The 54544-nt window shown below is 70.5% G+C and carries 56 protein-coding genes and 1 pseudogene (2 of these 57 only partly in view); 20 read left to right on the top strand and 37 right to left on the bottom strand.

What is annotated here, in order from left to right; all coding sequences use genetic code 11:
* Positions 1-441 carry the 3' portion of a C40 family peptidase gene (locus ACIQWG_RS26485; protein ID WP_404100173.1) on the top strand. Its footprint begins 393 nt before the window's first position, so 441 of the gene's 834 nt are visible here — the last part of the coding sequence; its start codon lies off the left edge, out of view; its stop codon occupies positions 439-441.
* Between the two features lie 136 nt (positions 442-577).
* Here the strand turns inward: ACIQWG_RS26485 and ACIQWG_RS26490 are convergent, their stop codons facing one another.
* Positions 578-2404 (bottom strand): FAD-dependent oxidoreductase, encoded by a 1827-nt coding sequence (locus ACIQWG_RS26490; protein WP_404100175.1) that lies wholly within the window; start codon positions 2402-2404, stop codon positions 578-580.
* A gap of 108 nt (positions 2405-2512) precedes the next feature.
* On the opposite strand from ACIQWG_RS26490, the gene def reads away from it, so the two are divergent.
* Positions 2513-3166, top strand: a complete 654-nt coding sequence (def, locus tag ACIQWG_RS26495; protein ID WP_404100177.1) for a peptide deformylase — start codon at positions 2513-2515, stop codon at positions 3164-3166.
* Here the strand turns inward: def and ACIQWG_RS26500 are convergent.
* Positions 3141-4475, bottom strand: coding sequence for a geranylgeranyl reductase family protein (locus tag ACIQWG_RS26500; RefSeq protein WP_404100179.1), 1335 nt, complete (start codon positions 4473-4475; stop codon positions 3141-3143). The two genes, def and ACIQWG_RS26500, sit on opposite strands and share 26 nt — an antisense overlap.
* A gap of 20 nt (positions 4476-4495) precedes the next feature.
* Here ACIQWG_RS26500 and ACIQWG_RS26505 point away from each other — a divergent pair, with 20 nt between their 5' ends.
* The gene (locus ACIQWG_RS26505) at positions 4496-5029 is read left to right on the top strand and encodes a GNAT family N-acetyltransferase (protein WP_404100181.1); all 534 of its coding nucleotides are present in this window, start codon (positions 4496-4498) and stop codon (positions 5027-5029) included.
* 250 nt (positions 5030-5279) lie between these two features.
* Entirely contained in the window at positions 5280-5591 is a 312-nt protein-coding gene (locus ACIQWG_RS26510; protein WP_404100183.1) for a PASTA domain-containing protein, read from the top strand.
* Here the strand turns inward: ACIQWG_RS26510 and ACIQWG_RS26515 are convergent.
* Genes ACIQWG_RS26515 through ACIQWG_RS26530 form a run of 4 tightly spaced genes read right to left on the bottom strand, consistent with a single transcriptional unit; the run spans position 5578 to position 10562 of the window.
* On the bottom strand, positions 5578-6273 hold the full coding sequence (locus ACIQWG_RS26515; protein WP_404100185.1) for a demethylmenaquinone methyltransferase: 696 nt from the start codon (positions 6271-6273) through the stop codon (positions 5578-5580). The genes ACIQWG_RS26510 and ACIQWG_RS26515 overlap by 14 nt on opposite strands.
* 23 nt (positions 6274-6296) lie before the next feature.
* Positions 6297-7775, bottom strand: coding sequence for an acyltransferase (locus tag ACIQWG_RS26520; protein WP_404100186.1), 1479 nt, complete (start codon positions 7773-7775; stop codon positions 6297-6299).
* Entirely contained in the window at positions 7775-10147 is a 2373-nt protein-coding gene (locus ACIQWG_RS26525) for a bifunctional polysaccharide deacetylase/glycosyltransferase family 2 protein (RefSeq protein ID WP_404100187.1), read from the bottom strand. Before ACIQWG_RS26525 ends, ACIQWG_RS26520 begins: the two co-directional genes overlap by 1 nt.
* 19 nt (positions 10148-10166) lie before the next feature.
* Positions 10167-10562 (bottom strand): hypothetical protein, encoded by a 396-nt coding sequence (locus ACIQWG_RS26530; protein ID WP_404100189.1) that lies wholly within the window; start codon positions 10560-10562, stop codon positions 10167-10169.
* Between the two features lie 235 nt (positions 10563-10797).
* Here ACIQWG_RS26530 and ACIQWG_RS26535 point away from each other — a divergent pair, with 235 nt between their 5' ends.
* Positions 10798-11835, top strand: coding sequence for a chitinase (locus tag ACIQWG_RS26535; RefSeq protein ID WP_404100191.1), 1038 nt, complete (start codon positions 10798-10800; stop codon positions 11833-11835).
* A gap of 58 nt (positions 11836-11893) precedes the next feature.
* Here the strand turns inward: ACIQWG_RS26535 and ACIQWG_RS26540 are convergent, their stop codons facing one another.
* From ACIQWG_RS26540 to ACIQWG_RS26560, 5 genes are all read right to left on the bottom strand, one after another.
* Entirely contained in the window at positions 11894-12499 is a 606-nt protein-coding gene (locus ACIQWG_RS26540; RefSeq protein WP_404100192.1) for a hypothetical protein, read from the bottom strand.
* Between the two features lie 7 nt (positions 12500-12506).
* On the bottom strand, positions 12507-13706 hold the full coding sequence (gene mqnC, locus ACIQWG_RS26545) for a cyclic dehypoxanthinyl futalosine synthase (protein WP_404100194.1): 1200 nt from the start codon (positions 13704-13706) through the stop codon (positions 12507-12509).
* 92 nt (positions 13707-13798) lie between these two features.
* Complete coding sequence (locus ACIQWG_RS26550; protein WP_404100196.1) at positions 13799-14524, bottom strand: prepilin peptidase; 726 nt, start codon at positions 14522-14524, stop codon at positions 13799-13801.
* A gap of 15 nt (positions 14525-14539) precedes the next feature.
* On the bottom strand, positions 14540-16171 hold the full coding sequence (locus ACIQWG_RS26555) for a serine/threonine-protein kinase (RefSeq protein WP_404100198.1): 1632 nt from the start codon (positions 16169-16171) through the stop codon (positions 14540-14542).
* Positions 16172-16283: 112 nt separating this feature from the next.
* Positions 16284-17132, bottom strand: a complete 849-nt coding sequence (locus ACIQWG_RS26560; protein WP_404100199.1) for a menaquinone biosynthetic enzyme MqnA/MqnD family protein — start codon at positions 17130-17132, stop codon at positions 16284-16286.
* 320 nt (positions 17133-17452) lie between these two features.
* Here ACIQWG_RS26560 and ACIQWG_RS26565 point away from each other — a divergent pair, with 320 nt between their 5' ends.
* Positions 17453-17656, top strand: a complete 204-nt coding sequence (locus tag ACIQWG_RS26565; protein WP_003992177.1) for a cold-shock protein — start codon at positions 17453-17455, stop codon at positions 17654-17656.
* Positions 17657-17763: 107 nt separating this feature from the next.
* On the opposite strand, the gene ACIQWG_RS26570 is transcribed toward ACIQWG_RS26565, so the two are convergent.
* Positions 17764-18312 carry a helix-turn-helix domain-containing protein gene (locus tag ACIQWG_RS26570; RefSeq protein WP_404100200.1) on the bottom strand — a complete coding sequence of 183 codons (549 nt, stop codon included), beginning with the start codon at positions 18310-18312 and terminating at the stop codon, positions 17764-17766.
* 82 nt (positions 18313-18394) lie between these two features.
* On the opposite strand from ACIQWG_RS26570, the gene ACIQWG_RS26575 reads away from it, so the two are divergent.
* From ACIQWG_RS26575 to ACIQWG_RS26590, 4 genes are read left to right on the top strand one after another with little or no spacing between them, the layout of a single operon-like run.
* The gene (locus ACIQWG_RS26575) at positions 18395-19081 is read left to right on the top strand and encodes an AzlC family ABC transporter permease (protein ID WP_404100201.1); all 687 of its coding nucleotides are present in this window, start codon (positions 18395-18397) and stop codon (positions 19079-19081) included.
* Between the two features lie 14 nt (positions 19082-19095).
* Entirely contained in the window at positions 19096-19392 is a 297-nt protein-coding gene (locus ACIQWG_RS26580; protein WP_404100378.1) for an AzlD domain-containing protein, read from the top strand.
* 25 nt (positions 19393-19417) lie between these two features.
* Positions 19418-19660, top strand: coding sequence for a hypothetical protein (locus tag ACIQWG_RS26585; protein ID WP_404100202.1), 243 nt, complete (start codon positions 19418-19420; stop codon positions 19658-19660).
* A gap of 27 nt (positions 19661-19687) precedes the next feature.
* A complete protein-coding gene (locus ACIQWG_RS26590) occupies positions 19688-20335 on the top strand; it encodes a class I SAM-dependent DNA methyltransferase (protein WP_404100203.1) in 648 nt (215 codons plus the stop codon).
* On the opposite strand, the gene kstD is transcribed toward ACIQWG_RS26590, so the two are convergent.
* The gene (kstD, locus tag ACIQWG_RS26595) at positions 20332-22110 is read right to left on the bottom strand and encodes a 3-oxosteroid 1-dehydrogenase (protein ID WP_404100205.1); all 1779 of its coding nucleotides are present in this window, start codon (positions 22108-22110) and stop codon (positions 20332-20334) included. The genes ACIQWG_RS26590 and kstD overlap by 4 nt on opposite strands.
* Positions 22091-22780, bottom strand: a complete 690-nt coding sequence (locus ACIQWG_RS26600; protein WP_404100380.1) for a DUF6817 domain-containing protein — start codon at positions 22778-22780, stop codon at positions 22091-22093. The genes kstD and ACIQWG_RS26600 overlap by 20 nt, the downstream gene beginning before the upstream one ends.
* A 127-nt stretch (positions 22781-22907) precedes the next feature.
* On the opposite strand from ACIQWG_RS26600, the gene ACIQWG_RS26605 reads away from it, so the two are divergent.
* Positions 22908-23807 (top strand): LysR family transcriptional regulator, encoded by a 900-nt coding sequence (locus tag ACIQWG_RS26605; RefSeq protein WP_404100206.1) that lies wholly within the window; start codon positions 22908-22910, stop codon positions 23805-23807.
* A 9-nt stretch (positions 23808-23816) separates the two neighbouring features.
* Here ACIQWG_RS26605 and ACIQWG_RS26610 read toward each other — a convergent pair whose 3' ends face one another.
* The 3 genes from ACIQWG_RS26610 to ACIQWG_RS26620 all read right to left on the bottom strand — a co-directional run bounded on the left by ACIQWG_RS26610 (position 23817) and on the right by ACIQWG_RS26620 (position 28547).
* Complete coding sequence (locus ACIQWG_RS26610) at positions 23817-24956, bottom strand: sugar ABC transporter substrate-binding protein (RefSeq protein ID WP_404100207.1); 1140 nt, start codon at positions 24954-24956, stop codon at positions 23817-23819.
* A 140-nt stretch (positions 24957-25096) separates the two neighbouring features.
* A complete protein-coding gene (locus ACIQWG_RS26615; protein ID WP_404100208.1) occupies positions 25097-27025 on the bottom strand; it encodes an AMP-dependent synthetase/ligase in 1929 nt (642 codons plus the stop codon).
* 235 nt (positions 27026-27260) lie between these two features.
* A complete protein-coding gene (locus tag ACIQWG_RS26620) occupies positions 27261-28547 on the bottom strand; it encodes an acetyl-CoA C-acetyltransferase (protein WP_404100210.1) in 1287 nt (428 codons plus the stop codon).
* A gap of 85 nt (positions 28548-28632) precedes the next feature.
* Here ACIQWG_RS26620 and ACIQWG_RS26625 point away from each other — a divergent pair, with 85 nt between their 5' ends.
* Positions 28633-29937 (top strand): 3-oxoacyl-ACP reductase, encoded by a 1305-nt coding sequence (locus ACIQWG_RS26625; RefSeq protein WP_404100212.1) that lies wholly within the window; start codon positions 28633-28635, stop codon positions 29935-29937.
* Positions 29937-30779, top strand: coding sequence for a MaoC family dehydratase (locus ACIQWG_RS26630; protein WP_404100213.1), 843 nt, complete (start codon positions 29937-29939; stop codon positions 30777-30779). The genes ACIQWG_RS26625 and ACIQWG_RS26630 overlap by 1 nt, the downstream gene beginning before the upstream one ends.
* On the opposite strand, the gene ACIQWG_RS26635 is transcribed toward ACIQWG_RS26630, so the two are convergent.
* The 7 genes and pseudogenes from ACIQWG_RS26635 to ACIQWG_RS26665 all read right to left on the bottom strand — a co-directional run bounded on the left by ACIQWG_RS26635 (position 30761) and on the right by ACIQWG_RS26665 (position 35573).
* The gene (locus ACIQWG_RS26635) at positions 30761-31423 is read right to left on the bottom strand and encodes a TetR/AcrR family transcriptional regulator (protein WP_404100215.1); all 663 of its coding nucleotides are present in this window, start codon (positions 31421-31423) and stop codon (positions 30761-30763) included. The two genes, ACIQWG_RS26630 and ACIQWG_RS26635, sit on opposite strands and share 19 nt — an antisense overlap.
* A gap of 52 nt (positions 31424-31475) precedes the next feature.
* Positions 31476-31775, bottom strand: coding sequence for a DUF4229 domain-containing protein (locus ACIQWG_RS26640; protein WP_404100216.1), 300 nt, complete (start codon positions 31773-31775; stop codon positions 31476-31478).
* A gap of 87 nt (positions 31776-31862) precedes the next feature.
* On the bottom strand, positions 31863-32387 hold the full coding sequence (locus ACIQWG_RS26645) for a GNAT family N-acetyltransferase (protein ID WP_404100218.1): 525 nt from the start codon (positions 32385-32387) through the stop codon (positions 31863-31865).
* Between the two features lie 16 nt (positions 32388-32403).
* A pseudogene (locus ACIQWG_RS26650) lies at positions 32404-33059 on the bottom strand (UdgX family uracil-DNA binding protein).
* 51 nt (positions 33060-33110) lie between these two features.
* Positions 33111-34274, bottom strand: a complete 1164-nt coding sequence (gene mqnE / locus ACIQWG_RS26655; protein WP_404100219.1) for an aminofutalosine synthase MqnE — start codon at positions 34272-34274, stop codon at positions 33111-33113.
* A 59-nt stretch (positions 34275-34333) separates the two neighbouring features.
* Positions 34334-34789 carry an Lrp/AsnC family transcriptional regulator gene (locus ACIQWG_RS26660; protein ID WP_404100221.1) on the bottom strand — a complete coding sequence of 152 codons (456 nt, stop codon included), beginning with the start codon at positions 34787-34789 and terminating at the stop codon, positions 34334-34336.
* A gap of 100 nt (positions 34790-34889) precedes the next feature.
* Positions 34890-35573, bottom strand: a complete 684-nt coding sequence (locus ACIQWG_RS26665; protein WP_404100222.1) for a UbiX family flavin prenyltransferase — start codon at positions 35571-35573, stop codon at positions 34890-34892.
* An 88-nt stretch (positions 35574-35661) separates the two neighbouring features.
* Here ACIQWG_RS26665 and ACIQWG_RS26670 point away from each other — a divergent pair, with 88 nt between their 5' ends.
* Positions 35662-36294, top strand: a complete 633-nt coding sequence (locus tag ACIQWG_RS26670) for a rhomboid family intramembrane serine protease (RefSeq protein ID WP_404100224.1) — start codon at positions 35662-35664, stop codon at positions 36292-36294.
* On the opposite strand, the gene ACIQWG_RS26675 is transcribed toward ACIQWG_RS26670, so the two are convergent.
* From ACIQWG_RS26675 to ACIQWG_RS26685, 3 genes are read right to left on the bottom strand one after another with little or no spacing between them, the layout of a single operon-like run.
* Positions 36272-36829: a Uma2 family endonuclease gene (locus ACIQWG_RS26675; protein ID WP_404100225.1), complete on the bottom strand. Its 558-nt coding sequence runs from the start codon at positions 36827-36829 to the stop codon at positions 36272-36274. The two genes, ACIQWG_RS26670 and ACIQWG_RS26675, sit on opposite strands and share 23 nt — an antisense overlap.
* A 13-nt stretch (positions 36830-36842) precedes the next feature.
* The gene (gene mqnP / locus ACIQWG_RS26680) at positions 36843-37745 is read right to left on the bottom strand and encodes a menaquinone biosynthesis prenyltransferase MqnP (RefSeq protein ID WP_404100226.1); all 903 of its coding nucleotides are present in this window, start codon (positions 37743-37745) and stop codon (positions 36843-36845) included.
* Positions 37742-39193 (bottom strand): menaquinone biosynthesis decarboxylase, encoded by a 1452-nt coding sequence (locus tag ACIQWG_RS26685; RefSeq protein ID WP_404100227.1) that lies wholly within the window; start codon positions 39191-39193, stop codon positions 37742-37744. The genes mqnP and ACIQWG_RS26685 overlap by 4 nt, the downstream gene beginning before the upstream one ends.
* Positions 39194-39281: 88 nt before the next feature.
* On the opposite strand from ACIQWG_RS26685, the gene ACIQWG_RS26690 reads away from it, so the two are divergent.
* The 4 genes from ACIQWG_RS26690 to ACIQWG_RS26705 all read left to right on the top strand — a co-directional run bounded on the left by ACIQWG_RS26690 (position 39282) and on the right by ACIQWG_RS26705 (position 42658).
* Positions 39282-39614, top strand: a complete 333-nt coding sequence (locus tag ACIQWG_RS26690; protein WP_404100228.1) for a PLD nuclease N-terminal domain-containing protein — start codon at positions 39282-39284, stop codon at positions 39612-39614.
* A gap of 149 nt (positions 39615-39763) precedes the next feature.
* The gene (locus ACIQWG_RS26695; RefSeq protein ID WP_404100229.1) at positions 39764-40213 is read left to right on the top strand and encodes a nucleoside deaminase; all 450 of its coding nucleotides are present in this window, start codon (positions 39764-39766) and stop codon (positions 40211-40213) included.
* On the top strand, positions 40206-41174 hold the full coding sequence (locus tag ACIQWG_RS26700; protein WP_404100230.1) for an isopenicillin N synthase family dioxygenase: 969 nt from the start codon (positions 40206-40208) through the stop codon (positions 41172-41174). The genes ACIQWG_RS26695 and ACIQWG_RS26700 overlap by 8 nt, the downstream gene beginning before the upstream one ends.
* Before the next feature lie 92 nt (positions 41175-41266).
* Complete coding sequence (locus ACIQWG_RS26705; RefSeq protein ID WP_404100232.1) at positions 41267-42658, top strand: condensation domain-containing protein; 1392 nt, start codon at positions 41267-41269, stop codon at positions 42656-42658.
* 9 nt (positions 42659-42667) lie between these two features.
* On the opposite strand, the gene ACIQWG_RS26710 is transcribed toward ACIQWG_RS26705, so the two are convergent.
* From ACIQWG_RS26710 to hemL, 8 genes are all read right to left on the bottom strand, one after another.
* The gene (locus ACIQWG_RS26710) at positions 42668-43066 is read right to left on the bottom strand and encodes a hypothetical protein (RefSeq protein WP_404100234.1); all 399 of its coding nucleotides are present in this window, start codon (positions 43064-43066) and stop codon (positions 42668-42670) included.
* A 91-nt stretch (positions 43067-43157) separates the two neighbouring features.
* Positions 43158-44261 carry a c-type cytochrome biogenesis protein CcsB gene (gene ccsB, locus ACIQWG_RS26715; protein ID WP_404100236.1) on the bottom strand — a complete coding sequence of 368 codons (1104 nt, stop codon included), beginning with the start codon at positions 44259-44261 and terminating at the stop codon, positions 43158-43160.
* Complete coding sequence (locus ACIQWG_RS26720) at positions 44258-45970, bottom strand: cytochrome c biogenesis protein ResB (protein WP_404100238.1); 1713 nt, start codon at positions 45968-45970, stop codon at positions 44258-44260. Before ACIQWG_RS26720 ends, ccsB begins: the two co-directional genes overlap by 4 nt.
* Positions 45971-45973: 3 nt before the next feature.
* Positions 45974-46747 carry a cytochrome c biogenesis CcdA family protein gene (locus tag ACIQWG_RS26725; protein WP_404100240.1) on the bottom strand — a complete coding sequence of 258 codons (774 nt, stop codon included), beginning with the start codon at positions 46745-46747 and terminating at the stop codon, positions 45974-45976.
* 1 nt (position 46748) lies between these two features.
* Complete coding sequence (locus tag ACIQWG_RS26730; RefSeq protein ID WP_404100242.1) at positions 46749-47354, bottom strand: TlpA family protein disulfide reductase; 606 nt, start codon at positions 47352-47354, stop codon at positions 46749-46751.
* Between the two features lie 66 nt (positions 47355-47420).
* The gene (locus tag ACIQWG_RS26735; protein ID WP_404100244.1) at positions 47421-48710 is read right to left on the bottom strand and encodes a hypothetical protein; all 1290 of its coding nucleotides are present in this window, start codon (positions 48708-48710) and stop codon (positions 47421-47423) included.
* 115 nt (positions 48711-48825) lie between these two features.
* On the bottom strand, positions 48826-49539 hold the full coding sequence (locus ACIQWG_RS26740; protein ID WP_404100246.1) for a histidine phosphatase family protein: 714 nt from the start codon (positions 49537-49539) through the stop codon (positions 48826-48828).
* Positions 49536-50870, bottom strand: coding sequence for a glutamate-1-semialdehyde 2,1-aminomutase (gene hemL, locus ACIQWG_RS26745; protein WP_404100248.1), 1335 nt, complete (start codon positions 50868-50870; stop codon positions 49536-49538). The genes ACIQWG_RS26740 and hemL overlap by 4 nt, the downstream gene beginning before the upstream one ends.
* 594 nt (positions 50871-51464) lie before the next feature.
* Here hemL and ACIQWG_RS26750 point away from each other — a divergent pair.
* On the top strand, positions 51465-51902 hold the full coding sequence (locus ACIQWG_RS26750; protein ID WP_003974483.1) for a hypothetical protein: 438 nt from the start codon (positions 51465-51467) through the stop codon (positions 51900-51902).
* Positions 51903-52092: 190 nt separating this feature from the next.
* On the opposite strand, the gene ACIQWG_RS26755 is transcribed toward ACIQWG_RS26750, so the two are convergent.
* Together ACIQWG_RS26755 and ACIQWG_RS26760 are read right to left on the bottom strand one after the other, a co-directional pair.
* The gene (locus tag ACIQWG_RS26755; RefSeq protein ID WP_404100250.1) at positions 52093-52815 is read right to left on the bottom strand and encodes an alpha/beta hydrolase; all 723 of its coding nucleotides are present in this window, start codon (positions 52813-52815) and stop codon (positions 52093-52095) included.
* Positions 52816-53034: 219 nt separating this feature from the next.
* On the bottom strand, positions 53035-53688 hold the full coding sequence (locus tag ACIQWG_RS26760; protein ID WP_404100252.1) for a hypothetical protein: 654 nt from the start codon (positions 53686-53688) through the stop codon (positions 53035-53037).
* 269 nt (positions 53689-53957) lie between these two features.
* On the opposite strand from ACIQWG_RS26760, the gene ACIQWG_RS26765 reads away from it, so the two are divergent.
* A protein-coding gene (locus tag ACIQWG_RS26765; RefSeq protein WP_404100254.1) for a sensor histidine kinase crosses the window boundary here: on the top strand, positions 53958-54544 show its 5' portion. Its footprint extends 595 nt past the window's final position; only the first 587 of its 1182 coding nucleotides appear in the window; its start codon is at positions 53958-53960; the stop codon falls past the right edge of the window.

Here is a 54544-nt window from a genome sequence, read left to right on the forward strand (position 1 = left end):
GCCGCGGAAGCCGCCTCCCGCAGCACGGAGCGGGCCACCCTGTCCGCCTCCGCGTCCACGAGCACCGATGTGGCGGCTCCCGCCAGCGGCAGCGTCGGCACGGTCATCGCCTTCCTCCAGGCCCAGGTGGGCGACGCGTATGTCATGGGCGCCACCGGCCCCAACGCGTGGGACTGCTCCAGCCTGGTCCAGGCGGCGTTCAAGCAGGTCGGCGTCGATCTGCCGCGTGTCTCGCAGGACCAGTCGATGGCCGGCACCGACATTCCGCTCTCGCAGATCCAGGTCGGCGACATCCTCTACTGGGGTGGCAAGGGCTCGGCGTACCACGTGGGCGTCTACATCGGTAACGGCCAGTACCTGGACGCGGCCAACCCCTCCAAGGGCGTCGTCATCCAGGACCTGTCCGGGTACCCGGCGTCGGGCGCGGTTCGCGTCCTGTAGTCGCGGGGACATCTCCGTAAGGGCCGCAGCCGCTCGGGGGCAGCGGCCCTTACGTCTCGGCCGGGCGCGCCTCGGCCCGGCCCGGTGCGCCTCGGCCCGGCACGGTTCAGTCCGGCACGGCCCATTCCGGCACGGCTCAGCCGAGGTCGAAGGTGTTGGGCAGGCCCAGCCGGTGGCGCACCTCGTCGACCCGCTTCAGCGGCTCCAGCTCCGGCGGCCGGTACAGCTCCCAGATCCGGCAGCGCTCGGCGTCCGAATTGTCCGCATCCAGAAGCGCGTTGACCGCAAGCCGCGCCGATTCGTTCGCGCCCTCCATCGTCGCCAGGTCGACGTCCGTGCGGACGTAGTCGCCCGCGAGGAAGAAGTTGGGGACCGTCGTGCGGGCCGTGGGGCGATTGTGGAGCGTTCCCGTGGGGTGGACGAGGAGCTGCTCGCGGTTCCGCGGCTCGGGGCCGCCGAGGCCCGTCACCGCCGGGTCCATGAACCAGCCCAGGCGGTCCTCGTCGCGGAGCACGGTCTTGCCGGAGTCGTTCAGGCCGTCCTTCAGTTGGGCCCAGAGTTCGGCGACGACCTCCTCCTTGGTGCACTCCCTGGCCGTCTTGCCGTACAGGATGCCCGGCTTGTCCCACTCGGAGATGATCGCGGAGAGACAGTCGTGGGCGCGTCCGTCGCCGTAGTCGCGCGAGAAGTCCCGGCCGTCCCAGAACTGCGCCTGGCCGACGCCGGTCACCGACCAGGGTGAGTCGAGGCAGTTGATGTGGCCGTGCACGACCGGGGTGGGCGTGCGCAGATAGAACATCACGCCGGTCATCCAGTCGGTCTTCAGGGCGTCGCAGCGCGCGAGCTGCGGGTCGGCCGCGCGCAGCCCCGGGCCCCAGGTCGGGCGGGCGTGCTCGACCGGCAGCGCGCAGACGTAGTGGTCGGCGGTGACGGTGCGTTCCGCGCCGCCGTCGCGGGCGGAGACCCGGGCGCCGGTCACTCGGCCGCCGTCGTAGCGGACCTCGTGGACCTGGGTGCCGAGGACGAAGTCGACGCCGAGGGAGCGCAGGTGGGCCTCCCAGGGGTCGATCCATGCCTCGCTCGTGGGGGCATTGAGGACCCGGTCGATGTCGGCGTCGCCGTCCATGCCGCGGCCGAGCAGGCCCCACAGGAGCAGCGCCTCGATGATCACGCGGCCGACGGTCCGGGTCGACGCCACCTCCGCGCGCGTGGCGACGAGATTGCGGGTCTGGCCGATGCCGAGGAGGGTCTGGTACTCCGCGCTCATCTCCCCCGCGCGGATGAAGTCCCACCAGGCGACGTTCTCCCACTGTGCCTCGCGACGGGCGTCGCAGCTGGTCAGGTGGACGAGGAGGCGGTCGGCGAAGTAGGCGACCTCGTGGGCGGGCAGGCGGGTGCCGAGGTCCAGTACCGACAGGAGCTGGTCGCGGATCCAGCCGAGGGTGAGGTCGCCGGGGCGGGGCGCAGTGGTGACGCGGCGCAGTGGGAAGTGCAGATCGGGACGGTCGCCCGAGCGGGCGAAGAGGGCCTCGGTGCCGCTGACGAGGTTGTCGTGGACGCCGTGCGCGTTGCCGGGGACGGGGATGCGGCGCATGGTGTCCGGGAGGTTCCGGTAGAAGCCGGGGAAGAAGCGGAAGCCGTGCTCGGCGGGGAGGTCGGCACGTCCGCCGGCCGCCGTGCCCGGGACGGGCATCGAGCGGGCCTTGCCGCCGAGGGTGTCGTAGTACTCGTAGACGGTGACGGCGTAGCCGCGTTCGGCGAGTTCCTGGGCGGCGCTCAGGCCGGAGACCCCGCCGCCGAGGACGGCCACCCGTTTGCCCGCCGCCGCACGCGCGCTGCCCGCGGGCCATAAGGCGAGCGCTCCGGCCACCGACCCGGCGCCGGCCAGGAAGCGTCTGCGGGTGTGGCCGGATCGTGTGTGACCTGTCTGCTCCTGGGGCGCCCGCGTCTGTTCTGTTGTCATGAGTCCCGGAGGGTAGGGAGGGCCGGCGCAGGCAGGAAGCCCGGTCCGGGCCCGGCCACAGCATCCTCACAACCCGCTGCGAAAGACCGACAGAAGGAGAGAACCGCCATGCCCAGCGTGTTTGTCCAAGGCAGGCCCGTCGAGTCGTATCCGCCGCTCGCGCCCGAGGCCCGGCGCGGGTCGGTGCGCAGGATCACCGAGACGGGTGAGGCGGTGTTGCACAAGCCGTGCCGCGATGTGACCGAGTTCGGACCCGATCTCGCCGCGCTCATCGACGACATGTTCCTGACGATGTACATCGCCGACGGTGCCGGACTCGCGGCGAACCAAGTCGGCGTGGACCTGCGGCTGTTCGTGTACGACTGCCCGGACGACGACGGGGTCCGGCACGTCGGGCACATCGTCAATCCGGTGCTGGAGCCGCTGGAGGCCTCGCAGCGCAGGCTCCTCGACGACTCCGAGGGCTGCCTGTCGGTGCCGGGAGCGGTGATGGACGTACCCCGTCCGGACCGGGCCGTGGTGCGCGGGTTCGACAAGGACGGTGAGCCGGTCGTGATCGAGGGCACCGGGTACTTCGCCCGTTGTCTGGCGCACGAGGCCGATCACTGCGCCGGACGCGTCTATCTGGACCGGCTCTCGGATCGGGAGCGCCAGGAGGCGGTGCGGCAGATGGCGGACCGGCGCGACGAGGTGCTCGCCCGCCGGGCCGCCAACATCGAGGCGGCGAAGCGCCTGCTCACGCCTTCGGGGCCACCTTGCTGAGGCCGTTGATGATGCGGTCCATCGCGTCGCCGCCGGTGGGGTCGGTGAGGTTCGCGAGCAGCTTCAGCGTGAACTTCATCAGGAGCGGGTGGGTCAGACCGCGCTGGGTGGCGATCTTCATGACCTTCGGGTTGCCGATCAGCTTCACGAAGGTGCGGCCCAGCGTGTAGTAGCCGCCGTAGGTGTCCTTCAGGACGCGCGGGTAGCGCTGGAGGGCCATCTCGCGGCTCGCGGGCGTCGGGCGGGCGTGGGCCTGGACGATGACGTCGGCGGCGATCTGGCCGGACTCCATGGCGTAGGCGATGCCCTCGCCGTTGAAGGGGTTCACCAGGCCGCCGGCGTCGCCGACCAGCAGCAGGCCCTTGGTGTAGTGGGGCTGCCGGTTGAAGGCCATGGGCAGGGCGGCGCCGCGGATGGGCCCGGTCATGTTCTCCGGCGTGTAGCCCCAGTCGGCCGGCATCGAGGCGCACCAGGCCTTCAGGACCTCGCGCCAGTCCAGCTCCTTGAAGGAGTCGGAGGTGTTGAGCACGCCCAGGCCGACGTTCGAGGTGCCGTCGCCCATGCCGAAGATCCAGCCGTAGCCCGGCAGCAACCGGTCCTCGGGACCGCGGCGGTCCCACAGTTCCAGCCAGGACTCCAGGTAGTCGTCTTCGTGGCGGGGGCTTTCGAAGTACGTCCGTACGGCCACGCCCATCGGGCGGTCCTCGCGCCGGTGCAGGCCCATCGCCAGGGAGAGGCGGGTGGAGTTGCCGTCGGCGGCCACGACCAGCGGCGCGTGGAAGGTGACCTCGCGCTTCTCCTCGCCGAGCTTGGCGTGGACGCCGGTGATCCGGCCGGTGCGGTCGTCGATGATCGGGGCGCCGACGTTGCAGCGCTCGTAGAGCCGGGCGCCGGCCTTCTGGGCCTGACGGGCGAGTTGCTCGTCGAAGTCGTCGCGCTTGCGGACGAGGCCGTAGTCGGGGAAGGAGGCGAGATCCGGCCAGTCCAGCTGGAGCCGCACCCCTCCGCCGATGATCCGCAGGCCCTTGTTGCGCAGCCAGCCGGCTTCCTCGGAGATGTCGATGCCCATCGCCACGAGCTGTTTGGTGGCCCGCGGGGTGAGTCCGTCGCCGCAGACCTTCTCGCGCGGGAACTCGGTCTTCTCCAGGAGCAGTACGTCGAGTCCGGCCTTGGCGAGGTGGTACGCGGTGGTGGAGCCGGCTGGCCCCGCGCCGACGACGATCACATCGGCGGTGTTTTCGGAGAGGGGCTCGGTCACGGCGGGATCTCCCCAAGGTTCGAAATCTGCGTGCCGACCGGCACTGGACATGGGCAGTCTATTCAGCAGAATTGATCACCCGGCTGAAGGGCTGCCCTGTGAACCGAGCTCTCCCCGAAGTACGGCTGCGTGTGCCCACCGACGAGGACGCGGTCGCCTGGCACCGGGTCTTCGCCCACCCGGACGTCATGGAGTTCCAGGGCGGCAGGTCCGCGGAGCTCTCCGTCTACGAGGAGCTCACCGCCCGCCAGCGCCGGCACGACGCCGAGCGGGGGTTCTGCCTGTGGACCATGCTCGACGAGCACGAGCGGGTCATCGGCTTCACCGGAGCCCAGCCGTGGGAGCAGGAGTGGGGTCCCAGGGGCGAGATCGAGATCGGCTGGCGGCTCGGGCGGGAGTTCTGGGGCCAGGGGTATGTCACCGCGGCCGCGCGGATGACGCTGGAGCGGGTGCGGGCGGCCGGGGTGCCGGAGGTGGTGGCGATGGTCGACGCCCGCAACGCACGGTCGATCGCGGTGACGCGGCGGCTGGGGATGGAGCTGGCCGAGGTGTTCACCACGGCGGACGCCCAGCACAAGGGGCACTGCTACCGGCTGGGGCTCTGAAGGACCGAGTCGGCCTCTCACGGTCGATCCGTGGGCGCCGATTCAGGAGGCCCCGATTCACGAGGCCTCGATTCTGGAGGCCCCGATTCAGGAGGCCTCGATTCTGGAGGCCCTGATTCCGGATTCTTCACCTTGTGTAATCAACTGTTGCAGAAAGGCACTTGAAGCTTCCGGACGCCACCCCCGTGCGGTTACTCTGCCAGTACCGCTGGGGGTGACATCTGTGCGCATAACACCCAAAACGCCCGAGGTGCGGGTACCGAAACTCGTCGGACTGATGGCCATGGACGCGCGCGAGGCGGCCAAGTCCCACGGCCTGATCCTCACCGCACCGGACCGGACGGACTTCCACCTCACCGTCGTCGACTACGTCGTACGTCAGTATCCCCAGCCGGGTGCCGAAGTGCCGCGGGACTCGATGGTCTACATCTGGTTCGACTTCGGCGAAGGCGAGGGCGGCGGAGGCGTACGCGAGCCTCGGGTACCGCGGCCGCCCGGGGGCGGGATGCAACGCGAACTCGACGAGCCCGGCGACCCCTACCCCGTGGTCAGCTCTGCTTGAACCCGCGGTGCAGGGCCACGACCCCACCCGTCAGATTCCGCCACGCCACCTTCGACCAGCCCGCCTTGCGCAGCCGCTCGGCGAGGGCCGGCTGGTCGGGCCAGGCGCGGATGGACTCGGCGAGATAGACGTAGGCGTCGGGGTTGGAGGACACCGAGCGCGCGACCGGGGGCAGGGCGCGCATCAGGTACTCGGTGTAGACGGTGCGGAAGGGCGCCCAGGTCGGGTGCGAGAACTCGCAGATCACGACCCGTCCGCCGGGCCGCGTCACCCGGTACATCTCGCGCAGGGCGGAGTCGAAGTCCTGGACGTTGCGCAGCCCGAAGGAGATCGTCACGGCGTCGAAGGTGTCGTCCTTGAACGGCAGCCGCGTCGCGTCGCCCGCCGTGAACGGCAGCCAGGTGTGCTTGCGCTTGCCGACCTGGAGCATCCCGAGCGAGAAGTCGCACGGGACGACATAGGCACCGGTCTGCGCGAAGGGCAGCGAGGAGGTGGCCGTCCCGGCGGCCAGGTCGAGGACCTTCTGCGCCGGGCGGGCGTCGACTGCCTTCGCGACCTCCTTGCGCCATCTGCGGTCCTGGCCGAGCGACAGCACGTCGTTGGTCAGGTCGTACCGTTCCGCCACGTTGTCGAACATCGAGGCGACTTCGTGCGGCTGCTTGTCCAGGGATGCGCGGGTCACGGGCCCATTGTGGCAGTACGGCCTCACGGGCTCGCGGCACGCCCTCCCGGGAGCAGCACCGGCCTCTTCTTCCCGGCGACGTCCTCCACCCATCCGCACAGCAGCACGAACAGGGCGATCAGGATCCAGCCGATGCCGAACATGAACCACTGGCTCTCCAGCGGCAGGTACGTCTCGAACGCGGGCACGTTCCAGAACTGGTCGATCAGCGGGACGGCGAGGATCAGCGCGATCTCGTGCCAGAGATAGATCGTCACGGCACGGGAGTTGAAGATCGTGACGAGCCGGTCGAGCCGGCGGAAACGGGTGAGCCAGGCGAAGTCGACCGCGAACCGGGCCTTGGCGTACATCAGCAGCGTCACATAGCCGGCCGACCAGAGGGCCTGGGCGAGCGGGATGTCGTCCAGGTCGTAGGAGCCGGTCTCGGCCTGGTGCGTGAAGGCGTACCAGCCGCCGTAGCCGATCGCGGCGAGCGAGAGGACCACGACCGCGAACGGCTTGAGCCGCTGGAGCACACCGTCGCGGTGCGCGAAGCCGAGGATCCAGCAGAAGAGGAAGGTGGCCAGGTCGGTGAGGGCGCTGCCGAGGCGGTTGTCCGGCGGTTCCCAGGCGAAGTGGACGACCAGGATCGGGCCGAGTGACAGCAGCAGGACCGGGACCGGGGCCACCCGGAACACCTTGAGCAGCAGTGGGGACAGCAGGACGAACCAGAGATACGTCCGCAGGTACCAGAGGATTTCCCAGGCCTGCTCGCCCCACGCGTTGCCGGGCGGATCGCCGAGCGGCACGATCCAGTAGACGATCTGCCAGCCCGGCATCCAGTCGTGGATCAGCATCGCCACAACCACGAAGAAGCCCCAGAACCAGAAGGGCGGCAGCAGGCGGCGCATCCGGCTGCGCACCACCTTCAGCGCGGGGCGTTCCAGGGACTTCGCCATCAGCGTGCCGGCCAGGGCGAACATGACCCCCATCGAGGGGAAGACCATGCCGGCCCAGGCCCAGCCGAAGGTGTGGTAGGTGACGACACGGATCAGGGCGACCGCGCGCAGGGTGTCGAAGTACCGGTCGCGGCCCGGGGGCCGAGGCGGAGGCTTCTCCTCCTCCGCCCCGGCGACTGCGGGAGGTCCCGGCACCTCCGGCTCCGGTTCTGGCTCCGGCACCACCACCGGCAACGGGGCGGTCGCCTGCGCCGCTCCCTGACCGTACTCGGCGTACTCCTGCGCGTACGGCTGCTGCGCAGGAGGCTGCTGCGCATACGGCTCCTGCGCAGGAGGCTGCTGCGCATCCGGCTGTGGCGGAGACGACGGCTGCGGATGCCCCGAGTACCCGTGCCCCTGGCCGTATCCCTGGCCATATCCCTCCGGATATCCCTGCTGCGGATGCGGCTGCTGATAGGGCTGCTGATAGGGCTGCTGCTGATCCGGCTGCGGATACCCCGGTTGCTCATAAGGCCGCTGCTCGTACGGCTCCCGCTGATACCCCTGCTGCTGTTCCCAGCTCATCAGCTCACCCCGGCCGGCGTGCCCACCTCACCGGTGCGCTTCAGCTTCTGCCAGCGCAGACGGCCGCCGGTCATCGCCGTGATGCACGAGTGGATGAGGACCAGGTACATCATCTGGCGGTAGGCGAGCTGCTGGAGCGGCATCATCAGCAGATAGCGGTACTTCTCGCGGTCCAGGCGGAAGGCGTAGGCCGCACAGAACAACTGCACCGCCAGGACCGCCAGCCACGCCAGCAGGGCCGCCTTGAAATCGACGAAGATCATCGAGTACACGGTGAAGACGTCGATGAGCGGCGCGAAGACCGGCGTGACGATCTGGAAGATCACCACCAGCGGCATGCCCACCCGGCCGAAGCGGCCCGAAGGCCCCTTGTCCGTGAGGGACTTGCGGTGCTTCCACAGCGCCTGCATGGTGCCGTAGGACCAGCGGTAACGTTGCGACCACAGCTGCTTGAGCGAACCCGGCGCCTCCGTCCACGCGCGCGCGTGCTCCTGGTAGACGACCCGCCAGCCGGCGCGGTGCATGGCGATGGTGATGTCGGTGTCCTCGGCGAGGGTGTCCTCGCTCATGCCGCCGACCTCCAGGACCGCCTCGCGGCGGAAGGCGCCGATCGCGCCCGGGATGGTGGGCATGCAGCGCAGCAGGTCGTACATCCGGCGGTCGAGGTTGAAGCCCATCACGTACTCGATGTGCTGCCAGGCGCCGATCACGGTGTTGCGGTTGCCGACCTTGGCGTTGCCGGCGACCGCGCCGACCTCGCGGTCGGCGAAGGGCTGCACCAGCTGCCGTACGGTGTCCGGCTCGAAGACCGTGTCGCCGTCCATCATCACGACGATGTCGTAACTGGCGCTGCGCACACCGTTGTTCAGTGCGGCGGGCTTGCCCGCGTTCTCCTGGCGGATGACACGGACGTTGGTCATGCCGAGTTCGCGGGCCGCGTTCCGGGCGATCTCGGACGTGCCGTCCGTGGAGCCGTCGTCCACCACGATGATCTCGATGGGGTGGGTGCTCTTCGACAGCGATTCGAGGGTGTTGGCGATGCACTCCTTCTCGTTGTACGCCGGGACGATCACGCTCACCGGTTGATGGACCGGTGGTCCCCAGCTGAACCGGCGTTTGTTGCGCTGCCGGTAGTGGCGCCGGGCGAGGAGCAGCATCATGCCGAAGCGGCCCATGACGGCGACGCCGACGACAAGGAGGCCGACCGACAGCACCGGCACCGTCCATTCGGCGACGGCGACGGCACCGATCAGGGCCTTGCCCTCGTACAGGGTCGCGCCGGTGGCCTCGCGGTGGGCGGCCTGGAGGTCGGAGGTCCCCGTGCCCGCGCCCGCACCCACCGCGCCGGTCTGCCCGTTCGGGCCACCCTGACCCTGCGGCGCCTGGCCGCCCGGCTGCTCACCGCCGTCCTGCACGCCACCGGCCTGCACGCCACCCGTCTGCACGCCACCGGTCTGGGCGGCACCGGCCTGCTGCCCGCCGTTCGCCGCCTCGTCCTTCTGGATCGCGCCGCTGATCGTGGTGAAGGTGTAGCCCTTCGCCTTCATCTTCTCGATGTACGTCGGCAGCGCCTTGATCGTCTGCGACCGCTCGCCGCCCGCGTCGTGGAACAGCACGGACGCGCCCTCGCCGTCCTCCGGCGTGGCCCACTTGATGATCTTCGAGACGCCCGGCCGCTTCCAGTCGTCGCTGTCGGTGTCGATGAAGACGCTGGTGTAGCCCTCTTCGCCGAGCTTCTTGTAGACGGGCCAGCTGTAGTTGTCGATGGCGTCCGTCTCCGAGGAGTACGGCGCCCGGAACAGCGTGGTCGTGATGCCGGCCGCGCCCGCCAGCGCCAGCTGGGTCTGCTGCATCTCGCGGTTGACCCGGGCGTCGCTCTGGTAGGAGAGGTCGACGTGGGTGAAGGTGTGGATGCCCACCTCGTTGCCCTGCTCGACCATGTCCCCGACGATCGACGGATAGCGCGAGACCATCGAGCCGACCACGAAGAAGGTGGCGGGGATGTCGTACTTCTTCAGGATCGCCAGGACCTGCGGCGTCCAGGTGGGGTTCGGACCGTCGTCGAAGGTGAGCGCGATGGTCTTCTCCGGCACGGACACCGTGGTGGCCTGACCGCCCCGGAAGGTGAGGATGGGCCCGCCGTCGAGGACCTTGTCGGGAACCTTGCTGGCGCTGGCGCCGGTGCGCACCCGCTGGTCGCCGCCGACCTCGGCACGGAGATAGCCGTCCAGCAGCATGACGCTGGTCAGCGCGAGCAGGAGCAGTCCGGCGAGGATCACCCGGGGCTTTTGCAGGGCCGCTGCCCTGCCCGCCACCCGCTCGATGCGGGAGGGGGCGCGGCGGCGGCGACGTGAGGGCGTCGTCGTGGTCATGAGTGGCGCTGCGCTCCGGTCAGTTGGCGGACGAGTCGGCGGACGCGGACGGGACGGGGGTGCCCGAGGGCGGCGCCGTGGGGGTGCCGCTGGGCGGGGCGACCGGGTTGCCCACGCCGCCCTGGGGCTCGTTGCCGGGGCCCCCGCCGCCGGGGCCGCCCTGACCGTTCGCGAAGGGCAGCAGCTGGGACGGGTTCAGCGAGATGCCGACGCCCATGAAGGCCATGCCCAGCACCACCGCGTAGCCGAGGCAGGCGACGCCGAGGAGCAGGCCGAGGCGCCGCAGCAGCTTCGAGCGGCGTCCGGAGTTGTCAACGAACACGGGCCCCTCTGCGGACCCGTTGCCGCGTTTGCGGCGGCGACCGCGCGCACGGCGTACGGCGGCGCGGTTTTCGATGGCAGGCTCGGAATGCATTCCCCGGATGTTAGGGAGCCTTTATGTGCACCCGGCTCCCTTTTTATGTGAGGCGCCCATGAGAAACGCCTTAACCTGTACGTTTCCTGAGAGTTTCTGCGAACAAGGGCGCACTTCACAGCGATGTGAGAGGAGTTGGAGATCCGGGCCCGGCGGACTGTGAGACATTTGCGCCCCGGGCACGTATGCCATTTCTCAGCCTGAGACAGAAATCACGAAAGCGGGTACGGACGCAATGCGGAGTTTCCTGACGGCGACGGCCGGGCTCACCTGCATGTTTGCACTGGCCATCACGGGGTGCTCCGCGGGCTCCGACGACACGGCCGACGCGGCGCCGCCGGCGCCCTCCTCGACTCCGTCGCAGGCCGAGGCGTCGCCCTCCGAGAGCGCCTCGTCGAGCACGTCGTACGCCCCCTACGTCAGCTCGACCGGGGCCTCCGCCAACGACTCCGCCGGCTCCCCGTCGACGTACAACCTGGCCTTCGTCATCTCGGACGGCAGCGACTGCACGCCCAAGTGGAACGGCACGACCGCCCTCGCCGACTCGGCGGTGAAGTCCCGTATCGCCAAGCTCACTCAGGACGGCGCCTCCGTCCGGGTCTCCTTCGGCGGGGCCTCCGGCAAGGAGCTGGCGGCGAGTTGTGACAGCGCGTCCGAACTGGCCGAGGCGTACGGGAAGGCACTCGACGCGGCGGGTTCCTCGAAGGCCGACTTCGACATCGAGGGCGACGAGCTGACCGACTCCGACTCGGTGGACCTGCGTGCGGAGGCGATCGCCCTGCTACAGAAGGAACGAGCCGATCTGGAGGTCTCGTTCACGCTGCCGGTGATGCCGTCGGGGCTGGACGCGGACAGCGTGGCGCTGCTGGAGTCGGCCAACGAGCACGACGTCCAGGTCTCCACCGTGAACATCATGACGATGAATTACGGCGAGTCGTACACCGGTGACATGGGTGATTACGCGGTCACATCGGCGAAGGCCGTGCACACGCAGCTGAAGGAGATTTTCGGTACGTCGGACGCGACCGCGTGGAAGGCGATGGCGCTCACCTCGATGCTCGGTGTGAACGACGTCGACAAGGAGACGTTCTCGCTCGACGACGCGGCGGAAGTGCGGGAGTTCGCCGAGGAGAAGGGAATCGGGTGGGTGTCGATGTGGGCGACGTTCAGGGATCAGCAGTGTGGTGAGGATTCGTCCTCGGATGACGCGCTGACCAATTGCAGCGGGGTGGATCAGGAGGACGGGGCGTTCGGGGAGGCGTTCGCGGGGTGAGCGCGCCCCAAGAAGGTCGCTCAACTCACCGTAAGAGTCGCTCAACTCACCGCTCAGCTCACCGCCGTCGGTACACCAGCCGACCGTCCACCACCGTCGCGACACACGTCCCCGCGCCCCGCTCCGCCAGTTCCGCCTCGTCCTGTACGTCGAACACCGCGAACCGAGCGGCCGAGCCCTGCTCCCTGGCCGCCGCGAACTCCACCGGCACCCCGGCGTCGTACGGATCCAGCGCCGGCGTCCCGCCGGGCCGCCCGAGCCGGCCGACGACCCCCAGCCCCGATCGCTGCACCGCGTCCCGTACCGCCCGGTTGGCGAGCGGCTCGCAGGCCGCCGCGACCGTGCCGTGCGCCAGCATGCGCTGCACACCCCGCCGCGCGCTCGCACCCCAGCGGCCGTCGTCCATCGCGAGCGCCGCCAGGTCGGCCCCGGTCAGCGGCACGGTGCCCAACTCCTGCGCCTCACGCGGATCCGGGTGGTACGCCTCCTCCAGCAGCTCGTTGCCGTGGAGGTTGATCAGTCCGGGCGTGAGGATGCCCGGCCACTGCCGCACCCGTGCGCCCGGACGGGCGGCGAGGAGTTCCTCGAGCGGTCGCGCGTCCGCGATCCACGCGCCCTCGACGGCGAGCGCCCGGCCCCTGGAGTCCGCGTGGATCGTCAGCACGCGCGCGTCAGTTGGAGGCGAGGATCTTCAGCTCGGGGTGGGCCGTGCCACCCTCGATCGCCGTGGAGGAGATGTGGGACATCACGCGCGCGTCGGCCGGGTCGTTCGCCGGGTCGTCGTGGACGACGAGGTGCTCGTACGTCGTGGACCGCTGGGCCGGGACCCGCCCCGCCGTACGGATCATGTCGATCATTTCCTGGAGGTTGGAGCGGTGCTTGGCTCCCGCAGCCGAGACGACGTTCTCCTCCAGCATGACCGAGCCGAGGTCGTCCGCGCCGTAGTGCAGGGTCAGCTGACCGGCGTCCTGGCCTGTGGTCAGCCAGGAGCCCTGGATGTGGGCGATGTTGTCCATGAAGAGCCGGGAGATCGCGATCATCCGCAGGTACTCGAAGATCGTGGCCTGGGTGCGGCCCTTCAGATGGTTGTTCATCGGCTGGTACAGGTAGGGGATGAAGGCGCGGAAGCCGCCCGTGCGGTCCTGCACGTCACGGATCATCCGCAGGTGCTCGATGCGCTCGGCGTTGGTCTCGCCGGTGCCCATCAGCATGGTGGAGGTGGACTCCACGCCCAGCCGGTGAGCCGTCTCCATGATCTCCAGCCAGCGCTCGCCGGACTCCTTGAGGGGCGCGATCGCCTTGCGGGGGCGCTCGGGGAGCATTTCCGCGCCGGCCCCCGCGAAGGAGTCGAGACCGGCGGCGTGGATGCGCTGGATCGCCTCCTCCACGCCCACCTTCGAGATCCGCGCCATGTGCTCGACCTCGCTCGCCCCCAGGCTGTGGATGACGAGCTGCGGGAACTCCTTCTTGATGGCGGCGAAGTGCTTCTCGTAGTACTCGACGCCGTAGTCCGGGTGGTGGCCGCCCTGGAACATGATCTGGGTGCCGCCCAGTTCGACGGTCTCCGCGCAGCGGCGCAGGATGTCGTCCAGGTCGCGGGTCCAGCCCTTGTCCTTGGCGGTGGGCGGCGCGTAGAAGGCGCAGAACTTGCACGCCGTCACACAGACGTTCGTGTAGTTGATGTTGCGCTCGATGATGTACGTCGCGATGTGCTCGGTGCCCGCGTACCGGCGGCGGCGTACGGCGTCGGCGGCGGCGCCCAGCGCATGCAGCGGGGCGTCGCGGTACAGGTCCAGCGCTTCCTCGGGGGTGATGCGCCCGCCCTCGGCGGCACGGTCGAGCACAGACTGGAGGTCGGCCTTCTCGGTCACCGGAGCGTCCCTTTCGTCAAGGGTTGTGGACGGGTCCGTCCGGACGTGGGCGGACCGAACCAGCCTACGCCAGGCCCTTTGCGCGGCGGACGTCAGGCCGCGTACGCCCCGATCAGGAGCCCCACGAACGCCCCGCCGAGCAGGAACGGCCCGAACGGCAGGGCCGACTTGCGCCCCGCCCGCCGCAGCAGGACCAGCCCCCAGCCGTACAGCGCCCCGAGCAGGAACCCGGCGAAGGTGCCGAGCATCACCGTGGACCAGCCGTACCAGCCCAGTGCCGCCCCCGCCCCGAGCGCGAGCTTCACATCGCCGAAGCCCATGCCGCCCGGGTTGATCAGGTGCAGCACGAGGTAGAAGGCGCCGAGCGCGAGCGAGGCCCACAGTGCCGTCGGCCAGTCGCCGGCGTGTTCCGGCACCAGCGCGACGACTCCGAGCAGCCCGAGCGCGGCGCCCGCGAGCGGCAGGGTCAGCACGTCGGGCAGCCGCCGCACCCGCAGGTCGACGAGGGCGAGCAGCACGCCGACCGGGGTGAGCAGCAGCCAGACGGCGAGTTCGGGACGGGTGTCGGTGGCGGCGGCGAGGGCGGCGCACAGGAGGGCGGTGACGAGGGCGACGAGCGGGGCGCCGGGGCCGTACCGCTCGGCACACCGCGCGCAACGGGCCCGTCCGAGCCAGCCCCGGAGGCGGTGGCCGTCCGGACATCGGGTCCGCCACTCCTCCTCCGGGTCCACGGAGAACCGGTAGGCGGCCCGCGGCAGCAGCGCACCCGCCGCCGCGCCGCACAGCCCGGCCACAAGGACCACGGCGAACGTGCTCACGCCCACGTGCGCCCCCTACCGGACCTTCGACAACCGGGCCTCGGGGTTCCCCTCGTCACTGCTCTCGGAGCGGTACACGAGGTCGTCCCCGGCCGGCGTGATCCGCACGGTGTGCGGCGTCGGGTTGCAGCCGCCGTGGTTGGTCTTGCGGCCCACCGACGTCACGACGAGCTCCTTGGCCGTCGCCTTCTTCAGGGTCAGTACGTCGTTGCAGACGCCGCCGAGCAGGTCGGTCTGGCGGAGGGTGCCCACCTCGTCGCCCACCTCGGCCTTGTGCAGGGTGAGTCGGAAGGTGCCGGCCGGCAGGGTGCCGTTCAGGGCACTGGCCTTTCCTTCCCAGGTGCCGAGGTACCGGGCGGGGACGGACCCGGCCGCAGTGGTGGCGCCCTGGCCAGGTGTCTGGGACGGCGCCGCGTCGGAACCCGCGTTGCTGTCCCGCTCCCCGCCCGGCAGCAGGTCGAACAGGAACACCGACCCCACGGTCACCGCCGCCAGCGCCCCCGCGACGGCCAGCGCCACCGTGCAGCTCATCCGCCGTCCGCGGCCGCCCTCGCCCGGCGTCGAGGTGGCCGCGACGGAGACGGAGAGCTTGCCCGGGCCGTGGTCGGACGTGGGGGCCGTGTCGTGCGGGACGGCGTCACGCGGTTCGGGTACGGGGGCGGGAGTTCCGTGCGGCGGCGGCGGCCCGAACTCCCCGACCGTCGCGGGCCGGCTGAAGGCCACCGGACCCGAGCGGACGTCGACGTGGTCCCCGGCCTCCAGGTTCAGCAGCCGCACCGCCCCACGACTGACCTGCTCGACCAGCGCCCCCGGCAGCCAGCCGCCCGCGACCAGCCGGGCCGCCCCGTCCGGAGCAAGCCGCCGGGCCACCTCGCCCGGGGTGGGCCGCACGCCGGGGTCCTTCGCCAGACAAGCAGCCACCAGGTCCCGCAACTCGTCGTCCAGCGCGTCGAGTTCGGGCTCCTCGTGAACGACCTTGTAGAGCAGCGCCGCCGACGAGTCCCCGGAGAAGGGCGGCTCCCCGGTCGCCGCGTACGCCAGCACCGCGCCCAGCGAGAAGACGTCCGCCGCGCCCGTGGCCCCCTTGCCGATGATCTGCTCGGGCGACATGTATCCGGGGGAGCCGATCGAGACGCCGGTCGACGTCAGGGAGGCGGTGCCGTCCATGGCCCGTGCGATGCCGAAGTCGATGAGCAGGGGGCCGTCCAGGGTCAGCAGCACGTTCGACGGCTTCACGTCCCGGTGCACCAGGCCCAGTTCGTGGACCGCCGCCAGCGCCTCGGCGAGCCCCGCGCCCAGCGCCCGTACCGAATGCGCGGGCAGCGCACCGGCGTCCGCCACCGCGGACGCCAGCGAGGGTCCCGCCGCGTACGCCGTGGCCACCCACGGCACCGCCGCCTCCGGATCGGCGTCGAGCACGGGCGCCGTCCACGCGCCGCCCACCCGGCGCGCCGCCGCCACCTCGCGGCGGAAGCGGGCGCGGAACTCCTCGTCGAGGGCGAAGTGCGGATGCACGATCTTGACGGCGACCGTACGGCCGCCGGCGCTGCGCCCCAGGTACACCCGCCCCATGCCGCCGGAGCCAAGCCGGCCGAGCAGCCGGTACGGCCCGACGACCGTGGGCTCGTCGACTCCGAGCGGCTGCATCGGCGTCCACCCCTCCCCCGTACGGCCCCATGGGCACTCGTATGCAGCAGTGGAACTGCCCCAGCAGACTAGTCCGGAAGCACCCCACCCATTCCGGCCGCGGCGAATCCGCTCACCGCTGGAGCAGTTCCACCTTCACATCCGCCGGAAATCCTGTCGTCGGCCCCACCCGCCGCGCGAACTCCGCCACCGCGGCCAGCTGCGGACCGCCGAAACGGAAGTCGAGGGTCGTGAAATACCGCGCCAGCACCTCTTCGTCGAACGCCTCCCAGCGGGCCGCCTGCTCGGCGACCTTGCCGACCTCCTCCAGGGAGAGGTTGCGGGAGTCGAGGAAGGCCTCGTGGACCTGGCGGGTGATGGCCGGCTCGCGCTCCAGATAGTCCCGGCGCGCCGCCCAGACCGCGAAGACGAAGGGCAGCCCGGTCCACTCCTTCCAGAGCGAGCCGAGGTCGTGCACCTCGAGGCCGAAGCGCGGGCCGTCCAGCAGGTTCGCGCGCAGGGCCGCGTCGCCGATCAGTACGGCCGCCTCCGCCTCCTGCATCATCAGGCTGAGGTCGGGCGGGCAGGTGTAGTAGTCCGGCTGGACGCCGTAGCGCTCGGCGAGCAGCAGCTGGGCGAGGCGCACGGAGGTGCGCGAGGTGGAGCCGAGGGCGACCCGGGCGCCGTCGAGGCGGTCCAGCGGGACCTGCGAGACGATCACGCAGGACATCACCGGGCCGTCGCAGCCGACCGCGATGTCGGGGAAGGCGACCAGGTCGTCGGCGTTGCGCAGGAACTCGACGAGGGTGATCGGGCCGATGTCGAGGTCGCCCCGCACCAGCCGCTCGCTGAGCTTCTCCGGTGTGTCCTTGGTGAGCTCGAAGTCGAGCAGGGTGCCCGTCCTCGCAAGGCCCCAGTACAGGGGCAGGCAGTTCAGGAACTGGATGTGGCCTACGCGCGGCCGGGTGCGAGAATTGTCCACATCGCGAGGCTAGACCCCATGAGGTAGCGTGCAGCCTTCAGGGGGGCGACTCTCCGGTGACACCCAGGTCACCGCCTCACCGTCAATCCCGACACGGCGATTCAAACGTCCGGGTGACGTGATCTTGACCTCTATTGCTTTCGGCTGCCCGCGTGCTAGGCTCGCCGCAAGTTGCAGTTTGGTTTCCCTTGCAGTACAGAGCCTGCGGAGCATGTAACCGCGGGCTCTCGTCGTTTTCAGACGTATGCAGTTGTGCGGCACTTGTTTTCACACTTGCAGGGTTCTGGAGCAGGGCAACCCTTTGGGCCCAAGGAGGGCTTATGGCTACCGGAACCGTGAAGTGGTTCAACGCCGAAAAGGGCTTTGGCTTCATCGCCCAGGAAGGCGGCGGCCCCGACGTCTTCGTTCACTACTCCGCGATCAACGCGAGCGGCTTCCGTTCGCTGGAGGAGAACCAGCAGGTCTCCTTCGACGTGACCCAGGGTCCGAAGGGCCCGCAGGCGGAGAACGTCACCCCCGTCTGATCATTCGGTCTCGGAGCCTGGTGCTTTGATCCGGAACAGATAGCAGTACCCAAGGAGCCCCGCGCCGCAAGGCAACGGGGCTCCTGCCTTTTGCCCTTGCGGGCGTCCTAGACGTGCTGCATCACCAGGACGAAGGTCGTCCCGGTGGCCAGCGCCTCGTACGAGTGCGGCACATCCCCTCGATACGACATGTAGTCGCCGGGACCCAGCTCGACCTCCTCGCCCCGGGGCCCCGCCTTCACCCGGCCCGCACCGACGATCAGGTGCTCCACGGTCCCCGGAATGTGCGGCTCCGACTCGCGGGCCGCGCCCGGCTCCGCGCGCAGGTGGTAGATGTCCCGGCGGGCGCCGGGCGGGCTGGCGGAGAGCAGCGTGGCCACGTAGTCCGCCCGCTCGGAGGCCACCGTGGGGCCCTCGCCCGCCCGGATCACCTGAACGGCCGGGGCCGGCGGCTCGACCAGCGCGCTGAACGGCACTCCGAGCGCGACGCCCAGCGCCCACAGCGTCTCCACACTGGGGTTCCCGCCCCCCGTCTCCAGCTGGGAGAGCGTGGACTTCGCGATCCCCGCCCGTTTCGCCAGCTCGGACAGGGACAGTCCGGCCCGGGTGCGCTCGCGGCGCAGGGAGGCGGCGATCCAGGTGAGGGGCTCGCTCATGCGCTTCACTTCCCGTCGTTCGCTCTACAGGTACGTTCGTTCGCCTTGACGAACAGACGCCCGGGTGTTCATTCTGGAAAACATGCGTTCGCTTCTCCGAACACCGATGATGGCACCTCTGGTCCGCGACAGCGCACTCGTCTGGCTGGCCGGCGGCGTCGTCGGCGTCTCCTTCGGCGCGATCGCCGTGGCCGGCGGGCTGCCGGTCTGGGTGCCGGTGGTGATGTCGCTGATCGTGTACGCGGGCTCGGCGCAGTTCAGCGCGGTCGGTGTACTGCTGGCCGGGGGCGGGCCGTTCGCCGCCGCGGCGACCGGGCTGCTCCTGAACACCAGAACGGCGGCCTTCAGCCTCGCCGTGGCGGACGTCTTCGGCGGCCGGGGCCGGTTCGCCCGTTTCCTCGGCGCCCACCTCGTCACCGACGAGACCGTGGCCTTCACGCTCGCCCAGCGCGACCCCCTGCGACGCCGGGCCGCGTTCTGGGTGAACGGGCTCGGCCTGTTCGCCGCCTGGAACGTCGGCGTCCTCGCCGGCGCCCTGGCCGGGACCGCGCTCGGCGACACGGCGACCTACGGACTCGACGCCGCCTTCCCGGCCGTCCTGGTGGCACTGGTGCTGCCGGCCCTGCGCACGGACGCCCGGGTACGGCGGTGCGCCTTGCTCGGCGCCGCGCTCGCCCTCGCGGTGACACCGGCCGTCCCGGCCGGGGTGCCGGTGCTGCTGGCGTTGGCCGGGCTGGTCCTGTACGGCCGTAAGGAGGTGACGGCGTGAATGCCACGGTCGCCATGGTCATGGCGCTGGCGGTGGGGACGTATGCCTTCCGGCTGGTCGGCCCGGCGCTGCACGGGCGGGTCGAGCTGCCCGCGCGGATGCGGGAGCTGCTGGCGGCCGCCGCGGTGGTGCTGCTCGTCGCACTGCTGGCGACGGGCGGACTGACGGAAGGCGGCGGCTTCGCGGGCTGGGCGCGGACGGCCGGGGTGCTGGTCGCGGGCGTACTGGCGTGGCGGCGGGCGCCGTTCCCCGTGGTGGTGCTGGGGGCTGCCGGGGCCGCCGCGCTGCTGCGGGCGGTGGGGCTCGGGTGAGCGGTCCTCGTGGGAACATCGCCGGGTGACGAACGGTGAAGAGAGCGACCGGGCCGACGGCGGCGGGACGTCCGCAGGCCAGGAGTCGGCGGTGGGCCTCTCCGTCGGGCTCTGCCTCGGCACGGCCATCGGCCTCGTGTTCGGGATGACCCTGTTCGACAACCTGGGGCTCGGACTCGGGCTGGGGATGTGTCTGGGCCTCGCCGTCGGGGCTGCCATCGGCGCCCGCCGGGTGCGCACCGGCGAGCGGAAGGACCCGGGCGAGTAGCGACCGGCTTCGCTAGGGTTCGCGGCCATGACCGAAGCCGACTTCCTCACCACCACGCGCACCTTCTACGACGCCATCGCCGAGGACTACGCGACCCTCTTCCAGGACGAACTCGCGCAGCGGCCCCTGGAGCGGGCGATCCTGGCGGTGTTCGCCGAACTCGTCGACGGGGACGGCCCGGTGGCCGACCTGGGCTGCGGTCCGGGCCGCACGACCGGCCGGCTCGCCGCGCTGGGGCTGCCCGTGTTCGGGGTCGATCTGTCGGAATCGATGCTCGCGATCGCCCGGCGCGAGAACCCGGGGCTGCGTTTCGAGCGGGGCTCGATGCTGGAGCTGGACGTCGCCGACGGCACGCTGGACGGAGCGCTGTCCTTCTACTCGTCCATCCACACTCCGGTGGACCGGCTCCCGGACCTGTTCGCCGAGTTCCACCGTGTGCTGGCCCCGGGCGCGCCCCTGCTCGTCGCCTTCCAGGCCGGCGACGAACACCGGCACCACGACCGGCCGTTCGGCCACCCGGTCGCGCTCACCTTCCAGCGCCGCCGCCCCGAGGACGTCGTCGAGCTGCTGTCGGCCGCCGGTTTCACACTCGTCTCCCGTACGGTCCGTGAACCGGACCCGGCACTCGACGAGACGTCCGCGCACGCCTTCCTGATCGTCAGGAAGCCGCGCTAGAGCGCCCCCGCCAGATCCTTCGCCGCGATGTACCCGAACGTCATCGCCGGACCGATCGTCGAACCCGCGCCCGCGTAGCTGTGCCCCATGACGGCCGAGCTCGCGTTCCCGGCGGCGTACAGCCCCCGGATCACCGAGCCGTCCTCCCGCAGCACCCGGGCGCGGGCGTCCGTGACCAGTCCGCCCTTGGTGCCGAGGTCGCCCGGGACGATCCGGAAGGCGTGGTAAGGGGGCAGCCAGAGCGGGGCCAGACAGGAGTTCGGCAGCACGTACGGGTCCGTGTAGTAGTGGTCGTAGGCGCTGTCCCCCCGGTGGAAGTCGGTGTCCTTCCCCTTCAGGGCCTGTGCGTTGAAGCGGTCCACCGTGCTGCGCAGGGCCGCGCCGGGCACGCCGATCGAGGCGGCGAGCCCGTCCAGGGTCCAGGCCTTGTGCGCGGCGCCCGAGTTGTACCAGTCGGCGGGGAACGGCAGTGCCGGCAGGACGTCCTTGAAGAGGTAGCGGTTGCGGTAGTGCTGGTCGACGATCAGCCAGGACGGGATGGCGGGGCTGGTGTCGTGCACGTCGTACATCGTGTGCACGACGTCGCTGTAGGGCGCGGCCTCGTTCACGAAGCGAGCGCCGGCCGAGTTGATCAACAGGCCGCCGGGCAGGGTGCGTTCGGCCAGGCAGAAGTACGGCTGGCCGGGGAGCGGGATCGCCGGGCCCCACCAGGCGTCGTCCATCAGGCCGAGCGCGGCTCCGAGGCGCTGCCCCGCCCGGATGCCGTCGCCGGTGTTCTCCTTCGCGCCGACCGTCCAGTCCGTGCCGATGGGCTGACGCTGATACTGCGCGCGCATCGCCGCGTTGTGCTCGAAGCCGCCCGAGCCGACGATCACGCCCCGGCGGGCGCGGACCAGGCCGGGGCCGCCGTCCCGGGTGACGACCGCTCCGCCGACGGCACCGCCCTCGACGTACAGGTCGGTCAGCGGTGTGCAGAGCCACACGGGCACCCCCGCCGACCGCAGCCCCAGCCGCAGCCCGGCCGCCAGCGACTGCCCCATGGTCAGCGGCTTCTCCCCGCGCAGGGCCGCCGCCGTACCGCGCGCGAGGCACTGCGCGGCGACGGCGGCGCCCTTGGCGTTCACCGCGGCCAGGGCCAGCCACTTGTAGTCGGCGCTGAAGACGACCATGCCGGCGGGCACGTCCATGTACGGCGGGTTCAGCCGCGCCAGTTCGGCGCCCAGGAGGTTGCCGTCGAGCTGGTCGGGCTCGATGGAACGGCCGTTGGGGAGGCCGCCGGGCAGCTCGGGGTAGTAGTCGCTGTACCCCTCCATCCAGCGGAACCGCAGAGGGCTGTGCGCCATGACGGAGGAGAGCATCGCGGGGCCGTGCGCGAGGAAGGCCCGCTGCCGCTCCGCCGGGACGTCGGGGCCTACGACGGCGGCGAGATAGGTGGCGGCCTTGGCGGGTGTGTCCGGGACCCCGGCCGCGAGGATCACGGAGTTGTTCGGGATCCAGATCCCTGCACCGGACCGCGCGGCGGACCCTCCGAAAGTGGCCGCCTTCTCCAGCACCACACAGCTCAGGCCCTGCCCGGCGGCGGTCAGGGCGGCCGTCATACCGGCGGCTCCGGAGCCGATGACCACCACGTCGTAGGTGCCGAGGAGGGGCAGGTCGGCGGCTCGGGCCGGCGCCTGGGCCGTTCCCACGGCGCCGAGAGCCGCGGCCGTACCCACGGCGCCCGCGGCGAGGACGCGTCTTCGCGAGGGCCGCGCGTCAGTGGTCCTGGTCGTCATGGTCGCCGCTCCCGCCTGCACCGCCCAACTGTCCTGACGATGTGTCAGAAAGGTGAATGTGGCTCGATCGCCCTGTGAAGTCAAGGCCCAGACAGTCGTTCCAGGCCGACCCGCTCAACAACGGCCGGAAGCGGCGGAACAGGGTGAGCAGATCGGCGCCGTACCGCTCGCGGAAGGCGGGATCGTGGTCGGCGAGGTCGAGTTCGTTCGCGGCGGTGAGCTCGGCGAGGTCGCGGCGCAGGGCCATGTCGGGTGTGTGCGAGCGACCGGTGAAGCGATCACGGAAGAACGCGTCTTGGTCCACGAGGGTCGGATGGACGACCGCGCGGTCACAGGCGGCGTAGAAGTACACGATCGACTCCGCCTCCGCGCCGATCACGTCCGTCAGCCGGGCGCGGTCGTCGAGGGACAGCAGGGCGGTCGGGAAGCCGTCGGTGCCGTAGCACGCGTGGCAGAGGCCGGCGAGCTGGACGGCCGGGCGGGCGTTCCAGGTGGCGAGGCGGGTCCGAACGCGGCGCAGATGAGCAAGGAGGGTGCCGCCGGGATGCGGGACGTCCGCGGCGCCGAGCCGCTCCAGCAGGGATTCGGCACGAGCTGTGGGTGTCGGCACAGGCCGTCCTTTCGGGCGCGTCCGGTTGTCCGGGTCGGCACCCGCCCCCTCCCCCGCCATGGTCCGGACTCCGGCGGGGGCGAGGAGCGGGTTGCCGCCCTGGGCCCGTTCAGGATCGTCGTGCATCGGGCAAAGCCCAGTCAATCCTTGGGATTTGTCGCGATCCCCAAGGGTTAGCTTGGATGTCATGACCCTCGACGACCTGCGTGTGTTCGTGGCCGTGTGCCGAGCCGGGAGCCTCAGTTCGGTGGCCCGGGAGCTCGGCTGTACGCAGTCGGCGGTCAGCCAGCATGTGAAGCGGCTGGAGCGGGAGACGGGGGTCGCGCTGCTGGAGCGGCAGCCCCGGGGAGTCGTGCCGACGCAGGCGGGGCGGGTGCTGGAGGCGGCCGCCGCCGAGGGGATATCCGGGCTGGATCTGGCGGTGCGCCGGCTGCGGGATCTCGTGGCCGGCGACAGCGGGTACGTGCGGGTGGCGACCGGTGCGACGACCGTACGGCACTTCATGTCGGAAGCGGTCGTCGCCTACCGCCGGCGCCATCCCGGGGTCAGCCTGGAGTTCCGTACGGTGAGTTCGGGCCGGGGCAGCTTCGATGCGCTGGCCGACGGCACGCTCGACCTGGCCTGGATCACCCTCGGCCCGCCGGTGCGCGGCATCGAGCAGCGGCCGGTGGTGGAGCTGCCGTGGGTGCTGGCGGTCCGCGCCGATGATCCGCTGGCGCGGCGGCCGTACGTCGACGTGGGCGCCGACATGGACGGCGTACGGCTGATCCGGCTGCCGCCGAACTCCGCCTCCGCCGCTCATCTGGACGCCGCCTGCGTCGAGTTGGGCGTCCGGTTCGCGCAGGACACCAGCGTCGCCGACTGGGACACGGCGCTGCTGCTGGCCGAGCTGGGAGTCGGGCGGGCGGTGGTGCCCGCGCTGCCGGGGCTGGACATCCCGGGCGAGGGCGATCTGCGGCTGATCCCGCTGCCCGCCCTGCGTCCCCTGCCCGTCGGCTGGGCCGTCCGCCGGTGGGACGCGCTCAGCCCGCCCGCGCGGGCGTTCGCGGATCTCGTGGAGAGTCACCGAAGGGCCCCGCGGAGCTGAGCGCCCCCGCTAGTTCAGGCCGATCTTCGCGCAGTCCGTCGCGTACTCGGGGGTGCAGATCTGGTCGACGGTGTAGACGCCGTCCTGGATCACCGTGTCCTCGATGTTCTTCTGGGTGAGGGCGACCACCGACACCAGCTGCGCCGGGATGTCCTCCAGCGTCGGGCTGTCGACCGAGTCCTGGGTGAGCGCGTCGAACTCGATGTCACGGTTCTGCGCCCTGTACACGGCCATCTTCGCCGCGTTGGTCGCCTCCAGCAGGAACGACTTGTACACCGTCATGAACTGCTCGCCCGCGACGATCCGCTGCACCGCGTCCAGGTTCGCGTCCTGCCCCGTCACCGGCGGAAGGTCGCTGACGCCGGCCTCCGCCAACGCGTCGATGACGGCACCCGCCATGCCGTCGTTCGCCGAGTAGACGGCCGCGATGCCGTCGGCGCCGACGGTGGCGATCGCCTTCTCCATGTTGGCCTTGGCGACCTCGGGCGACCACTTCTGCGTGTCGTACTTCTTGACGATGTTCACCTCGCCCTCCAGCTCCCCCAGCGCGCCCTTCTTGAACCGGGCCGTGTTCGGGTCGGCCGGGTCGCCGTTCATCATGACGACCTTGCTACTCGCGGCCTTCGAGCCGAGTTCCTCGACCAGGGAGCGGCCCTGCACCTCGCCGACGAGCTCGTTGTCGTGGGAGACGTAGGCGTCGATGGGCCCTTCGGCCAGACGGTCGTAGGCGATGACCGGGATGCCCGCGTCCTTCGCCTTCTCGACGTCCGACGCGGTGGCCTTGGCGTCCACGGCGTCCACCAGGATGACGTCCACCTGGTCCTCGATCATCTGCTGGAACTGCTCGCTCTGCTTCTGCGCGCTGGACTCGGCGTTGGCGTAGACGACCTTGCCCCGGTCCTTGGTGAGGTTGCCGACCTCCTTCTTGATGAGGGGGTGGTCGAACTTCTCGAAGCGCGCGGTGTCCTTGTCGGGCAGCAGCAGTCCCACCCTGATGGCGTCGCCCTTGTCCGGCGACGCCGAGCTGTCACCGCCCCCGATGCCGTCGATGACACCGCACGCGGTGAGCGAGAGAGCGGATGCGCAGGAGACGAGGGCTATGCCCGTGCGGCGGCGTGCGGTGGGGGTGTGGGGGGTACGAGCGTTCACTACGGGCCTTCCAAGCGGAGGAGCGGCGTTGCTACCCGGGGTTGGCGGTAGCCAACGCGGATACGGCATGTCACGTCAAGCGGTTGTCGTAACGAGAAGGCAACCGTTGACCACGCGGTGGCGCGGGATCGGCCCGCGTCTCACCGCTCGTACAGCCCCTCCACCTCTCCCGCGAAGTCCCGCATCACCATCTCCCGGCGCAGCTTCATCGACGGCGTCAGATGGCCCGCCAGCTCCGTGAAGTCGGTCGGCAGGACGGCGAAGCGACGGATCGACTCCGGTCTGGACACCAGCTTGTTCGCCTCGTCCACCGCGCGTTGAAGGATGGCCCGCAGCTCGGGGTCGTCCACCAGGAGCTCCGCGGGCACGGAGTGCTTGCCGTTCATCCGGCGCCAGTGGGTGACGCCGTCCATGTCGAGGGTGATCAGGGCGGAGACATAGGGGCGGCGGTCGCCGACGACCATGCACTGCGAGATCAACGGGTGCGAGCGCAGCCAGTTCTCCAGCGGTGCCGGGGCCACGCTCTTGCCGCCCGACGTGATCAGCAGTTCCTTCTTGCGGCCGGTGATGGTCAGATAGCCCTCGTCGTCCAGGGAGCCGATGTCGCCCGTCGGCAGCCAGCCGTCCGCCGCCGCCGGGACCACGCCGCCCGCGGAGGGGTCCCAGTAGCCGCGCAGCACCTGTTCGCCGGCGACGAGGATCTCGCCGTCGGCGGCGATCCGGACCCGGGTGCCGGGCAGCGGCCAGCCGACCGTGCCCAGGCGGGGCTTCAGCGGCGGCGTGACGGTGGCCGCGCCGGTCGTCTCGGTCAGGCCGTAGCCCTCGTAGATCTCGATGCCGGCGCCGGCGTAGAAGGAGGCGAGACGCCGGCCGAGCGGTGAGCCGCCGCAGATCGCGTACCGCACCCGGCCGCCCATCGCGTTGCGGAGACGGCGGTAGACCAGCGGGTCGTAGAAGGCGCGGGCCGTCTTCAGGGCGGCGTTGGGGCCGGAGCCGGTGCCGGCCGCGCGGGCCTCCAGTGCCTCGCCGTAGCGCTCGGCGACCGAGGCGGCGCGGTCGAACGACGAGGCGCGTCCGCCCGTCTCGGCCTTGGCGCGCGCGGAGTTGAAGATCTTCTCCAGCATGTACGGGATGGTCAGCAGACAGGTCGGGCGGAAGGCGGCCAGGTCGGGCAGCAGGTCCTCCGCCTTCAGGCTCGGCGCGTGGCCCAGGCGCACCCGGGCCCGGACGCAGGCCACCGCCACCATCCGGCCGAAGACGTGCGACATGGGCAGGAAGAGCAGCACCGAGGCTTCTTCGTTGGTCCGGGCCTTGAAGATCGGGTAGAGGAGCTCGACCGCGTTGTCCACCTCGGCGAAGAAGTTTCCGTGCGTCATCGCGCAGCCTTTGGGGCGGCCCGTGGTGCCGGAGGTGTAGATGAGCGTCGCCAGGGTGTCCGGCACCAGCATGCCCCGCCGTACGCCGACCTCGCCCTCCGGCTGCTGGGCACCCAGCTCACCCAGCCGCTCGACATGACCCTTGTCGATCACCCACATGTGGCGCAGGTCGGGCACCCGGTCCAGTTCGGGGCCGAGGGCGGCGGCCTGGGCCGCGGTCTCGGTGACCAGTGCCACCGCGCCGGAGTCCTGGAGGATCCAGCGGGTCTGGAAGACGGAGGAGGTCGGGTAGACGGGGACCGTGACCAGTCCGGCCGCCCACGCCGCGAAGTCGAGGACGGTCCACTCGTAGACCGTGCGTGCCATCACGGCGATCCGGTCGCCGGGCATCAGCCCCTCGGCGATCAGCCCCTTCGCCACGTCCTGCACCTGCTCGGCGAACCGGGCCGCCGTCACGTCCGACCACCGGCCGTCCGCGCCCCGGCGGCTGAGGACCACCGCGTCGGGCGCCGCGGCCGCGTTGTCGAAGGGCAGGTCCGCGAGCGAGCCATGCGTCACCGGGGGCGCGAACGGCGGTACGTACGCCTCCCGTACGACCCCGTCCAGGCGCCGTGTCTCGGGCAGTACCAGGCGCGGTCCGGGAGCGTCGTCGTAGGCCGCCGAGGGGGCGAAGGAGGGAAGCGAAGTGGACACGGGCGGCTCCTGCGGCGGGCTTGCAGCGACGAAACTGCTTGCTGCATGACGTACGTACCTCGCGCACCGTGGCGTTCACCTGCGGAGGCCTGCGGAAAGGGGTTACCGCTGGTTAGGCACGCGATCGTACGGGTCCTGCGTGTGGGGGTTGTGCGGGTTCGGCGGTGGTCCGGAGCCGGGTATGTGCAACCTCGGGGGTTATGTGAGGGGCACTCAGCTTCGTCTCACCCGATCCTTACCTTCGCTCCAGGACCGCCGTCACGCCCTGTCCGCCGGCCGCGCAGACCGAGATCAGCCCGCGTCCCGAACCGCCCCGCTGCGCCAGCGACTTGGCGAGCGTCGCCACGATCCGGGCGCCGGTCGCGGCGAAGGGGTGGCCCGTCGCCAGGGACGAGCCCATGACGTTCAGCCGGGCCCGGTCCACCGGCTCCAGCCCCCGCTTCTCCCACGCCGCCAGCGTGGCCAGCACCTGGGACGCGAAGGCCTCGTGGACCTCGACGAACTCGAAGTCGGAGAAGGTGAGTCCGGCCCGTTCGAGCATCCGCGGGACGGCGTGCGCCGGTGCCATCAGCAGCCCGTCCTCGCCGTCCGCCACGTCGCCGTGCACGAAGTCCACGGCCGCCGTCTCGTAGGCGGTCAGGTAGGCCAGCGGCTCAAGCCCCCGCCGCGCCGCCCACTCCTCGCTCGCCAGCAGCACGACCGCCGCCCCGTCGGTCAGCGGCGTGGAGTTGCCCGCCGTCATCGTCGCCCCGGGCCGGTCGAGGCCGAACACCGGCTTCAGCGCGGCCAGTTTCTCCGGCGTGGAGCCGGGACGCAGGTTCTGGTCCCGGTCCAGACCCCGGAAGGGCACGACCAGGTCCTGGAAGAAACCGCGTTCGTACGCCGCCGCCAGCCGCTGGTGACTGGTCGCCGCCCACTCGTCCTGAGCCTCGCGGGAGATGTTCCAGGCGCGGGCGGTGACCGCGGCGTGCTCGCCCATGGAGAGCCCGGTGCGCGGCTCGGCGTTGCGCGGGATGTCGGGGACGAGATGGGAGGGCCGTACCCGCGTCAGGGCCTTGACCCGCCCGCCGAGCGACTTCGCGCGCCGCGCCTCCAGCAGGACGCGCCGCAGCTCGTCGTTGACGCCGAGGGGTGCGTCGCTCGCCGTGTCCGCGCCGCCCGCGATCGCCGACTCGGTCTGGCCGAGCGCGATCTTGTTCGCGGCGGCGATGACAGCCTGGAGGCCGGTGCCGCAGGCCTGCTGGATGTCGTACGCAGGTGTGCGCGCGTCCAGTTTCGAGCCCAGGACGGTCTCGCGGGCCAGGTTGAAGTCACGGCTGTGCTTGAGGACCGCCCCGGCGACGAGTTCACCGACCGCGCCGGGACCTCCCAGGCCGTACCGCTCGACGAGGCCGTCGACCACGGCCGTGAGCATGTCCTGGTTGGAGGCGGTGGCGTACGGGCCGTCCGAGCGGGCGAACGGGATGCGGGTGCCGCCGATGACCGCGACCCGCCGGACCTCCGGCGCCAAAAGGGAGCTCATCTCCACCCACTCCTCATGTCCACCATGGGATTACCTCGGGTAACCTTACTCCCGAGTCAGCATCGGCGCGCACTGGGAGTGGGACATGGCCGACCGCTATCTGAGCTTCACCGGCACGGGCCCCGGCCGCTTCCTCACCCGGCGGCTCGGGTTGCCCCAGCCCACCGCGCTCAAACGCTGGTCACCCGAGCGCCCCACGCTGCCCGGCGACCGTCTGCTCCTCACCGCCGGCAAGTCCGACCTCGACCTCGCCGCCACCGGCCTGGACCTGACGCCCTCCGCCGAGCGGCCGACGGCCGTCGTCCTCGACGCCACCGGGGTCCGGGACGTCGAGACGCTCACCGAGGTGCACGCCGCTCTCCACCCGGTGGTGCGGTCGGTCGCGGACAGCGGCAGGGTCGTCGTCCTCGGCGCGCCCCTCGACCCCGCCGACCATCACCAGGCCGCCGCCCAGCAGGCACTGGAGGGCTTCACCCGCTCGCTCGGCAAGGAGATCGGGCGTGGCCGCACGGTGAATCTGCTGCGCCTGACGGACCCGGCCGCAGCCAGGTCGACCCTGCGCTTCCTCCTCTCCCCCAAGTCGGCCTACCTCAGCGGACAGGTCCTCGAGGTGGGCCCGGCGCCCGCCACGGACACCGGGCCGCCCGCCGACCCCGACCGCCCGCTGACCGGCCGAACCGCCCTGGTCACCGGCGGCGCGCGCGGCATCGGTGAGGCGGTCGCCGAGACGCTGGCCAGGGACGGCGCCCGGGTCGTCGTACTCGATGTGCCGCAGGCCGAGCAGGACGCGCGCCGGGTCGCCGACCGGCTCGGCGGCACCGCCCTCGCGCTCGACATCACCGCCGCCGACGCGGGCGCGCGCATCGCCGAGGCACTGCCGGACGGACTGGACGTCCTCGTGCACAACGCCGGGATCACCCGCGACCGACGGCTGGTCAACATGCCCGCCGAGCGCTGGAGTTCGGTGCTCGACGTCAACCTCGCGAGCGTGCTGCGCACGACGGACGCACTGCTGACGGCCGGGACCCTGCGGCGGGGCGGCCGGGTCGTGGCGACGGCGTCCATCGCCGGCCTGGCGGGGAACGCCGGGCAGACCAACTACGGCGCGAGCAAGGCCGGGATCGTCGGGCTGGTTCGCTCGCTCGCACCGCGCGCGCTGGCCGAGCACGGGGTGACGGTCAACGCGGTCGCGCCGGGCTTCATCGAGACGAGGATGACCGCCGCGATCCCGCTGTTCATCCGGGAGGCGGGTCGCCGGATGAACTCGCTCGCGCAGGGCGGAGTGCCCGTCGACGTCGCCGAGACGACGGCCTGGCTGGCGGACCCCGGCTCGGGGGCCGTCAACGGCCAGGTCGTACGCGTATGCGGCCAGAGCCTGCTGGGGGCCTGATGTCTCTCGTCCTCACGAGCCCTCCCTCCCTGCCGCCCCTGCTCGCGCGGGGCGCCCTCCTGTCACCCTTCAAACGACCCAGTGCGGACGCGGAGTTCCCACGCACACCACTTGTCCTGCCCCGCCTTCGCGTCGACCTCGCCCGGCTGGCCGGCTACGAGCGGGTGTGCGGGTTCCCCACCGGCGCGGACGCCCTGCCGGTGACGTACCCCCACGTGCTCGGGTTCCCGCTGGCGATGCGGCTGATGAGCGGCCGGGACTTCCCGCTGCCCCTGCTCGGTCTCGTCCACACGTCGATCACGATCACCCAGCACCGGGCGCTCGCGGCCACCGGGGAGTACGAACTCGCCGTGCGCGTCGACGGGCTGGCGCCGCACCGGCGCGGCACGGAGGCCGCCGTGATCACCGAGATGCGGGCCGGTGGCGAGGTCGTATGGGAGTCGAGGAGCACGTATCTGGCCCGGCACCGCACCCGCCACCAGGCTCCCGAGGCCCCGAAGGAGGCGCGCGAGCCGCTGCCCGAGGTCGCCGAGTGGCGCCTCGCCGACGATGTCGGCCGGCGGTACGGCGCCGCCTCCGGTGACCGCAACCCCATCCACCTGCACCCCCTCACCGCCCGCCTGTTCGGCTTTCCGCGCGCCATCGCGCACGGCATGTGGACGGTGGCCCGCTGCGTCGCCGCGCACGGGGTGTCCGAACGGGTGCGGGTGGAGGCGCAGTTCCGGGCTCCGGTGCTGCTGCCGGGGACGGTGACGTACGCGGCGGAGGGCGGCCGGTTCGAGCTGCGGGGCGGGCAGGACCGGCTGCATCTGGCCGGGGAGGTCTATCCGCTCACCTCGTGAGCGGGGTCCGGCTGCGTCCAGGGGTTGCCGGCCATCAGATTGCCCAGCCCGGCCCAGGCGAAGTTCATCAAGGTCCCCGCCGCCTGTCGCGCCGTGACGCCCGGCGTGGCGTTGGCCCAGGCGGCGAGCGACTCGGCGGCTCCCACGAGGGCCTCGGCGAGCCCCGCGACCTCGCTCTCGGGCAGGTCGGGATCGCGATGCGCCTCCCTGGCCGCGGCGAGGATCAGGTCGGTCACGAAGGCGACGATCTCCGCGCGCATCGCCGCGACCTCGGAGGCGAACGGCTCGCCATGGGTGCGGGCCTGGAGGTGCAGGACGGACCAGCCGTCCGGGTTGCGCGAGGTGTGCGCGAAGAACGCCCCGAGCCCTTCCCAGAGTTGGCGGTCGGCGGGCAGCTCGCGCCGCACGCCCGCCCGGACCGCCGCGGTGAGGGCGGCGGCCTCCCGGCGTATGCACGCGGTGAAGAGGTCTTCCTTGGAATTCAGGTACAGATAGACCAACGGCTTGGACACGCCCGCGAGTTCGGCGATCTCGTCCATCGACGCGGCCATGTACCCGCGCTGCCCGAAGGTCCGCACGGCGGCGTCCAGCATCTGCTGCTCACGGACCGCACGCGGCATCCGCTTGGTCTTCACGGCACCCATGGGGCAAGAGTAGGCGGTCGCACGCGCCTGTACGCGGGCGTCGTCGTACCCGCTAGGAGGTCTGGCCCTGCGCGCGGGCCGTTTCGTCGGCCACGTCCTCCTGGCTGCGGTTCGCGTCCAGGTTGGCCTTCATACGGTCGACGCGCTGCACGATCCCGAGCGAGGCGCGGTCGCGTTCCTTGCGCAGGACGACGAAGCTGATCGGGGCCGAGATCACCAGCGCGAGCAGGACGATCCACATGCCGTTGGAGTCGCCGAGGCCGCGCGGGGCGAGGCCGGAGTAGACGAGGCCCCAGACGACCACGAGGCAGCCCACGAAGATCCCGAGGCGCATCAGTGTGTAGCGGAGCATCTCAATCCACTCTTCCGAATCCAAAAAGGGCCACTGCCCAGTGAAGCACGGCGGACCACCGATCTTGCAGGGGGGTCGCCACGGGGTTCAGTCCAGCGGGAGCAGCATGATCACGTCGTCCCGGTCCTCGCCCGGCGCGACCCGGATGGCGTCCGGGATCCGGCCGACCTCCTTGTAGCCGCAGGACCCGTAGAAGCGTTCCAGGCCGAGGCCGCCACGGCAGCAGAGGCGGATCGCGTCGATGCCGTCGAAGGTGCGGGCCGTCCGCTCGGCGGCCGCGAGCAGGTCACGGCCGTAGCCCTTGCCCTGGTGCTCGGGGTGCACCATCACGGTGTAGATCCAGATCCAGTGCTTCATCAGCCGGTGCGTGTTGAAGGTGAGGAACGCGGTCGCGGCGACCCGCCCCTCCTCGTCGTGCCCGACGAGCAGTCTCCTGCTCCCGTCGGCCATCGCGGCGAACTGCCGCACCAGCTCCGGCCTGATGTCCTCCGGCGTGACCGGCGGCACGAAACCGACGGCGCCGCCCGCGTTGGAGACGTCGGTCCACAGGTCGAGGATGCCGTCGCGCAGGGCGGGGGTGACGGCCGGGTCGAGTGTGAAGGTAAGAGGCACCGCGTCATCGTACCTATTACGACAGCGCCGGTGCAGCCACTTTCAGATCGGCGACCAGACCCTCGTAGGCGGCCTCGCGCTCCTCGTCGTCCCGGGACCGCAGGACCGACGACGGATGCACCGTCGCCACCAGTCTCTCCGGCCGGCCGTGGACCGCGCGCTCCATCAGTGTCCTGCGCACCTCGCCGACCCGGAACGACGAGCCCAGCAGCGCCCTGCCCGCGCTCGCGCCGAGCAGCACGATCAGCTCGGGCTCGACGACGGCCGGCTCGGCTGCCGGCCAGGGCCCGCACGCGGCCGTCTCGCGCAGGCTCGGCGCCTTGTGGATACGGCGCTTGCGGGGCTCGGCCCGGGTGAACTCCAAGTGCTTGACCGCGTTGGTGACATACGCCTCGCCCGGGTCGGTCCCCGCCCCCGCGAGGGCCCGGTCGAGAGCTTGCCCGCCGGGCCGACGAACGGCTTCCCCTGCCGGTCCTCCTGGTCGCCGGGCTGCTCGCCGAGGAACAGGACACGGGCGTCGGCGGTGCCCCGGCCGAACACGGTCCGGGTGGCGGCCCGGTGCAGGGGGCAGCCCCGGCAGTCGGCGGCGGCACGACGCAGGGCGGGAAGGCCGCCCCGGTCGGGCAGGAAGGGTTCGGCGGTGCAGGCGTCCTCGGGCGCTCGCGCGGTCACCGTGCCGACCGGGTAACCCCTGGTCGGCGGGAGTGTCCCGGCCGAGAGTGCTCAGACCCGCATCGGCTGGGGGGACTCGCGCCGCGCCGGGTCCGGGCCGTCGTACTCCCGGATGATCTCGTACCGCGTGTTCCGCTCCACCGGCCGGAAGCCGGCGTCACGGATCAGGTCCAGCAGGTCCTCACGGGTCAGCTTGTTCGGCGTGCCGTAGTTGTCCGCGTCGTGCGTGATCTTGTACTCGACGACCGAGCCGTCCATGTCGTCCGCGCCGTGCTGGAGGGCCAGTTGGGCGGTCTGGACGCCGTGCATGACCCAGAAGACCTTGACGTGCGGGACGTTGTCGAAGAGGAGACGGGAGACCGCGAAGGTCTTCAGGGCCTCCGCGCCGGTCGCCATCTGGGTGCGCTCCTGAAGGCGGTTGCGGACCTTGCCGTCCTTCACGTCCACGAAGTCGTGCTGGTAGCGCAGCGGGATGAAGACCTGGAAACCGCCGGTCTCGTCCTGCAACTCACGGAGGCGAAGCACATGGTCCACCCGGTGCCTGTGCTCCTCGATGTGGCCGTAGAGCATGGTGGAGGGCGTCTTCAGGCCCTTCTCGTGCGCCAGCCGGTGGATGCGGGACCAGTCCTCCCAGTGGGTGCGGTGGTCCACGATGTGCTGACGGACCTCCCAGTCGAAGATCTCCGCGCCGCCGCCGGTGAGGGACTCCAGGCCGGCGTCGATCAGCTCGTCGAGGATCTCGGAGGCGGACAGCCCGGAGATGGTCTCGAAGTGGTGGATCTCCGTCGCCGTGAACGCCTTCAGGGAGACATTCGGCAGGGCGGCCTTCAGCTCCCGCAGCGAACGCGGGTAGTAGCGCCACGGGAGGTTCGGGTGCAGGCCGTTGACGATGTGGAGCTCGGTGAGGTTCTCGCCCTCCATCGCCTTGGCGAGCTTGACGGCCTCCTCGATGCGCATCGTGTACGCGTCCTTCTCCCCCGGCTTGCGCTGGAAGGAGCAGTACGCGCAGGAGGCCGTACAGACGTTGGTCATGTTGAGGTGGCGGTTGACGTTGAAGTGGACGACGTCGCCGTTCTTGCGCGTGCGCACCTCGTGCGCGAGGCCGCCGAGCCACGCCAGGTCGTCCGACTCGTACAGCGCGATGCCGTCCTCGCGGGTCAGCCGTTCACCGGCCCTGACCTTCTCCTCCAGCTCGCGCTTGAGCCCGACGTCCATGCGTGCACCTCTCTCGATCAGACTTGGTCAACCGTACGCCCAGCTCCCCGGGGCCTGTCCTAGACCTCTTCCGGCAGCTGCCCCACCCGGTTCTCCCACTTGGTGGAGAGCACGATCGTCGTACGGGTACGGGACACACCCGTCGTCCCGCTGAGCCGCCGGATGATCTTCTCCAGTCCGTCGACGTCCGTCGCCCGCACCTTGAGCATGTACGAGTCGTCGCCCGCGATGAACCAGCAGTCCTCGATCTCGCCCAGGTCCCGCAGCCGGTTCGCCACGTCCTCGTGGTCGGTGGCGTCGGACAGCGAGATGCCGATCAGCGCGGTGACGCCGAGACCGAGCGAGGCGGCGTCGACGGTGGCGCGGTAGCCGGTGATGACGCCCGCCGCCTCCAGCCGGTTGATGCGGTCGGTGACGCTGGGGCCCGACAGGCCGACGAGGCGTCCCAGCTCCGCGTAGGAGGCCCGGCCGTTCTCCCTCAGGGCCTGGATGAGCTGCCTGTCCACCGCGTCCATGCGATTGAAAGCCTTCCGCTGAAGAGGTCTGACGTGATTGCTGAGCTGAGCCTTGAAGTGATGAGTTCTGCTGGTACCGCGTGATGCGGTGGTGTGCCGGTCAGGTGGAAGGGGCGCCGCCGCCCAGTTCGCCCTTCCAGCGGCGGTAGAGCCGGTGTTCGACGCCCGCCGCGTCGAGGACGCGTCCGGCGACGAAGTCCACCAGGTCCTGGATGTGCGTGGCGCCCGCGTAGAAGGCGGGCGAGGCGGGTACGACGGTCGCGCCCGCGTCGTCCAGTGTCACCAGGTGCCGCAGCGTCTGCCCGTTCAACGGCGTCTCCCGTACGGCGACGACGAGCCGGCGCCCCTCCTTCAGCGTCACGCCGGCCGCCCGCTGCAACAGGTCCTTGGACAGCCCGAGCGCCACTCCGGCGACGCAGGCCGTGGAGGCGGGCACGATCAGCATGCCCTTCGTGGCGTACGACCCGGAGGACGGGCCGGCGGCGAGATCCCCGGCGTTCCAGTACCGGACGCCCTCGATGTCCACCTCGAACGTCCCGGGCTTGCCGTCGGCACCCCGCGAGAGCCACTCCCGCAGGTCGTCCTGCCAATGGGCGTCGCGGAAGGAGATCCCCGTCTCGTCGAGCAGGGTGAGCCGGGAGGCCCGGCTGACCACCAGGTCGACGCTCTCCCCGGCGGCGAGGAGCGCGCGCAGCACGGCGGCCGCGTATGGGGTGCCGGAAGCGCCGGACACCCCTACGATCCAAGGCGTACGCGCCGACTCTCCTGGCTTGACTGGGTTCACGACTCCGAGCCTATCCGGCGGGAGGGGGTGGGAACCGACCAAGGGGGGCCCGGCGTTCCCATGGGGGACGAGTCGGGCGGGGGTTGCCATGCCGGGTGGATCGGATACATGGGGCGCGGGACACGAGATCTCGCGCGGTGAGCGTGCGCTGACAGCGGCCAAGCTGATGGCGGGCTGGGTGGCGCTGCTCTGGCTGCTGGAAGTCGCCGACGTGCTCAGCGGGCATGCGCTGGACGGATTCGGGATCGTCCCGCGCGACCCGTCCGAGCTGGTGGACGTCGTCCCTGCCGCCTTCCTCCACTTCGGCTTCGCCCATGTCGCGGCGAACAGCGTGCCGCTGCTGGTCCTCGGGTTCCTCGCCGCGCTCGGCGGGATACGCCGGTTCGCCGTCGTCTGCGCCCTGATCATCGTCGCCGACGGGCTCGGCGTGTGGCTGATATCCCCGTCCGGCACCAACACGGCCGGCGCCTCCGGCCTGATCTTCGGCCTCTTCGGCTTCCTCCTGGTCACCGGCTTCGTGGAGCGCCGCCCGCTCGGCATCCTGGCCGGCCTGCTGGTGGCGGCGATCTGGGGCGGTTCCAAACTCGCGGGCCTCGCCCCGACCCAGTCCGGCGTGAGCTGGCAGGGGCATCTGGTGGGGCTGGTGGCGGGGGTGGCGGCGGCGTTCGTGGTGCGGCGACGGGCGGGTGGGGGTGCGCTCAGGGCTGGGGCGGCCGCTTAGCGTCGACAGGGAAATCGGCGGTGGCGAGCCTCAGCCTGCCCAGCGTGGAGTCGACGACCGCTTCCGGGCCGTAGGCCACGGTGTCGCGGCCGCGGTAGCCCTCGGGGCCCGGGTTCCACATCGTCACGCAATGGCCCTTCAGCGGGTCGAGGATCAGGTAGTCGGCGATGCCTCGGGCGGCGTACCAGCGGGGTTTCACCTCGTAGTCGCGTCGGACGCTGCCGCCGGAGACGACCTCGACGACGAGCTCGACGAGTTCGGGCGGGTAGGCGAGCTCGTTCCGGTTCGCATCGGGCGCGGGGATCACGGCCAGGTCGGGGCAGAACTCGTTGTCCTCGTCGAAAGGGACGACGACGTCGCTGACGACGGCCCACTGCCGACCGAGCTGCGGGGCCAGGGCCTTCCATGCCCCGAAGAGCGTGCGAGCGTGGTGCGGTCCGAGCGGGCACGCCACCACGCTGCCCTCGACGATCTCCGTCCGGAAGCCGGGGAACGCGTCCTCGAACCGGCTCAGCTGCGTGTGCAGGCGGTCCATGGACCGCACCCCATCAGACCGTCAGACCCCGAACCAGAAGATCCATCAGCGCACACACGAACAGGGCAATCCCGATGAACCCGTTGACGCTGAAGAACGCCCGGTTGAGACGGGACAGATCGTGCGGCCGGACGATCGAGTGCTCGTACACGAACGCACCGGCCACGATCAGCAGGCCCAGCCAGAAGAACGTGCCCGCGTCCGTGGCCACCGCGTACCAGACGAACAACCCGGTCGTCACCGTGTGGCACACCCGCGCACCCCAGATCGACGCGGGGATGCCGAAGCGGGCCGGGACCGACATGACGCCGATCTCGCGGTCGGTCTCGACGTCCTGGCAGGCGTAGATCAGGTCGAAGCCGCCGATCCAGATGCCGACGGCGAGACCGAGGATCACCGCGTCCCAGGACCAGGTGCCGGTGACGGCGAGCCAGCCGCCGACCGGTCCCATCGCCTGGGCCAGGCCGAGGATCGCCTGCGGGAAGTTCGTGAACCGCTTGCCGTAGGGGTAGACCACCATCGGGATCACCGCGATGGGGGCGAGGGCCAGGCACAGCGGGTTCAGCAGGGCCGCCGAGCCCAGGAAGATCACCAGCGCGATCAGGGCGCCCGTCCAGGCGTGCCGGACCGACATCGCGCCGGTCACCAGCTCCCGGTGGGCGGTGCGCGGATTGCGGGCGTCGATCTCGCGGTCGATGATCCGGTTCACGGCCATCGCGAAGGTCCGCAGACCCACCATGCAGACCGTCACCAGCAGCAGCCGGCCCCAGTGGATGTTCCGGTCCCACTGGAACATGGCCGTCAGCGCGGCGATGTACGCGAAGGGCAGCGCGAACACCGAGTGCTCGATCATGACCAGGCGCAGGAACGCCTTCGTCCGTCCTGGCTGCCCAATCGCGGCGGAGGCGCTGCTCACAGGTTGTACTCCTTCCAGCGCCGGTCGACCTTCGCCGCCGTCTCGGGATCGGACTCCACCATGTCGGGCCAGCCGCCGTCGCGCGCGTAGCCCTCCTCGGGCCACTTCTTCGTCGCGTCGATCCCGGCCTTGCCGCCCCAGAACTGCTGGTACGAGGCGTGGTCGAGATGGTCGACGGGGCCCTCGACGACGCTGAGGTCACGGGCGTAGTCGGTGTTGCCGAGGGCCCGCCAGGCGACCTCGTGCAGATCGTGCACATCGCAGTCGGAGTCGACGACCACGATCAGCTTGGTCAGGGACATCATGTGCGCGCCCCAGATCGCGTGCATCACCTTCTGGGCGTGCTTGGGGTACTTCTTGTCGATCGAGACGATCGCGCAGTTGTGGAAGCCGCCGGATTCGGGCAGGTGGTAGTCCACGATGTCCGGGACGATGATCTTCAGCAGGGGGAGGAAGAAGCGTTCCGTCGCACGGCCCAGGGGTCCGTCCTCCGTCGGAGGCCTGCCTACGACGATCGACTGGAGCAGGGGTCGACGGCGCATCGTCACGCAGTCGATCGTCAGCGCGGGGAAGGGTTCCTGCGGGGTGTAGAAGCCGGTGTGGTCGCCGAAGGGCCCCTCCGGCAGCATCTCGCCGGGCTCCAGCCATCCCTCCAGCACGACCTCCGCCTGCGCCGGCACCTGCAACGGCACCGTCTTGCAGTCCACCATCTCGATCCGCTTGCCCGAGAGGAAGCCCGCGAACAGGTACTCGTCGATGTCACCGGGAAGCGGCGCGGTGGAGGCGTAGGTCACGGCGGGCGGGCACCCGAAGGCGATGGCGACGGGCAGCCGCTCTCCCCTCCTCGCCGCGACCTGGTAGTGGTTCCGGCTGTCCTTGTGGATCTGCCAGTGCATGCCGATGGTGCGCTTGTCGTGACGCTGGAGGCGGTACAGCCCCAGGTTCCGCACACCGGACTCCGGGTCCTTGGTGTGGGTGAGCCCCAGGTTGAAGAAGGAGCCGCCGTCCTTGGGCCAGGTGAAGAGGGCGGGCAGCTGGTCGAGGTCCACGTCGTCGCCGGTGAGCACGACCTCCTGGACCGGGCCGTCCTTGACCTTCTTCGGCGGCACGTGCGTCATCGCGCCGAGCTTCCCGAACGCCTCGCGCACCCCGACGAACCCGTGCGGCAGTTCGGGCTTGAGCAGCCCGCCGATCTTGCCGGAGATCTCGCCGTACGACTTCAGCCCCAGGGCCTTCAGCAGTCTCCGGTCGGTCCCGAAGACATTCATCGCGAGGGGCATCGACGACCCCTTCACATTCTCGAAGAGCAGCGCGGGACCGCCGGACTTCTGCACCCGGTCGACGATCTCCCCGACCTCCAGATACGGATCGACCTCTGCCTTGACGCGCTTGAGGTCGCCTTCGCGCTCCAGTGCCCTGAGCAGGGAACGAAGATCGTCGTAAGCCATGGGGTCAAGTATCCCCGAGCGGCTACCCTGGCCCTTACCCCGGGGGCCGGTGCCCCCGGTCCGACGACCGTTTCGCTGGAGAGGGCCCATGCTCCGGGTGCTGATGTTCCTCGTGCCACTGGCGCTGAGCGTGTACGCGTTCATCGACTGCATCAGCACGAAGGAGGACGACATCCGCCACATGCCCAAGCCGCTGTGGGCGATCCTCGTGCTGGTGTTCCCGCTGGTCGGCTCGATCTCCTGGCTGATCGCGGGCAAGAAGCGCAGCCCTGCGGCCGAGGGCTGGTCCGGTGTACGGGACCAGCGGCGCCGCCAGCAGTGGGTGGCCCCGGACGACAACCCCGACTTCCTGAAGTCCTTGGGCGACGACGACAAGTCGCGGGACGAGGACGAGGACAAGAACAAGCGCGACGAGCCCTGACCGGACGTCACCTCGACACCACGGCACCGGCCGGCCGGACTCGCCGTGGTCTCTCGTTGGACGGCGCGAGCCGGGTCGCGCTCCGCCGCTGAGCGCACTCGCGCCTTTCCGCCGTTGCCCTGGCCCTCACGCCACAGGAGAGTGAGGGCATGGATCGCACAGAGGCACACGGGTGGCTCGCGACCGCCCTCGCGGAGGCCCGGGCCGGGCTCGCCGAGGGTGGGATCCCGATCGGTGCCGCGTTGTACGGGGCCGACGGGGTGCCGCTCGGGCGGGGTCACAACCGTCGGGTCCAGGACTCGGACCCCTCCATGCACGCGGAGACGGCCGCGTTCCGGGCGGCCGGCCGGCAGCGGTCGTACCGTGGCACGACCATGGTGACCACGCTCTCCCCGTGCTGGTACTGCTCCGGTCTGGTCCGGCAGTTCGGTATCTCCCGGGTGGTGATCGGCGAGGCGGTCACCTTCCACGGAGGGCACGACTGGCTGGCCGCACACGGCGTGGAGATCGTGCTGCTCGACGATCCCGAGTGCGTCGACCTGATGCGCGCCTTCATCGAACGCCATCCCGACCTGTGGAACGAGGACATCGGTGACTGACCAGCCCCGCATCCCCACCATCGACCTCCGGCCCTGGCTGAACGGCGACGCCGACGCCCGCGCCGCCATCGCCCGCACCGTCGACGAGGCCCTGCGGACCGCCGGATTCCTGCTGGTCACCGGGCACGGCGTGGACCCCTCTCTGCGCGAGCGCATCCGTGCCGCCGCGCGTACCTTCTTCACGCTCCCCGCCGAGGCCAAGCAGGCGTACGAGGTGAAGGTCGGCGGACGCGGCTGGCTGGGGCCGGGCGCGGAGGCCAACGGGTACTCCGAGGGCACCGAGACTCCGCCGGACCTGAAGGAGTCGCTGTCCTTCGCGACGCACGAGCCGTTCGAGGACCCGGTGGTCAACGCCGAGTGGTACGCGCCGAACGTCTGGCCGGCCGAGGTGCCCGAACTGCGGCCGCTGTGCGAGGAGTACCTCGTACGGATGGGCGAGCTGGAGAACCGGCTCCTGTGCCTGCTCGGCGACGCCCTCGGACTGGGACCCGACTTCTTCAGCCGGCACATGGACCACCCGACGTACGGCTTCAACATCAACTGGTATCCGGGCAGGGACGTCCTCGGTGAGCCGGAGACCGGGCAGTTCCGGATCGGGCCGCACACCGACTTCGGGACGGTGACCATCCTCGACCGGCAGGCGGGCAAGGGTGGGTTGCAGGTCTACACCGACGAGGGCGGCTGGGAGGACGCGCCGTACGACCCGGCGGCGTTCACCATCAACATCGGGGATCTGATGGCCCGTTGGACCGGCGACCGGTGGCGCTCGGGCCGGCACCGGGTGCTGCCGCCGCCCGCGGACGCGCCCGCCGAGGAGCTGATGTCGCTCGTCTACTTCGGTGAGTGCACGCCCGGCACGCGCGTGGAGTCCGTGCCCGCGCCGGTCGGGCGGGTGGCCTACGAGCCGGTCGATTCGCATGTCTATCTGCGGGCGAAGCTGGACTCGATCACCGTCGACTGATCGCCGACCGGAACCGTTTCTGAGTAAGGGTTGCCTCGTTGGGCGGGATACCACCCTTTCGGGTGTGTCCCCCGCCCCGAATGGAGCCGCCCGTGCGAATGACTGACATCCAGCGCTGCGAGGTCCGGCCCGGACGACTCGTCGAATGGACGTTCAGTCCGGCGAGCGTCGCGACGGCTGCCGACCTGCCGGAGGACTCACGTCCGCCGGCGTACATCCAGGAGTCGCACATCAGGACCGCCCGGTCCGTGCGCGACGACGGGCTGTTCGTACCGACCTGGCTCGGTACCGCCTTCGACCTCGCGGGCCGGGCCGACCTGGACGCGCTCCAGGAGGCGCTGCGCGACTGGACGCTCAGGCACGAGACGCTGCGCAGCGGGTTCCGCTGGTCCGGCGAGGGCGGCGACGAGATGCGCCGGTTCACGCTCGCCGCCGAGGCGGTGTCCCTGCACCGCACCGACGTGGGCGACTTCACCGACCCCGCCGAGCTGGTCCGGTACCTCCAGGACCGCTTCGACGCGACGGCGGACGCGCTGCGCTGGCCCAACCTCATCTACACGGCCGTCGTACGGGACGACTCCACCAGCGTGTACATGGCCTTCGACCACAGCAATGTCGACGCCCACTCCATCCACCGTATCCCGGCGGAGATCCACGAGCTGTACGCGGCGCATGTCGCGGGCGGGGTACCGGAGTCGGCGCCCGTCGGCAGCTACGTCGACTTCTGCGAGATCGAGCGCACGGACGCCGACCGGATCGACGACAGCCACGAGATCGTGGCCCGCTGGCGGGAGTTCATCCACCGCTGCGACGGCAGGCTGCCGGCCTTCCCCGTCGATCTCGGCCTGGACCCGGACGCCGGCCTGCCCACCCAGAGGCTGCTGCGCGAGGAGCTCACCGACCCCGACACCGCCGCCGCGTTCGAGGCGTACTGCCGTCCGTACGGAGGCAGTTCGGTCGGTGTACTGGCCGCGACCGCGCTCATCGTCCACGAGATCGGCGGACAGCCCGTCTACCGCACGGTGGTGCCGTTCCACACCCGGGTGAAGTCCCGCTGGTCCGACTCCGTGGGCTGGTACGTCGGCGGCGCGCCCATCGAGATCCCCATGGAGCAGGCGTACGACTTCCCCAGCGCCCTGCGCACGGTACGCGCCGCGCTGCACGCCAACCGGCATCTGGCCCGCATGCCGCTGGCCCGCGTGCTCCACCTGCTCGGCACCGACTTCCGCCCCACCTCCCCCGACCTGTACTCGATCGTCTCCTACGTCGACACCCGCGGCATCACCGGCTCCCGACGCTGGGCCGAGCAGAAGGCGTACGGGCTGATCAGGGTGTCGTACGGGGACCAGGTGTGCGCCTGGGTCACCCGCCTGCACGAGGGCCTGTGGTTCGCCGGCCGCTACCCGGACACCGACGTGGCGCAGAAGAACATGCGGCTGTACGTGGAGCGGCTGCGGGACGTCATCGCCTCGACGGCGGCCTGACCGAGGCGGCTAGCCGGCCTCCAGAGACTCGATCAGCCGCTCGAAACGGGCCCGCCAGCGCTGCTCCGTCTCCGCCTCGCCCTGGAACTCGTGGGTGAAGCGGAGGGCGGCGCCGTCCTCGCCGTCCCGTTCCAGGTGGAACCGGATCCGGCCGCCCTGCACGGTGTACTCGGCGACCCGGTCGACGTCCCAGGCGGTGATCTGCCCGCTGCCGAAGTCGCGCAGGCCGACCGCGCCGCCCAGATGCGGTTCCAGCGCGTCGACCGGCGTGCACCAGGACGAGAGGCCGTCCTCGGTCGACAGCCACGGCCAGACCGCCGCCATCGGCCGGGGCAGCCGCACCAGGACGTGCAGGATGTGCGTGTTCCCGTGCGTCTGGCTGATGCCCTGCTCTATGGAACCGGTCATGACACCAGCCTGACCCCGCCGGGCACGAAGCGCACCCCTTACGACCTCTGACCTGCGCGATCGACCACGGCCAGGTGTTTTTGTGCGGGGCCTACACGCCCGCGTAGGAGTGCTTGCCGGAGACGAAGATGTTGACGCCGTAGTAGTTGAACAGCCAGCAGCCGAAGGCGATGAGGGCCAGGTAGGCGGCCTTGCGGCCCTTCCAGCCGGCCGTGGCGCGGGCGTGCAGGTAGCAGGCGTAGGCGACCCAGGTGATGAAGGACCAGGTCTCCTTGGGGTCCCAGCCCCAGTAGCGGCCCCAGGCGTCGCCCGCCCAGATGGCGCCCGCGATGATCGTGAACGTCCACAGCGGGAAGACGGCGGCGTTGACGCGGTAGGAGAACTTGTCGAGGGACGCCGCGGCGGGCAGCCGGTCGAGGACGGAGTTCGCGAAGCGGCCGGGGGTGCCGCCGCTGGCCAGCTTGTTCTCGTAGCTGTCCTTGAAGAGGTACAGCAGCGTGGACATCGCGCCGACGTAGAACACCGCGCCGCAGAAGATCGCCGTGGAGACGTGGATGTACAGCCAGTACGAGTGAAGGGCGGGAACCAACTGGTCGCTGGCGGTGTACAAGACAGTGACGGCGAGGCCGAGATCGAGGAGGACCGTGGTGATGAGGAACAGCCCGAGCCAGCGCACGTTCTTCTTCAGTGCGAGCAGCGCCAGGTACACCCCGACGGCGACCGTGGAGAAGGTGATGTTGAACTCGTACATGTTGCCCCACGGCGCCCGCTGCACCGACAGAGCCCGGGTGAGCACCCCACCGAACTCGATCAGGAAGGCGAGGACGGTGAGGGAGATGGCGATACGCCCGTAGAGGTCGCCCTGCTCGTCCCCGCCGTGCGCCCCGGGCCCGTCCGGCACGTCCCGCTGCCCGGCCGTGGCCCGCACGACGACCTTCGGCCGCTCCAGTACGGCGGTGGAGCCGCCCTGGTTGACGGTGACGGCGGGCGCGGCGGCTGACTTGCCCACCTTCGCCGGGGTCAGCGCGGCGGCCGTGCGGCCGACCTTGCTGCGGCTGCCGAAGAGCCATTCGGCGATGTACGCGAAGAAGGCCAGGGTGTAGACGGCCATCGACGAGTAGATCAGCGTGTTGCTGATGCTGGCGAGGTTCTCGTTGGTGGCGGCGGCCAGATCGGTTGCGGCGGCGAGAGTCACTTCTCAGCCCCTTCGGCAGGTACGACTTGGGGGTCGGGGGTATCGGAGGAGTCGTCCTCGGGGTCGGGTGCCCCCGGGGCCTGGTCGTAGAGGATTCCGGCGAGGTCGCCCAGTTCTTCGGGCACCTTCGCGGACTCGCTGCGGCCGAGCCCGGCCATCTCGACGACCGTGACACCGTCGGCGCCGGTGGTGGCCCGGACCCAGACGCGGCGACGCTGGATGAACAGGGAGGCGGCGAGTCCGAAGATCGCGGCGAGGGAGCCGGCGAGGGCCCAGCCGCTGCCGGGCTGGCGGGCGACCTGGAAGCCGGCCCACTCCTTGATCTCCTTCTCGAAGGTGACCGTGCCCGCGCCGTTCGGGAGCTTCATGCTCTCGCCCGGCTTGAGGTTCTCCCGGACCTGGGCGCCCTTGGCGTCCTTGAAGCCCGTCAGGTTCTTCTTGTTCAGCTGGTACACGCTCTGCGGGATACCGGCGTCGACACCGAGGTCGCCGTGGTACGCCTCCAGGTTCAGCACCGGGTTCCGCAGCGCGGGGAACTGCGAGGCCAGTTCGTTCCCCTTGACGTAGCTGGGCAGGAAGAAGGCCTGGAAGCCGAGCTGCTCCCGCTCGCCCTTGGCGTTGCGGTAGCCGTCCATGACCTTGATCGCACCCGTGGAGGTGACATTGCCGTCGAGCGGAAGCAGGGGCACGGCGTCGCGGTAGACGACATTGCCCTTGCCGTCGCGGATCGTGATGACGGGGGCGTAGCCGTGGCTGACGAGGTAGACCTTCGAGTCGCCGATCTCCAGCGGCTCGTTGACCTTGACGGTGGTCTTCTCGTCCTTGCCGTCGGCGCCCACGCTGTAATCCAGGTCGGCCTCGTAGGTGCGCGGGGTGCCGCGGTTGGGGCCGGTCGCCTCGTAGGTCCCCTTGAAGTCCTTCAGGGTGAAGCTGAACGGGTCCAGGTCGTCCTGGCTGAAGAGGCTGCCGGACTTGAAGTCGTCGTACTGGGTGAGGGTGTTGGAGAAGCCGTCGCCCTCGACGATCAGCTTGTTGCCCTCGGACTTGAACAGCTGGCCCCAGGCGAACGCGATCAGCATCACGATCAGCGCGATGTGGAAGGCGAGGTTGCCGACCTCGCGCAGATAGCCCTTCTCCGCGGCGACGGCGTCACCGGCGAGGTGGGCGCGGAAGCGGCGCTTGCTCAGCAGGGCGAGCGCCGACGCGCGGACCTGCTCGGGTGCGGCCCCGGTGCGCCAGGTGGTGTAGGCGGGCAGCCGGGTGAGTCGCTTCGGGGCGGCCGGCGGACGGCCGCGCAGCTGGCCGACGAACTGCCAGGTGCGCGGGACGATGCAGCCGATGAGGGAGATGAACAGCAGGATGTAGATCGCGGAGAACCACACCGAGCTGTAGACGTGGAAGAGGCCGAGCTTGTCGTAGATCGGCGCGAGCGTCTCGTGCGCCTTGCGGAACTCGGCGACCTTGGTCTCGTCGACGCTGGTCTGCGGGATGAGCGAGCCGGGGATCGCGCCGAGCGACAGCAGCAGGAGCAGCAGCAGCGCGACCCGCATCGAGGTGAGCTGCCGCCAGAACCAGCGGGCCCAGCCGATGACGCCGAGCGAGGGCAGGTTGGGCGCGTCCTCGGTGGGGGCGGTGGAGAGCTGCGAGCCGGCGGCGCCGAGGTCGTCCTCACCGGCGGCCGGGGCGGCCTTGTCGGTCGTGTTGCTCATCGATCAGATCCCCACAGTGAAGCCGTTGGACCAGACCTGCATCTCCTGCACGATGCGGTCCCATGCGCCGGTCAGCAGCAGCGCACCGGTCACGATCATCATGCTGCCGCCGATCCGCATGACCCAGACGTAGTGGCGCTTGACCCAGGCGAAGGCACCGAGCGCCTTGCGGAAGGCTACGGCAGCGAGCACGAAGGGGACGCCGAGGCCGAGGCAGTAGGCGACGGTGAGCAGGGCACCGCGGCCCGCGCTGCCCTGGTTGGCCGCCAGAATCGTCACGGAGGACAGCGTGGGTCCGAGACAGGGCGTCCAGCCGATGCCGAAGAGGGCGCCGAGCAGCGGGGCCCCGACGAGTCCGGTGGCCGGCTTGGTGTGGAAGCGGAACTCCCGCTGGGTGAGCCAGGGCATCAGGCCCATGAAGAACACACCCATGAGGATCAGCAGGACGCCGAGGACCTTCGTCAGGACGTCCTTGTTCTCCTGGAGATTCGCCCCCCAGTAGCCGAACAGTGCCCCGCCGGAGACGAACACGGCGGTGAATCCGAGCACGAAGAGCGAGGCGCCCGCGACCATCCGGCCACGCCGGGCCTCGGCCAGATCGGTGCCGCTGACGCCGGTCACATACGACAGATAGCCGGGCACGAGCGGCAGGACGCAGGGGGAGAAGAAGGAGACGAGGCCGGCGAGTACGGCGATCGGCAGCGCGAGCAGCAAGGCGCCGTTCATGACGGTGCCGTTGTAGCTCGCACCCTCGGCGAGCGTGGACAGCGCGCTCACGTCATTTCTCCGCGAGGACGGGCTTGATCATGCCGCGGAGTTTGTCCTCGCTGAGCGGCTGAAGCGCACGTGCGGCGATCTTGCCGTCCCGGTCGATGACGAGGGTGGAGGGGATCGCCTGCGGGTTGAGCGTGCCCTTCCCGAAGCGGAGCATCTGCTTGCCCGTGGGGTCGTACAGGCTCGGGAAGGTGACGCCGTACTCCTTCTCGAAGGCCTTCGCGGGGGTGGTGCTGGTGTCCCGGGTGTTGATGCCGACGAACTCGACACCCTGGCCCTTGACGTCCTCGTAGACGGTCTGGAAGTTCTTCGCCTCGGCCCGGCAGGGCGGGCACCAGGATCCCCATACGTTGATGACGAGGACCTTGCCCTTGTAGTCGGCGGTGCTGAGCTGCTTGCCGTCGATCGTCTCGCCGGACAGCTCCGGCGCCGCGGCGCGCTTGCCGGTGGCGACGGTGTCGACGCCGTCGCCGCCGGCGACGAAGTTGGTGTCCCCGCCGCCACCGGACGTACCGCCCGAACTGCACGCGGACAGACCCAGCGCGGCGACGGCGGCGCTGGTGACGGCGAGCAGGGCAAAACGGCTACGGGCGCGGCTGGCGGCACTCATGTGAAAAGTTTCGCATGTCCGTTCCGGGGATCTTGCGCACCCCCCTCACGGACGTGAACCCGCATTTCAGGCGGCGTTCTGGGTGCCCGGCGAGGAGGTCGAGGAGCCGCCCTTCATGAAGGCGTTCCAGCCTCCGGCAGGCTCCTGTCCGACGTCCAGAGTGCGCAACTTGTCCAGAACGTCCGGCTTCTGTGCATCCATCCAGTCAACGAACTGCCGGAAGGAGACGAGCCGGATGTCGGCGCCCTTCTCCTTCTCGCGCGCGATGTGCTTCAGGGACTCCTCGACGGCGTCCATGTAGATGCCGCCGTTCCACTGCTCGAAGTGGTTGCCTATGAAGAAGGGCGCCCGGTTCGTCTCGTATGCCCGCTTGAATCCCTGGATGTACGCCTGCGCCGACTGCTCACGCCAGCCCGGGTAGTTGTGGCTGGGCGCGTTCGTGGAATTGACCGACTGGTTGGCGAGCATGTTGTAGTCCATCGACAGGACCTCGAACGATCGTCCGGGGAAAGGTATCTGCTGCAACGGCAGATCCCACAGCCCCTGCTTCTTCGTCGGCCACACCTGACGCCCGCCCGGCGAGGAGGCGTCGTAGCGCCAGCCGAGCTCACGGGCCGTGGGCAGCAGGTTGTCCTGACCGAGGAGACAGGGCGTGCGGCCGCCGACGAGTTCCTTGTCGTAGTCGAAGGGCAGCGAGGGCAGATCGGTCCACCCGGAGTTCGTCCGCCACTCCTTCACGAAGGACTTGGCCTGCTCTATCTCGCTGCGCCACTGCTGCGGGGTCCAGTTGCCGACGGTGCCGTTGCCGGCGCAGAAGTGGCCGTTGAAGTGGGTGCCTATCTCATGGCCGTCGAGCCAGGCCTGGCGGACGTTCTTCAGCGTCGCCTTGATGTGCTCGTCGGTGAGGTAGCCGATGTCGGAGGCGCCGCGCGGGTTGTTCGGCGGGTCGTAGAGCCGCTTCTTCGACTCGGGGAGCAGATACAGCCCCGAGAGGAAGAAGGTCATGTGCGCCTCGTGCTCCTTGGCGAGTTCGAGGAAGCGCGGGAAGAGGCCGTTGCCGACCTCGCCGGCACCGTCCCAGGAGAACACGACGAACTGCGGCGGCTCCTGACCCGGCTCCAGCGGCTCGGGCTTGCCCGGCTGATGGGGCTGCTTGCCGGTGTAGGAAGTCGAGCCGTCGCCTATGGGGCGGGCGCGGTCGGCGTGGGCGCCGGGCTGATTGTCCTTGCCCTGGCTGGAACCCCCGGCCTGGTCCGAACCGTCTGAAGACGTGAGCGTGCCGCATCCGGCGAGCCCTAGGGCGGCGGCGGCTCCGGCACCGAGTCCGATGGCTCCCCTTCGGCTGATGTTGCGCATTGCTGCTGCCCCGTCCGTCGTGCTTGCTCTCTGGTGTCACCCAGTCAGAGGGCGCGACGAACGGGCAGGTTCCTCCAGATTGCGAAGGTTTCGCAACAAATGTCACAAACGTGTCTTAAGCGCCGAAGGCCTTGCTCTTCCCCGGTACCGGCTTGACCCCGCCACGAAGGTGCTCGGGCACCAGATCGAGGGCCGGCTCGCTGTAGCCGACGGACACGATCCGGTCACCCTGGTAGGTGAAGCTGGTCAGCGACGCGAGCGTGCACTGGCGCTTGCGCGGGTCGTGCCACAACCGCCGCTTCTCGACGTAGGACCGCACGATCCAGATCGGCAGCTGATGGCTGACCAGCACGGCCTCGTGCCCGCGCGCCGCGTCCTTGGCGGCGTCCAGCGCGCCCATCATGCGGATGACCTGGTCGACGTACGGCTCGCCCCAGGACGGCCTGAACGGGTTGACGAGGTGCTTCCAGTTCGCCGGCTTCTTCAGCGCCCCGTCCCCCACGCCGAAGGTCTTGCCCTGGAAGACGTTGGCGGCCTCGATGAGCCGGGCGTCGGTCGCGAGGTCCAGCCCGTGGGCCTTGGCGATCGGTGTCGCGGTCTCCTGCGCGCGCTCCAGCGGGGAGGCGCCGACGTGAGTGATGTCACGGGAGACGAGATGCTCGGCGACCCGGTCGGCCATCTGCCGGCCGAGGTCGGACAGGTGGTACCCGGCGAGACGGCCGTAGAGGATGCCGTCCGGGTTGGCGACCTCACCGTGCCGCAGCAGGTGGACGACGGTGATGTCGCCCTCGGTCGCGCGGATGTCGTTCTCGTGGATGTCGTCGCTCATGCCGCCGTGGCCTCCGCCGCCGCTCGGGCCGCCGCCGGGAGGGCGTCGGCGATGCGCTGGACCGCCTGCTCGTCGTGGGCCGTGGACACGAACCAGGACTCGAAGGAGGAGGGCGGCAGATAGACGCCCTGGGCCAGCATCGAGTGGAAGAAGGCGGTGAAGCGGAAGGACTCCTGGCGCTTGGCGTCCTCGTAGTTGCGGACCTCGCGGTCCGTGAAGAAGACCGAGAACATGTTGGAGGCGGTCTGAAGCCGGTGCGCGACGCCTTCCTTGCCGAGGGCCTCCGTGACGAGGGACTGGATCTGCGCGGACACGGCGTTGACGGTGTCGTACGCGGCCTCGTCGAGGAGCCGCAGCTGGGCGAGTCCGGCGGCGGTGGCGACCGGGTTACCGGAGAGGGTGCCGGCCTGGTACACAGGTCCGGCGGGCGCGAGGTGGGCCATGACGTCGGCACGACCGCCGAACGCGGCCGCGGGGAACCCGCCGCCCATCACCTTCCCGAAGGTCATGAGGTCGGGCGCGACGCCGTCGACGCCGTACCACCCGGCACGGCTGGTCCGGAACCCGGTCATGACCTCGTCGGAGATGTAGAGGGCGCCGTTCTTCCGGCAGGCGTCCTTCAGACCATCGTTGAAGCCGGGCAGCGGCGGGACGACGCCCATGTTGCCGGGCGAGGCCTCGGTGATGACGCAGGCGATCTCACCGGGGTGCCGGTGGAAGGCCTCGTGCACCGACTCCAGGTCGTTGTACGGCAGCACGATGGTGTCGCCGGCCTGGGCACCGGTGACGCCGGGGGTGTCGGGAAGGGCGAAGGTGGCGACGCCCGACCCGGCGGCGGCGAGCAGCGCGTCGACGTGGCCGTGGTAACACCCGGCGAACTTGATCACCTTGGTCCGCTGGGTGAACCCGCGGGCGAGCCGGATGGCGGACATGGTGGCCTCGGTGCCGCTGGAGACGAGCCGCACCTGCTCCAGCGGCTCGATCCGGTCGACCATCTCCTCGGCGAGCGCGACCTCGCCCTCACCGGGCGTACCGAAGGACGTACCGCGCGATACGGCGTCCTGGACGGCGGCGATCACGGCCGGGTGGGAGTGCCCGAGGATCATGGGCCCCCAGGAGCAGACCAGGTCGACGTACTGGCGTCCGTCGGCGTCGGTGAGGTACGGACCGGTACCGGACACCATGAACCGGGGCGTACCGCCCACGGCGCGGAAGGCGCGCACCGGGGAGTTCACGCCGCCGGGCGTGACGGCGGCCGCACGGTCGAACAGAGCCTGCGAGGCAGGCGCATCGTATGGATAGGGCGTTCCTGAAGAGGGCGCTTCGCTCATGACCTGCGACTACTCCGACCTTCTCTGACCTACTCCGATGATCTCGGACTCCGGTTGCCAGTGACCTCCTCAGAGTAGGCCAGGGGAACGTGACGGCAGCGGGCCGCCACCGCCCCCGCGCTGAGTCACCCCGGCCCCTCCACTCCCGCCGTCACCCCCCGTCACCTCCGCGCGATCTGCGAGACTGGACGTGATACACACAGCTCATGCGGGGCGTGTTGGTCTAGGACTGGAAAGATCCTGCGGACAGGTGTTTCGCCGCACGTTTCGGCGGGCGGCCGTGGGGGAGGTCACTGACACGATGATCGGGTTGCGCGGCGGGGGCCACGCGTCCTAGAAAAGCAGTCGGGTGGAGATATGCATCGCGGTGGCGGACTGGGCGAGGGGACTGATGACCTGGGTCCTCGACGTGCCCGGCGGGGAAAGCACCGACGCGACGCGGAGGATTCGAACGAAGCCCGTCAGGGACACGTTGTACCAGGTATGCCAGATGTTTCCGGTGGACCCGGTGTACCGAGTGAGCACGAGCCGATCGACCGGCGGATCGACAGCCGGATCGACCGCCTGCGGGCGGGGAGCGGGAATGGTGGTCGGGTGGGGGTGACGTACAAGTACTTCGGCGCGCCCGACGGTGCGACGGCGGCCCGTGTCCCGATCTCGATGCGCCCCGAGGAGCTCGGCGGCGACGAGCTCGGCATGAACGGCATGTTCACCAAGATCAAGCCCGAGACCATGGCCGCGATGGTCCTGACCGGCATCGAGGGCGTCCCCCTGCACAAGGTGCCCCCACTGGAGCTGGTCGTCCTGCACCCCGACTACGCGGTGGTCAAGCTGCCGATGACGGTGGTCGACCCCCTGCGGGGCATAGGGGAGGAAGCGGTCGGCGCGGCCGCCTTCATCTGGTCGACGGTGCCGGACCGGGGTGGGCCCCGGGATGCGTTCAATGTGTACCAACTGCTGCACGAGTGGCAGGACTTCTCGCATCGGTTGCATGAGGCGGGGCATCAGCCGTACTGCCTTGTGTGGCCGTGAGCCGGCCCTTCGAGGGCCACCGGCGGCGCGCGAACCCCTGACGTACGACCGCGGACACCCGCCACTGACGTACGACCGCGGACACCCGCCATCGAGGAGACCCACAGCCTGTCCCCGATGGCGGACACCGCCTACTCTCCGCAGCCGGCCTGCCGAGCCGGACTCACTTCAGATGCCTGCCGAGCCGGAGTCACTTCAGGTGCCGGTCGAAGAACCGGTTGCCGTCCTCCAGCTCGAACCACGGGGTGCCGGTGTGGCCGCCCAGGTTGGCGTGCAGGGTCTTCTCCTTGGTGCCGAAGGCGTCGAAGAGGTCCAGGGCGCGCTGCCGCGGGTTCCCTTCGTCGTCCCACTGCAACAGCATCAGCAGCGGGATCGTGATCTGCCGGGCCTCCTCGCGCTGGGCGTGCGGCACGTAACCGCCGGCGAAGAAGCCGGCGGCCGCGATGCGTGGGTCGGCCGCCGCCAGCCGGATGCCCAGGGCCATCCACCCGGAGTATCCGACCGGGCCGCCGATCCCGGGCAGCGCGAGAAGGGCGTCCAGGGTGGTCCGCCACTCCGGGGCGGCCTTTTCGACCAGCGGGCCGATGAAGGACTCGAAGATCCCGTCGACCTGCTCTCCGGCCCGCATGGCGCGGCGCAGCTCGGCGCGGGCCTGCTCGTCGGCGGCGGAACGGGGCCGGTCGCCGCACCCGGCGGCGTCGATGGAAGCCACCGCGTAGCCGCACGCCGCGGTGATCCGGGCTCGGGCCACCAGGCGGGGCTGGTTCTTGGGCAGGCCGTTGTTGTGGGCCATCAGGATCAGCGGGGCCGGTGCTGCGGACTCGGGAGTCCACAGGGTGCCGGGGATCTCGCCGAGGGTGAATTCGCGCTCGAGGACGCCTTCTTCGAGGCGCTGTTCGGAAGTGAACTGCATGGTCGTGCCTTTCGGGAGTGCGCAAGCGGCGCTCCCGGACGACCTATCGCCCGACCGTGACCCCTGAGGGGAGCACCCATGTCGATACTGCGTTCACGGGTACCACCTCCTCGTTCCTTCGCACGGCCTCCCGAAAGCTAGCAGCGGCCCGCACCGGACCGCCAACGGATTTCGGGCGCCCTTCGGGCCGTGCGCGAAGACCGGTCCGGGCCGGGACGTTCAGCCCGCCGCGCCGTCCAGCAGCCAGCTGTGACGCAGGCGCAGGGCCCGCTCCGTACTGGCGATGAGCGTGACGAAACCGACCACCGTGTTGCCCCAGGCCGGCAGATCGACGGGAGCGGCGAAGGTCCCGATGTGCTGGGCGATGCCCTCCACCCGGGTCAGCTGTTCGACGACCTGTGCCGCGAGGACGAACAGGGCGACGCCGAGCACGGTCGACGAGAGAAATCCGATGCCGCGGCTCAGCGCGGGATGCCTGCGGTCGAAGTGTGCGCGGCGCCCTTCGGCCGAGTCGCGGTCCGGGACGAGTTGGTACGCGGTTCCGTCTTCGGTGACGTAATGGCAGCGCTTGAGCCCGAACGCGCTCATCCTCACTTCGACCGTGCCGCCCGGGACCGGGAAGGCGGCGGGCAGCCTGGACCGGGCGGATTGCCTGCCGTCGACGTACAGATGGGCTTTGACGTTGCCGGACGAGTTGTTCTGCCAGTGCCTGACGTCGACGGCGTAGACCGTCTGCCGGCCGTCGTCGTTCGTCAGCCGAAGGTAGAACAGTACGCGGAGGGTCATCTGCCACCAGCGGAACCGCTTCAGCGGCCGTCCGTCCCCGGGCGTGATCCGCTTGGCCGCCCGTCGACGCCGCAGTTCCTTGAACATGCCTCCAACTCCCCCTTGTTGCGTCGGCCCGTGCGATGGCGCCACGGCCTGGTGGCCGGTGGCTCGGCATGTGAACGAGTCTGTGCGGGCGGCGCGGGCGGCACATCGGCCTGACGGGCCGGGACGTCTTAGACCAAGGGCGAGGCGGTGATTGGACCTGGGGCGAGGCGGGGACCGGGCCAAGGACGAGGCGGTCGTTCGACCTGGGTCCAGTGCGCATCAGCCCGTGGTCCGAGGTGCGGGCCGCACGGTTTCGCGACAATGGCCGGGTGAACACGGACGTCGCGCCGCCGCTCGGCTGGTGGCAGCAGACCTGTCGGCTGGCGGCCGCCACGGCCGTCGGTACGGCCGCCTGGCTCTCCATGGGTGTACTGCTCTCGCGGGGCGAGGGGGACGGGGCGGGCTCCTGGTTTCTCGTCGGTGATCCGCTGGTCGCCCTCGGCTGTCTGGCGGCCCTGCTGTGGCGGCGCCGGTTTCCGCTCGCCGTGGCCGTCACGGTCGTGATCGCCTCGGCCGCGTCGGCGCTCGCCACCGGCGCCGCGCTGATGGCCCTGTGCTCGGTCTCCACACGTCGTCGTCCGGTGGAGATCGGTGTCGTCGTCGTGGTCTATGTGACGGCGTCACAGTTCACCGAGGGGTTCTACTCGGTGCAGAGCCCGCCCGGCACGATCTGGTTCCAGCTCGCCCTGCCGGCCCTGACCGCGGGTATCGCGGTGGCCGTGGGCACGGCCATCGGCGCCCGGCGGGTCGAAGTACGGTCCCTGCGCGACCGGGCGGAGAGCGCGGAACGGGAACAGACCGCGCGGGCCGCGCAGACACGCGCCCTGGAACGCAACCGCATCGCCCGCGAGATGCA

Origin of the sequence: Streptomyces sp. NPDC098781, assembly GCF_044759995.1 — a bacterium.
In the GTDB taxonomy this organism is placed as follows: domain Bacteria; phylum Actinomycetota; class Actinomycetes; order Streptomycetales; family Streptomycetaceae; genus Streptomyces.

What these genes read in the sequence shown, in the direction of transcription:
- ACIQWG_RS26490 (WP_404100175.1), bottom strand. Translation starts at nt 2,404, where the DNA reads ATGACAACAGAACAGACGCGGGCGCCCCAGGAGCAGACAGGTCACACA.
- def (WP_404100177.1), top strand. Translation starts at nt 2,513, where the DNA reads ATGCCCAGCGTGTTTGTCCAAGGCAGGCCCGTCGAGTCGTATCCGCCG.
- ACIQWG_RS26500 (WP_404100179.1), bottom strand. Translation starts at nt 4,475, where the DNA reads ATGTCCAGTGCCGGTCGGCACGCAGATTTCGAACCTTGGGGAGATCCC.
- ACIQWG_RS26520 (WP_404100186.1), bottom strand. Translation starts at nt 7,775, where the DNA reads ATGAGCTGGGAACAGCAGCAGGGGTATCAGCGGGAGCCGTACGAGCAG.
- ACIQWG_RS26525 (WP_404100187.1), bottom strand. Translation starts at nt 10,147, where the DNA reads ATGACCACGACGACGCCCTCACGTCGCCGCCGCCGCGCCCCCTCCCGC.
- ACIQWG_RS26530 (WP_404100189.1), bottom strand. Translation starts at nt 10,562, where the DNA reads ATGCATTCCGAGCCTGCCATCGAAAACCGCGCCGCCGTACGCCGTGCG.
- ACIQWG_RS26535 (WP_404100191.1), top strand. Translation starts at nt 10,798, where the DNA reads ATGCGGAGTTTCCTGACGGCGACGGCCGGGCTCACCTGCATGTTTGCA.
- ACIQWG_RS26555 (WP_404100198.1), bottom strand. Translation starts at nt 16,171, where the DNA reads ATGCAGCCGCTCGGAGTCGACGAGCCCACGGTCGTCGGGCCGTACCGG.
- ACIQWG_RS26565 (WP_003992177.1), top strand. Translation starts at nt 17,453, where the DNA reads ATGGCTACCGGAACCGTGAAGTGGTTCAACGCCGAAAAGGGCTTTGGC.
- ACIQWG_RS26570 (WP_404100200.1), bottom strand. Translation starts at nt 18,312, where the DNA reads ATGAGCGAGCCCCTCACCTGGATCGCCGCCTCCCTGCGCCGCGAGCGC.
- ACIQWG_RS26575 (WP_404100201.1), top strand. Translation starts at nt 18,395, where the DNA reads ATGCGTTCGCTTCTCCGAACACCGATGATGGCACCTCTGGTCCGCGAC.
- ACIQWG_RS26580 (WP_404100378.1), top strand. Translation starts at nt 19,096, where the DNA reads ATGGTCATGGCGCTGGCGGTGGGGACGTATGCCTTCCGGCTGGTCGGC.
- ACIQWG_RS26590 (WP_404100203.1), top strand. Translation starts at nt 19,688, where the DNA reads ATGACCGAAGCCGACTTCCTCACCACCACGCGCACCTTCTACGACGCC.
- kstD (WP_404100205.1), bottom strand. Translation starts at nt 22,110, where the DNA reads ATGACGACCAGGACCACTGACGCGCGGCCCTCGCGAAGACGCGTCCTC.
- ACIQWG_RS26600 (WP_404100380.1), bottom strand. Translation starts at nt 22,780, where the DNA reads ATGGCGGGGGAGGGGGCGGGTGCCGACCCGGACAACCGGACGCGCCCG.
- ACIQWG_RS26605 (WP_404100206.1), top strand. Translation starts at nt 22,908, where the DNA reads ATGACCCTCGACGACCTGCGTGTGTTCGTGGCCGTGTGCCGAGCCGGG.
- ACIQWG_RS26620 (WP_404100210.1), bottom strand. Translation starts at nt 28,547, where the DNA reads ATGAGCTCCCTTTTGGCGCCGGAGGTCCGGCGGGTCGCGGTCATCGGC.
- ACIQWG_RS26625 (WP_404100212.1), top strand. Translation starts at nt 28,633, where the DNA reads ATGGCCGACCGCTATCTGAGCTTCACCGGCACGGGCCCCGGCCGCTTC.
- ACIQWG_RS26630 (WP_404100213.1), top strand. Translation starts at nt 29,937, where the DNA reads ATGTCTCTCGTCCTCACGAGCCCTCCCTCCCTGCCGCCCCTGCTCGCG.
- ACIQWG_RS26635 (WP_404100215.1), bottom strand. Translation starts at nt 31,423, where the DNA reads ATGGGTGCCGTGAAGACCAAGCGGATGCCGCGTGCGGTCCGTGAGCAG.
- ACIQWG_RS26640 (WP_404100216.1), bottom strand. Translation starts at nt 31,775, where the DNA reads ATGCTCCGCTACACACTGATGCGCCTCGGGATCTTCGTGGGCTGCCTC.
- mqnE (WP_404100219.1), bottom strand. Translation starts at nt 34,274, where the DNA reads ATGGACGTCGGGCTCAAGCGCGAGCTGGAGGAGAAGGTCAGGGCCGGT.
- ACIQWG_RS26660 (WP_404100221.1), bottom strand. Translation starts at nt 34,789, where the DNA reads ATGGACGCGGTGGACAGGCAGCTCATCCAGGCCCTGAGGGAGAACGGC.
- ACIQWG_RS26670 (WP_404100224.1), top strand. Translation starts at nt 35,662, where the DNA reads ATGCCGGGTGGATCGGATACATGGGGCGCGGGACACGAGATCTCGCGC.
- ACIQWG_RS26675 (WP_404100225.1), bottom strand. Translation starts at nt 36,829, where the DNA reads ATGGACCGCCTGCACACGCAGCTGAGCCGGTTCGAGGACGCGTTCCCC.
- ACIQWG_RS26685 (WP_404100227.1), bottom strand. Translation starts at nt 39,193, where the DNA reads ATGGCTTACGACGATCTTCGTTCCCTGCTCAGGGCACTGGAGCGCGAA.
- ACIQWG_RS26690 (WP_404100228.1), top strand. Translation starts at nt 39,282, where the DNA reads ATGCTCCGGGTGCTGATGTTCCTCGTGCCACTGGCGCTGAGCGTGTAC.
- ACIQWG_RS26695 (WP_404100229.1), top strand. Translation starts at nt 39,764, where the DNA reads ATGGATCGCACAGAGGCACACGGGTGGCTCGCGACCGCCCTCGCGGAG.
- ACIQWG_RS26710 (WP_404100234.1), bottom strand. Translation starts at nt 43,066, where the DNA reads ATGACCGGTTCCATAGAGCAGGGCATCAGCCAGACGCACGGGAACACG.
- ACIQWG_RS26720 (WP_404100238.1), bottom strand. Translation starts at nt 45,970, where the DNA reads ATGAGCAACACGACCGACAAGGCCGCCCCGGCCGCCGGTGAGGACGAC.
- ACIQWG_RS26730 (WP_404100242.1), bottom strand. Translation starts at nt 47,354, where the DNA reads ATGAGTGCCGCCAGCCGCGCCCGTAGCCGTTTTGCCCTGCTCGCCGTC.
- ACIQWG_RS26735 (WP_404100244.1), bottom strand. Translation starts at nt 48,710, where the DNA reads ATGCGCAACATCAGCCGAAGGGGAGCCATCGGACTCGGTGCCGGAGCC.
- ACIQWG_RS26740 (WP_404100246.1), bottom strand. Translation starts at nt 49,539, where the DNA reads ATGAGCGACGACATCCACGAGAACGACATCCGCGCGACCGAGGGCGAC.
- hemL (WP_404100248.1), bottom strand. Translation starts at nt 50,870, where the DNA reads ATGAGCGAAGCGCCCTCTTCAGGAACGCCCTATCCATACGATGCGCCT.
- ACIQWG_RS26755 (WP_404100250.1), bottom strand. Translation starts at nt 52,815, where the DNA reads ATGCAGTTCACTTCCGAACAGCGCCTCGAAGAAGGCGTCCTCGAGCGC.
- ACIQWG_RS26760 (WP_404100252.1), bottom strand. Translation starts at nt 53,688, where the DNA reads ATGTTCAAGGAACTGCGGCGTCGACGGGCGGCCAAGCGGATCACGCCC.